A 57,671-nucleotide genomic window follows, 5' to 3' on the forward strand; every position below is an offset into this window, starting at 1 on the left:
CCTTGACGCGCTCGAACAGGTCGGAGACGTCCTCGTTCAGCATGCCGATGCAGCCGGAGGAGACGAACTTGCCGATCGTCGAGGGCTGGTTGGTGCCGTGGATGCGGTAGACGGTCGAACCTAGATACATCGCGCGGGCGCCGAGCGGATTACCCGGGCCGCCGGCCATGAAGCGCGGCAGATAGGGCTGACGCTCGATCATCTCGGTCGGCGGATGCCAATCCGGCCACTCGGCCTTGCGGGTGATCTTCTGCACGCCCGTCCAGGTGAAGCCGTCGCGGCCGACTCGGACGCCGTAGCGGATCGCACGGCCGCCTCCGAGCACGTAATAGAGGTAGGTGTTGGGCGTATCGACCACGAGCGTGCCGGCCGGCTCCTTGGTCTGGAACGCGACCTCCTGACGGCGCAGGTTCGGCGGCAGCTGCACCGGCGCGGCATCGGGCTGCTCCTCGGGCGGCAGCGCGGCCAGGGTCACCGGGCGGCCATCCGTGCCCACGGGCGGCTGTCCGGCCTGGACCGTCCCAGTCGCGGAGGGACCGCCCACAGACTCGGGCGGACGCAGGCCATCGTTGGCGGGCGATTGCTGAGGCGGACGGTCGGCGTAGATCACCGCCGGCGGACCGGCGGGGCGGCCGTAGCGGGGATCGTCGGGCGACATCACGGGGCCCTGCGGCGCGGCCGAATAGACCGGCGGGGCGCCAGCCGGGCGCCCATAGCGCGGATCATCCGGCGACATCACCGGACCTTGGGGTGGGGCGGCCGAATAGACCGGAGGCGCGCCCATCGGACGACCGTAGCGCGGATCGTCGGCCGGACCGGGCGGGGGCAGCGAGGCATGCGGCATCGCCTCGTCGTCTTCGTCGAGCGCGTCGAAATTCGGCATGCGGTCACCGGGCCGATATTCGGCAGGCGCGCCATAGCTTGGCACCTGCTGGATCGGATAGCTCTGAGCCTGAGCGAGCGAGGTTCCCGCCGCAGCGACTGTTGCGGCAGCGCATATCGTCAGAAAGTGTTTGATCATCATCGCTCTTGTATAGTCCCCAAGCCCGACCGGACCGTTAACGGCCAGATGACGGAAGATAGCGGCACATTCAAGACATATCAGGCTTATTTGCGCCGGACTTGCCGATTTGTGATCCGCAAGACTACCGTTGCCCCGTTGCATCACGGGGCTGAAATCGTATCGCGCCTTCGATTGGCGCGATGGTCGGCCGCGATTTTAACGGAACGATGCGGAGACGTTGCGATATGGTCGAATCAGCCTGATTCGCCACCTTTTTGAGCTCCGATCCCGCGTGGCGAACGCGGCAAGCAGTACCGTCACCGCGTTCAGATGGCTCTTGAGCCCCGGCTACTTCCGCCGCCGGGGCGGAAATTCGCAATCGCTCAATGCTTCCCGGCTTTCGCTTCCTGTTTGCCGCGATCCTGCTGTCAACCTCCATCTTGGTGTTCGGCCTAGGGGCCGCCGCTCTGCTCCGGGCGACCCATCAGCAATATGTCAACAACCCCGGCTGGCGGAACGGGCCGCAGGAGCAAATGTTTGCGCAGGCGCCCGAGCCGGCCCAGCCGGTGCTCGCGGTGCTGCGGACCGAGCCGGAGCCACCTGCCGAGACCACGCCATCGCTGCGCGACCAGGTGCCGACCATCGCTCTGCCCCTGAGCGAGCCCGAACAGGTTGCTGCACTGACGACCGAGACCGACGTCCAGCCCGAGGCCGCCGCGCCCCTGGCTGAAGTGCCGGCCATCGAAGCAGCCAAGCCCGAACCGACCGTGACGGCCGCAGCGCCGGCTTCCATCGATACGCTGACCCCCGCCGACACCACGGCCGGGATTCCCGAGGCCCAGCCTGCCGCAATCGCCAGCGAGCCGGAACCAGCTGACCCGACCCTCGCCGCCGCGGCGCTCGATGTCGCCTCCGCAAGGCTCGCTGCGCTGAACGCCGCCACAGCGGCGACGGACGCGCCGGCGAAGGTCAAGGCCGAGAGCAGCAAGGCCGAGAGCACCAAGTCGGACAGCAAGGCGACCAAGCGCAAGGCCAAGGCCAAGAAGCGCCAGCGCGTGGTGCGGCGCCCGCCGCCTCAGCAGCTGCAGCAGCAGCTCGATCCGTTCGGTCAGCAGCAGCCGGCTTTCGCGACAACAACGACCGCACGCACGCGGTGATCTTACTTCTTCACCTCTCCCCGCTTGCGGGGAGAGGTCGGAATACGCGCGTCGCGCGGATTCCGGGTGGGGGGGTACAGGTCCGTCGATAGTCTCATCGTGTGGAGAGAGGCCCCTCACCCCAACCCTCTCCCCGTAAGAACGGGGCGAGGGAGCGCACCGTCATCGTGGCTGCAACCTCAAGCCGGGCCGGTCGCGATGGCCGGGCCGCCGGCCTGGCCCCATTCCGACCACGAGCCGTCATAGAGCGCGGTGTCGGTGATGCCGAGGCGGTAGAGCGCGAGCGTCAGCACGCCGGCCGAGACGCCGGAGCCGCAGCTCGTCACGATCGGCGCATCCAGCTCGACGCCGGCATTGGTGAAGGCGGCGCGGAGCTCGTCGAGCGGCTTCATCTCGCCGGTCGCGGCGTCGAACAGCAGATTGTAGGGCACGTTGCGGGCGCCGGGGATGTGACCGGAGCGGATGCCCGGGCGCGGCTCGGGCGCGCGGCCTTCGAAGCGATCGGCGGCGCGCGCGTCGATCACCTGCTCGTTGCGGCTTTCGACATTGGCGATCAGTTGCTGCATGCTGCGCACGCGGTTTGCGTCATAGCTCGCCGTGAAGGTCGTCGGCTTCGGCTTGACCTCGCCGCTCTCGGTCGCGCGTCCCTCAGTGCGCCACTTCTTCAGACCGCCATTGAGAATGCGCACGTTGCTGTGGCCATAGGACAGGAACATCCACCACGCACGCGGCGCTGCGACCCAGCCGCCGGCATCATAGAGCACGACGGTGTCCGCGTTGGAGATGCCGAGATTGCCGACGTCGCGGCCGAACTGCTCGGCGCTCGGAAACATGTGCGGCAGCGGGTTGGAATGATCCGACACCGCATCGACGTCGAAGAACACGGCGCCCGGCAGATGCGCGGCGAGATAGTCGTCCTTCGGCAGCGGCAGCACGCCCGGCAGCTTGAAGCTGGCGTCGAGGATCTTGACGTTGGCATCGCCGATGTGAGCGGCGAGCCATTCGGTGGAGACGAGGGGGTCGGTGGCGGTGGTCATTGAAGCATTCTCCGTTGGTCATTCCGGGGCGTGCGAAGCACGAGCCCGGAATCCATCGTGCCTCAGACTCTGTGGATCAATGGATTCCGGGCTCACGCTTCGCGTGCCCCGGAATGACGGGTGGAGAGGGCAAGGCCCTCACCCCTTCTTCTTCGGCTCCCACTTCTCCGTGGGCCCGCCGGCATCGCGCCAGGCGGCGTAGCCGCCGGCGATGTGGGCGACGGGCTTGAGGCCCATGTCCTGCGCGGTCTTGGCGGCGAGCGCGGAGCGTAAGCCCCCGGCGCAGTGGAACACGAACTTCTTGTCTTCCTGGAAGATCGGTTTTGCGTACGGGCTCTGCGGGTCGATCCAGAATTCGAGCATGCCGCGGGTGCAGGCGAAGGCGCCGGGGATGCGGCCGTCGCGCTCGATCTCGCGGGGATCGCGGATGTCGACGATGACGACGTCGCCGTTCTTGGAGATCTCGATGGCGTCCTTGGCGGTGAGCGTCTCGATCTCGGCATTGGCCTCGTCGATCAGCGCCTTGATGCCGCGGGTGATGGTCTGGGGCACGTGCTTCTCCCTCTTGTTGTCATTCAGGGGCGCGCGTAGCGCGAGCCCGGAATCTATTCCTCTACATGCACTGCGGCCCGATGGATTCCGGGTTCGCCCTTCGGGCGCCCCGGAATGACGACGGGAGGCATCAATGCGTCAATTCCTTCATCGCGGCTTCCAGCCCCTCGATCGTGATCGGATACATCCGATTGGCGAAGATGCGCTTGATGATGGTGGTGGATTCCGAATAGTCCCAGTGCTTCTGCTGCACCGGGTTCAGCCACACCGTATGCGGATAGGTGCGGATGATGCGGTCGAGCCAGACCGAGCCGGGCTCCTCGTTGACGTGTTCGACCGAGCCGCCGGGCACCATGATCTCGTAAGGCGACATCGAGGCATCGCCGACGAACACGACCTTGTAGTCGTGCGGGTATTTGTGCAGCACGTCCCAGGTCGGCGTGCGGTCGGTGAAGCGGCGCTTGTTCTGCTTCCACACGCCCTCATAGAGGCAATTGTGGAAGTAGAAATACTCCATGTGCTTGAACTCGCTCTTCGCCGCCGAGAACAGCTCCTCGACCTGCTCGATATGCGCATCCATTGAGCCGCCAATGTCGAAGAACACCAAGAGCTTCACCGCGTTGCGCCGCTCGGGGCGCATGTGCACGTCGAGGTAGCCGTGATTGGCGGTCTCGCGAATGGTGGTGTCGAGATCGAGCTCATCGGGCGCGCCGGTGCGCGCGAACTTGCGCAGGCGCCGCAGCGCCACCTTGATGTTGCGGATGCCGAGCTCAACATTGCCGTCGAGATCCCGAAACTCGCGCTTGTCCCACACCTTCACGGCGCGGTTGTTGCGGTTCTTCTCCTGGCCGATGCGCACGCCTTCGGGGTTGTAGCCGTGCGCGCCGAACGGCGAGGTGCCGGCGGTGCCGATCCATTTCGAGCCGCCCTGGTGCCGGCCCTTCTGCTCCTCGAGGCGCTTCTTCAAGGTCTCCATGAGCTTGTCCCAGCCCATGGCCTCGATCTGCTTCTTTTCTTCTTCGGTCAGGTATTTCTCGGCGAGCTTCTTCAGCCACTCCTCGGGGATCTCCGCCTTCTCCATGGCGTCGAGCAGGCTTTCCAGCCCCTTGAACACCGTGCCGAAGACGCGGTCGAACTTGTCGAGATTGCGCTCGTCCTTCACCAGCGAGGCGCGCGACAGGTAATAGAAATTCTCGACCGTATAGTCCGCAAGGTCAGCGTCGAGCGCCTCCATCAGCGTGAGGTATTCGCGCAGCGTCACGGGGACCTGCGCATCGCGCAGAGAGGTGAAGAATTGCAGGAACATGGGTAACAGATTGCCCGTCGGGTGGCGAACGTCAAGGGGCGCAGACCGTCGCGGGACGCTGGACCGGCAGGCTTTTTGCTCTAGAATTGGCGACAATGAGGGGTTGTTTGGGGGACGTTTGCAATGGGAATTCTCGCAGCGCTGATCATCGGTGCCATCGCCGGCTGGCTTGCGGGCAAGATTGTCCATGGGGCGGGATTTGGGCTGATCGGCAACATCGTCGTCGGCATCATCGGCGCGCTGGTGGCGAGCTGGGTTCTGCCACAGCTGCACATCCAGCTGGCAACGGGCACAATCGGCGCCATCGTCGATGCCACGATCGGCGCGGTGATTGTGCTCGTCATCCTTTCGCTGATAAAACGGGTCTGAAAGCCTGACCGAACCAGGAACGGCCGCCTCGAGCGGCCGTTCGCTTGTCGTGACCAGGGCATGAAATTGGCGATGCCCGGCGACGACGACCAACAAGGACGAGCAATGAAGTTTACCGGCACCAAGGACTATGTTGCGACCGACGATCTCAAGGTCGCCGTGAATGCGTCGATCGTGCTCGAGCGTCCGCTCCTGGTGAAGGGCGAGCCCGGCACCGGCAAGACGGTGCTGGCGGAGGAAGTGGCGAAGGCGCTGAACGCGCCGCTTCTGACCTGGCACATCAAGTCCACCACCAAGGCGCAGCAGGGCCTCTACGAATACGACGCGGTGTCGCGCCTGCGCGACAGCCAGCTCGGCGATGCGCGCGTATCCGACATCCGGAACTACATCAAGCGCGGCAAGCTGTGGGACGCCTTCACCAGCGAGCAGCGCCCGGTGCTCCTGATCGACGAGATCGACAAGGCCGACATCGAATTCCCCAACGATCTGCTGCTCGAGCTCGACCGCATGGAATTCCATGTCTACGAGACCGGCGAGACGATCAAGGCGAAGCAGCGCCCGATCATGATGATCACCTCCAACAACGAGAAGGAGCTGCCCGACGCGTTCCTGCGCCGCTGCTTCTTCCACTACATCAAGTTCCCCGACGCCGACACGATGGGCCGCATCATCGACGTGCACTTCCCCGGCATCAAGAAGCGCCTGGTCGAGGAAGCGCTGCGCATCTTCTTTGAGGTGCGCGAGGTCCCGGGCCTGAAGAAGAAGCCGTCGACCTCGGAGCTGCTCGACTGGCTCAAGCTGCTGCTCAACGAGGACATGAGCGCCGAGCAGCTGCGCGAACGCGACCCGCGCAAGCTGATTCCACCGCTGCACGGCGCGCTGCTCAAGAACGAGCAGGACGTGCATCTGTTCGAGCGGCTGGCGTTCTTGAGCCGAAGGGAAGTGTAGGCACGCCGTAACGCGTCGCATGGTGCCGTGGGGTGGGCAAAGGCGCATAGCGCCGTGCCCACCATTCCTCCGTGATGGATGCAGATCGTGGGCACGCTTCGCTTTGCCCACCCTACGATATCGAGTGTGTCGCGAGCAGCCTCCCGATCCCGTCATTGCGAGCGCAGCGAAGCAACCAGAATCCCTCCGCGGAAACAGTCTGGATTGCTTCGCTGCGCTCGCAATGACGGAGCAAGGAGCAACGGCGTCGTTCTCCGCTGGCAATTCAATTTGCAGACACAGCTTCGCAGCCTCGCGGCTCATCTCGCCCGAGCTTTGCTTCATTCCGTCGCCCCAAAAGAAAGAGGGCGCAGGGAAGACCGGGTGCCGACGGGCACCCGCGGTCCGCTGCGCGAAAAGCACACGCAGAGAAACCGCACAGCAGCATACAGGTGTCGCCGATCACTCGGCCTTCCCTGCGCGATGGTCGGACGGCTTATGCCGTGCTCTCCCGGGAGCCGAATTCCTTCTGGCCTCCCTCGCCCCGCGAATTGACGATGCCGTCCGCCCGGTTGGGCTCGCGCGCATCTCCGCAAGAGGCTTGACCGTAGCAACGACGGCCAGGACCACACGGTTTTGCCGTACGCAGCTCATCCGGCTTCGCCAAGAGGCTTCGCCGGACTTCAGCGCCGTTCGTCTGCACGCGGCCTCGGGCTCACAGGGACTACCCGCCCTGCCCGCACCCATCGTGCCGACGCTGCCGCGTCCACCGCAACCCGGCCCGCGTTTCGAACGACTCGCGAACCGCCCCTCTTTCGTGAGCCGGGCTGGTTCGATCTATGCCGCAATTCCGAATTTCGGTAAAGCGGAATATTTTATGGAGAGGGGTTGACGGGGTGACGGGGTGTTTTGCCCGACGGGCTACGGGCCGTGAAGCGTCGCCGCCCACTCCAGCGCCGGCAGCACCGTGCCTACGAGCAGACCATATGAGAAGGCCTTTTGAACTGGTGTGGGCCGAGGAAACCATCCTATTCCGCCCATGAAGTACATTATGGCCCAGAGGCCGGCAAGGAGGGTCCAATCGCGCCAGCCCACGCGGAGCAGCAGACCGAGCGGAATAGCGGTGCAGAGAAAGACGATGCCGCAGATGGCAATCTGGCCAACGGATTGCCGCTCAGCGCCGGATTGGGGCATTTGGCGTTTTGCCTATCGGTGAAGCGCGTAGGGCGGATTGGCCGAAGGCGTAACCGCCACGGCTCGTTTTCACATCGAAAGAAACGGTGGGTTACGCCTACGGCCGCGCTTCGCGCCGCCGCTGGCTAACCCACCCTACGAAGATATCACGCCACCGCTGCGTCCGGAATCCTTGCGGCTTCCAGCGGCTGCTTACCGCGGATGAGGTCGGAGGCGCGGTCGGCGATCATCATCGTCGACGCATTCAAATTCGCCGAGATCATGCGCGGCATGACGGAGGCGTCGATGACGCGGAGGCCTTCGAGGCCGTGGACGCGGAGCTGGTCGTCGACCACCGCCCACGTCGAGTCCGCCGGGCCCATGCGGCAGGTGCAGCCGGGGTGGAAGGTGGTGGTGCCGCGCTGGGTGGCGGCGGCCAGGAATTCGTCGTCGGTGTTGACGTTGGGGCCGGGGAAATCCTCGTAGGCGTAATAGGGCGAGAGCGGCGCTGACTTCAGCAATTTGCGCGCGAGCTTCATGCCGCCGACGATGACGCGGCGGTCGAGCTCGGCGTCGAGGTAATTGGTCTGGATAACAGGCGGCGCGAACGGATCGCTGGAACGGATGCGGACATAGCCGCGGCTCTCGGGGCGCTGCTGCCAGGACGCCACCGTCATGCCGGGCTCGTCCTCGAGCTGGCCCTGCACGCCCTCCTTGTAGCTTGCGGGCGTGAAGGTGAGCTGCAGGTCGGAGCTCTCCGCGCTCTCGCCGGAATGCCAGAAGCAATAGACCATGGTCGGCGACAGCGACAGCAGGCCGCGGCGCGCGGTGGCCCATTTCGCTGCTTCGACCCAGAGACGCCAGCCGCGGCGGAGCTCGTTGATGGTCTTGATGTCCTTGACGCGTGCTACCGTACGCGGGGCATAATGGTCCTGCAGGCCCTCGCCGACCGGGAGCGCGTGACGCACAGGGATGCCGTGCTGCTGCAACAGGTCCGGCGAGCCGATGCCGGAGAGCTGCAGCAACTGCGGCGAATTATAGCTGCCGCCCGAGAGGATCACTTCCTTGTTGGCGCGCACTTCGACCGGCTGGCCGCCGCGGCCGCCCTTCATGTAGCGCACGCCGACCGCGCGCTTGCCCTCGAAGATGATCTCGGTCGCGTGCGCATGGGTGTGCACATGCACGTTGGGCCGCTTCATCGCGGGCTTGAGGAATGCGGTGGCGCCGGAGACGCGCAGGCCGTTGTTGATGGTGCGCTGGCAGTAGGAGACGCCTTCCTGGGTCTTGCCGTTGTAATCGGGGTTGCGGGGAATGCCGAGCGAGACCGCGCCTTCCATGAAAGCCTCGCAGAGCGGATCGCGCCAGTTCATGGTCGTGACGATGAGGTTGCCGTCGCGGCCGCGATAGGCGTCCTCGCCCTCGCCGACCCGCTTCTCCAGGCGCCGGAAGTAGGGCAGCACGTCGGCATAGCCCCAGCCGCGATTGCCCATCTGCGCCCAGGTGTCGAAATCCATGCGCTGGCCGCGGTTGTAGATGTGGCCGTTGATCGAGGACGAGCCGCCGAGCGTCTTGCCGCGCGGCGCGTAGATGCTGCGCCCGCCGGTCCACGGACCGGGCTCCTGCTGATAGGCCCAGTTGATGCTCTTCATGTGGAAGGTCTTGATGAAGCCCGCCGGCAGATGGATGTAGGGATGCCAGTCGGACGGGCCCGCCTCGAGCACGCAGACGCTGGTGTTGGGGTCCTCGCTGAGCCGGCTGGTGAGCACGCAACCGGCGGAGCCCGCGCCGACGATCACATAGTCAAATCTATCCATGGTCCCTCGGCCGCCCCTAGCGCGGCTTGTCGTTGAGTTGGAATTCGAGATGCGCCTGCACCGTCGGCCATTCGGCGGCGGTGATGCTGTAAACCACGGTGTCGCGCAACGTGCCGTTCGGCGCGATCTGGTGGCTGCGCAGGATACCGTCCTGCTTGGCGCCCAGGCGCTCGATGGCGCGGCGGCTCTGGTGGTTGAAGAAATGCGTGCGGAACTCGACCGCGATGCAGTTCAGCGTCTCGAAGGCATGGCGCAGCAGCAGCAGCTTGCACTGCGTGTTGAGCGGGCCGCGCTGCGCGCTCTTGCCATACCAGGTCGAGCCGATCTCGACGCGGCGGTTGGTGGCATCGATGTTCATGTAGGTGGTCATGCCGACGATCTTGCCGCCGGCATCGAACACGGTGAAGGGCAGCATCGAGCCCGCGGCCTGCAGGCCTAAGCGGCGGTCGATCTCCTTGCCCATGTCCTCCGGCAGCGGGATTGCGGTGTACCACAGCTTCGACAGCTCGCCGTCCTTGACCGCCTCGACCAGCCCTTCGCGATGGTCATGCGACAGCGGCTCGAGACGGGCATGCTGTCCGCGCAGGGTGATGGGATCGGGCCAGGGCATTGAAGTCTCTCTCCGTTGTCATTGCGAGGAGCGAAGCGAGGAAGCAATCCAGACTGTCACCGCGGACGCATTCCTGGATTGCTTCGCTTCGCTCGCAATGACGGTCACTAGCACCGTTTACTTGTTTAGGAAATTGAGCGGCAATCCGCCGCGCGGCCAGTCCATGGCGATCAGCTCGCCCTTGCCCGACAGCGTGATATAGGCGGTCTTCAGCTCGGGGCCGCCGAAGGCGATGTTGGTGGTGACGCGGTCGCCGGTCGGAACCTGTTCCACCAGGGTGCCGTCGGGCGCGATCACCGAGATGCAGCCGGAGACGAGCGTGGCGACACAGACATTGCCGTTCGCTTCCAGCGCGAGCGAGTCGAACATCTGGTAGCCGCCAAGGCCGCAGATCGGCTGGCCGCGCTCGCCGCGATAAATCGGATCGCGCGGCTTGAGTGTGCCCGGCGCCGAGAGCTCATAGGCCCAAAGCCGCCCGGTCGGCGTCTCCGCGATGTAGACCGTATTCTCGTCCGGCGACAGGCCGATCCCGTTCGCCGGCAATACGCCATGCACGATTTCGACGATCTCGCTCATGCCGGGCTTGAGGTAATACATGCCGCCGACATCCATCTCGCGCGCACGCCGCTTGCCGAGGTCGGAGAACCAGAGGCCGCCGTGCTTGTCGAAGACGAGGTCGTTCGGCCCGCGCAGATCGTGCGCGCCACATTTGGTCACGACGGTCTCGACCTTGCCGGATTGCAGATCGACGCGCTGGATCGCGCCGCCGAGATAATCGTCCGGCTGCGGGCCGGGCATGATCATCTTGCCGGCCGGAATCCAGGAGAAGCCGCCATTGTTGCAGATGTAGATCTTGCCGTCGGGTCCGAGCGCCGCGCCATTCGGGCCGCCGGGAATCTTCGCCACGATCTCCTTGCGGCCGTCGGGATAGACGCGCGTCAGGCGCTGGCCGCGGATCTCCACCAGCACGACCGAGCCGTCCGGCATCACGACCGGCCCTTCGGGAAATTCGAGGTCGGTGGCGAGAACGCGGACGTTGGACATTGGAGACCCTCCCGGCTGCTTGTTATGGCTTGCGCGGGATGTCCGGCACGGGCCCCCGCAGGCAAGATTTGCCTGCGGTTATGGCAAAGTCGCCGGAGCTTGCCAAGCAAGCGGGACGGTATGCCAGCGTTGCGTGTTATTCTCTGACCGGTATCCAGATTTCGAAGCCGCCGTTGCCGGTCGCGGGATCGAATTTTTCGTCATAACGCTCGAAGTTGGGCGCGTCCGCGGCTTTCAGGCCAGACGCTGGCAGCCATTGATTCCAGATCGTGTTGACGGTGCGCCGGATCGAGGCGACGTGATCCTTGTGCGTGAACACCGCATAGCGCTGCTCCGGAATGCGGATGCGACCGAAGCGGCGCGGCAGGTCGGAGAAATCGGCGACCTCGACGCCGGCAATGTAATCGAAATTGCCGGCATCATCGCCGTTGCAGCAGACGCCGTAGGCGACGTGACCGACCCGCGCGGGGATGTCGGCGACCTCCTGATTGAAGCGCTGCCACAGACCAGGGATCATGGCACCGTTGTCGCAGGAGATGCGCTCGGCGGGGCCGGCGACGAGGAAGGCCTTTGCGGTCTCGAAACGCGGTGGGGCAAGATGGTCGAGCATGGTGGAATCCATGAGGATCGGCTCCTGTAGCCTGAGCTGCTTGACGCACGCTGCCGCCCTCACCGCTTCGGGCGTGGTGCCGAATTGGTCGCGGAACGCGCGGGTGAAAGCTTCGTGCGAGCCGTAATCCGCCTCCAGTGCCAGCGACAGGATGTCAGGTGCGCCCTTTGCCAGACTGCGCGCCGCCTCCGTCAGCCGCCGCGCGCGCACGTAGCGCATCACCGGCAGACCGACGGCTGCGGCAAACGCACGCACAATGTGGAACCGCGACACGCCCGAGATCGCAGCGATCTCGTCGAGCGTCATCGGCTCGGCCAGATGGCTCTCGATATACCAGAGCGCGCGCTGGGCTGGATTCATGGCGGTTCAGGCTCTCGTTCGAAGCGCGGTGATGATGCGCCGATCGGCATCACTTTGCTTGATCGGCATTGCTGTCGTTTGCATGAGGATAGCCGGTCAATGGAAGCTGGCAACGCCCCGGTGTTCGTGGCTACACTCGCCGAAACCGCTCACGAGAAAGAGGAACCGGGTCATGGAAATCACCGATGTGCGGGCGCACCATATCCGCATCCCCTATGATGCCGGTGTCGCGAGCTTCCGCCAGGGCGCGTCCGCCATCACCGCACTCGACATGGTCCTCGTCGAGGTCACAACCGATACCGGGCTGACCGGCTGGGGCGATGCTTTCGCCTATGTCTGCCCGCGCACGACGCGCAGCGCTGTCGAGGAGATGATCGCGCCGCAGGCCCGCGGGCTGAAGGTGCCCGATGCCGCCGGCATTGCCGCGGTGATGGAGCAGATCCAGCGCAATTTGCATCTGTTCGGCCGCTACGGCATCACCATGTTCGCGATCTCCGGGCTCGATATCGCATTGTGGGACCTCGCCGCAAAGATCAAGGGCGTGCCGCTGCACCGCCTGCTGGGCGAGATCAGGCGCACGGCGATCCCGGCTTACGCGAGCCTGCTCCGGATCGGCTCGCCCGACGACATCGCCGCCGAATGCAGGAAGGCGCTCGCGCTCGGCTATGGCGCGATCAAGCTGCACGAGACCACGACGCCTGCGGTGCTTGCCGCGCGCGAAGCGATCGGTCCCAACATTCCACTGATGGTCGACATGAACTGCCCGCTGACCGGGGAGCAGGCGATCGCTTTCGCGGCGACATGCCGCGACGCGCAGCCGATGTTCCTGGAAGAGCCGGTCTGGCCGCCGGAAGACTTCGCCACGCTTGCCGAGGTGCGCAGCAAGAGCGGGCTCGGAATTGCCGCCGGCGAGAATGCCTGCACCGAATATCAATTCCGCCAGATGATGGAAGCGGGCGCGGTCAGCCACGCCCAGCCGTCAGTCATCAAGGTCGGCGGCATCACGGAATTCCTGAAGGTCGCAGGCTTGGCCGATCGGCTCGGCATCAGGATCGTGCCGCACTCTCCTTACTTTGGCCCGGGCCTGCTGGCGACGCTGCATCTGCTCGCGACACGCGACGACGGGCTGGTCGAGATGTTCTATTTAAAGCGCGAAGCCTGCCTCTGGGGCGGCCGCGCCGATGTCGATGCAAGCGGCCATGTCGCGGTGCCCTCGGGTCCCGGGCTCGGCTACGAGCCCGATCGTGGCGTGATGGAGCGATATCGCGTCGCGTGATCGGCGCGCCTATTTCGCAGCATCCTTCGCCGGCGGCGCGTCCTGCTTCTTCTTCAGATCCTCAGTGGTCTTCGCCTGCGCGGCCTGGAGATCGAGAAGCGTCTTCTGCAGGCCGGCGATGGCTGTCTTCAGCGCATCGATCTGGCGATTGGCAACATCCAGCTTTTGCTGATGGTCGAGGCTGAGCTTGGTGATCGTCTTCTGCAGGAAGTCGACATTGCTCTGGAGGCAGCTGGTGCGGCGCTCCATGGTTTTCTCGACCGTGCAGATCTCGATGCCGGGCACGTCCTGCGCGAGCACCGGCAGAGGCGCCAGCGTGGCGAGCAGCAACATTGCGAAACAAATTCCGGCGTTTCGAAGCAGCATGAAAGTTCCTCGGCCAGTCGATCACATCAATGTGCGCTGTTTGCGCGCTGCAGCGTGAGGCTACCACACTCGCACCGCATTCTCGCGTTGAGCTTGGGCCCGTTCCCCTGGGACGGGGAGCAGTGAACTGCATGCGGGAGAAGTGGGCGCTCTCCGCGGCTTTGTTTAGGGGAGATTTTTGGAATGGCAACGCGCGATAGACGTTTGGCGGAATTCGACGGCGCCGGAGAACCACCGCCGGGCCTGCCACTCGAAGTGCTGTGCGAGGATCACAGCGGGACATATCAACTGCCGTTCGCCTGCCGCTATGTCGAGGGACGCTGGCAAAACCACGAGGCCGGGATTGCGGTGGAAGCAACCGTGATCGGCTGGCGCCTGCCGCGCCTGAAGCAGCGCGGGGCCGCCTGAAGGCGGTGTCTGTTTCAAAATGCGACGGGGCCGCGCTGCGCTTTAACCTTCGGAACGCGGCCCGAACGAATCACGTCCGAATCAGCCGAAGCGCCTTGTACGCACCTGTTCACGGCTAGATCTCGCTGCGGTTCGGCAGGCGCGCACAATATCTGCGCAGCCGGCCGGATCGCAGGCGCCTGTCGCCGGGTCCAAAGGTTAATTGTTGCAAGGGCATAGCGCCGCGGTCCGCAGCGGAGGGCCGCCGCCCTCGAAACAGGCACAGCCGTGCAACGCCTGCCTAATATTCGACCTCGAGCTCCTCGATCTCGGCCGGCTCCTCCTTCGCCGCCGCGACCCATTCCTGCATCTCGGGCATGGCCATGATGGTGTCGGCATAGGCCTTGAGCGGCGGTGCGAGCTTGACGTCATAGGTCACGAAGCGCGTTACGACGGGAGCGTACATCGCGTCCGCCATGGTGCGCTTCTCGCCAAACAGGAAGGGACCGCCCGATTTCTCCAGGCAGTCGCGCCAGATGAACCAGACCCGGTCGATATCGGCCTGCGCCCGCGACCAGATCTTGAAGCCGGGAAAGTGCCCCTTCAGGTTGACCGGCAGCGAGGCGCGCAGCGTGGTGAAGCCGGAATGGATTTCGCCCGAGATCGAGCGGCAATGGGCGCGCTGGATGCGGTCGGCCGGCAACAGGTCGGCGTCCGGCATGACCTCGTTGAGATATTCGGCAATCGCCAGCGTGTCCCAGACCACGGCGCTCTCGTGCCGCAGGCACGGCACCAGGATCGAGGACGACAGCAGCAGGATCTCCGCACGCGCCGACGGATCGTCCGGCTCGGTGACGATCTCCTCGAAATCGAGCCCGGAGAATTTCGTCAGCAGCCAGCCACGCAGCGACCAGGACGAGTAGTTCTTGCTGCTGATGGTCAGTGTCGCCTTCGCCATAGAGCCCTTCCCTCACGCCTGGGCAACGCACCGCCGCGCGTGCGTGCCCGTGATCTGTGCCTACCCGACGGGGCGCAGCAAGCGACGTGCCAATTTTCCGGGCGGTCCGGCTCCCGTCTGGCTTCGATATTGCATCACGACAGGAGGCAAGTGGGCGCTTCAGTATGATGTCGATGTATTATCAGGCTTTTCAGAACCACATGGACCTGACGGCGCCATGGCGCGCGGGGGCTTCGTCCGCACTCAAATTCCTCAATCTGGTGCCTCAGGGCTCATCGGACCAAGTGGTCGGCCGGCTTTCGGCCGCGCTGGAGCTGATCTCGCGCTCCACCCTCACCTATGACCGTCCCGCCTACGGCATCGACAGCGTCATGGTGGGCAACCGCGACGTCGCGGTCAGCGAGGAGATCGCCTACGCGACGCCGTTCGGCTCGCTGCTGCACTTCAGGAAACACGGCGTGGCCGAGCAGCCGCGCATGCTGCTGGTTGCGCCGATGTCCGGACACTTTGCCACGCTCCTGCGCGGCACCGTGAAGACGCTGCTGCAGGACCACGACGTCTACATCACCGACTGGCACAATCCGCGCGACATCCCGCGCAGCGAGGGCCGCTTCGGGCTCGACGACTACACCGAGCACCTGATCGACTTCCTCGGGCAGCTCGGGCCGCGCCCGCACATGGTGGCGATCTGCCAACCGTCCGTCTCCGCGCTCGCGGCCGCCGCGATCATGTGCGAGGACAACCATCCCTCGCGCCCGGCGACGCTGACGCTGATGGCCGGCCCGATCGACACGCGGATCCAGCCGACCAGGGTCAACGAGTTCGCCAAGAGCAAGCCGATCGAATGGTTCGAGCGCAATCTGATCAACTACGTGCCGGTGCAATGCCGCGGCGCCCTGCGCAAGGTCTATCCCGGCTTCGTGCAGCTCACCGCCTTCGTCTCGATGAATCTCGAGCGCCACATCAAGCAGCATCTCGACCTCGCCAACCACATCGCCAAGGGCGAGAAGGAGAAGGCCGCGACCATCAAGACCTTCTACGACGAATATTTCGCCGTGATGGATCTGCCGGCCGAATTCTACATCGAGACCGTGCGCGACGTGTTCCAGGAGCATCTCCTGCCGCAAGGCAAGCTGATGCATCGCGGCCGTCCCGTGAACACCAGGGCGGTCAGCCGCATGGGGCTGATGACGGTCGAGGGCGAGAAGGACGACATCTGCTCGATCGGCCAGACGCTCGCCGCCCAGGACCTCTGCACCGGCGTGCGCGCCTATCGCCGCGTCCACCACATGCAGGCCGGCGTCGGCCATTACGGCGTGTTCTCCGGGAAGCGCTGGAACAACGAGATCTATCCGCTGCTGCGGGATTTCGTGCACGTGAATTCGTGAGGCGCACGCCGCGGCGCACGAGAGCTACTCTTCAAGCTCGTATCGCGCTGGGCCACGCGATGACTTGCCCTGACATCACAAGGCGGTTGCGCCCGCTCTCCTTGGCGGCGTAGAGCGCCCTATCCGCGGCCGCTATCAACGACGTGAAATCAGCATTATCGCCGAACGACATATGTGTGGCGCCACCAATACTGAGGGTGACCTGCTTGGATGGCGGGTTGAGCGCGTGCAGGATGCCGAGGTCTTGAATCGCTTGCCGGATTCGCTCGCCGACCTGCTCGCACCCTCCTGTGTCCGTATTTGGTAGCAGCAAGGCGAATTCCTCACCACCATACCGAGCGGCCAAGTCTGCTGGTCGCCGGGCCTGTTCTGCCAGGACCCCGGCGACCGAGCGGAGACATGCATCGCCCGCCTGATGCCCGTACTGATCATTGAAACTCTTGAAATGATCGACATCCATCAGCAACAGTGACAGAGGCCTTCCTTCGCGCCTGGCGCGGTCCCATTCCGCCTCTAGCCGCTCGTCGAAGTGTCTGCGGTTTGCCAAGTCCGTCAGGCCATCCGAACTGGCGAGAGCCGCCAGCTTATCCTCCAGGTCCTTACGTTCGGTCATGTCGCGCGAGATCGCCACCACGCCGTTGATGTCTCCACTCTGCGCACTCCTGGCGACGCGCAGCGCGGTTTCGATCCAGACCTCGCCTTTCTCGCGATGCCGAGTGCGATAAGTGATTCTCGCCTCCTCGGCTTCGCCGTTCATCAACGCGGAGATCGTCTCCTCAACCCGCGCCAGATCCGCCGGATTTATGCCGGCGAGGGCCGACGTATCCACCAATTCGTTCGGAGCCCAGCCGAGGACTCGCGCGCTGGACGGCGACGTATAGAGAATCCGTCCATCGACCGCTATACGCATGACCATGTCTCCCGACTGCTCCGCGAGGAGACGAAAATCCGCCTCCTTGGCGATCAGAGCAGCGGCCATCTTCTGCCGCATGTGCAACTGGCGCACCAGCCAAACCCCTGCAACAGCGAGCCCTCCTATCAGTCCCAGCACCGCAACCACGCGCGTCAGCGCCGCTTTGCGCCAGGGGGCCAAGACGTCGTCTTCCGATTCCGTCGCAACCACGACAACAGGGTAGCGACTGCTGAGTTGATAAAAGCTCAGACGCCGAACGCCGTCGAGAGGCGACGTGAAGTAGTAGACGTCCGCACTTGGCCGCTCGCGGAAATTCCTAAAAAGCGGTGCATTCGACAGATCGCGACCCGTATATCCGTTGTCCGGGCTACGCGCGAGGACAACGCCCTTCGCGGTCGCCAGTGCAATTGAGCCGTTCTGGCCAACGTCGAATCCGCGATAGAATTGCAAAAAATAGTCGACATCGATCGTGGTAAGAGCCACTCCGGCAAAACTGCCGTCAGGATGATCGAAGCGCCTTGACGCAGTGATGATCCATTGCCCCCCCGATCTGCTCCTCACTGGCCCCCCAATGAAGGTTCCTCGCTCAGCCACGGCGCGATGATGCTGGAAATACTCGCGGTCGCTGTTGTTGAGGCCGGCGAAATCCACGGGCTCGCTGGTTGCGAGCCAGCGGCCGGTCTCGTCATAGACGAACACAGCTCGAATCCGGTTCGCGGCTTTGCGCCGGGAAAGAAAGGTCTGAATCTTCGCGATCGCCGCCGGGCTGGTCCCCTCGAGTTCGAGTTGGCCGACCAACACATTGAGAACGGTGTCCGCGAGTTCGAACGTATCGTCCGCGTGTTGCGTCACCGACCGGGCCAGATTGGCCACGTCTGTTTCGGAGCCCTTCAGCAGCGTCTGTCGCTGGGACCACTCCCGCCAGCCGCTGAGCGCGACAATCGCCAAGCAAGCGACCGCCACGAATGCGGAGGCCCAGAGCGTCAGACGCCCCTTCCGAAGATCGCTGCGGTGATCGATCAAGAGATGCTCCCTGCACCCTCAACCCCGTAAACGCCTTGGGCTAAAGGATGGTTGCTCGTTCCGCTTGTGATTTTTTGGGAGAACACCGGAAGGAGATTGACGGCATCGATGAGCGGCTTGACCGTCGATCGATAGCGCATGGACTGGTCCGGCGAGAAGGACAACACAGCAATCAACTCGGCGCGACGGCTTCGATTACTGTGCCGGCCACTCGGCCAAAGCCAGGTTCAGTAAAACTCGTCGGATGCAGGCTTCGAGCTCCGGCAAGAAGTGCAAAATCGTCTGTCCGCGGTTGAGGCCGAATGACCATGCTCTCTGCCGGCAGACGCTCGGTCGGCGAGATCGACGCGGGCTTCGCGCCGCCTGCAACAATGTGGGGCAACGGTGCGGCCATCAACCAGATGTTCTTAAGCATCGCCCTATTCACCGAGCACGCGACGACACCTTTCCGCTTCAGACGGGCGACGGTAAAGAGCTTGCGGATCAGCAGGTCTCGTTCAAGCGACTGCGGCAATTTGAACTGCACCCCGATGAGCCGGCCCCTTTGTTGCGCAATCACCGCATCGACCCATCCGACCTGCATGATGTGCACGCGCAGCGGTTCTCCGGCGCGAGGAAAGTCAATACCGGAGCCAAGCAGAACGCCGGCGCCAGAGAGGGAGATGTTGCTCACGCGTCCAGAAAGCTGCTCGCCGGTCACGGTCTGGATCAAGATAGTTTCGTCGATGTCGAAACGCTCCTCGGTACGTCCCATCCGCGCCTGCAGCGAGGTCATGCAGACGAAGAAAAGCACGACGATGTTCACGACCGACCAGAAGGCGACCATCGGTAGAGCGGCCGGATGATTGATGATGCGCCATTCCGGGATCGTGTTCAGAACCACACCGACAACTGTCAACGCCATCAAGACCGCCGACGGCCAGAATATCTCCGCAGCGTAACTTGCGCGCCGCGCGGCAGCCCCCTTCGGCGTCACCCTGAACGCATGTCCCGCCGGCTTGACGAGAGTCCCCAGCACCGTCGGCAATATCTTGAAGCTCTGGATCGTCGCCGACACCTGAGCGGCGAGCGGAAAATGCACGTGCGGCGCGAACCAGGAGATGCCGCCGTTGAGCGCCAGGATCGCGGGGAACAAGTAGTAGAACACCGATTCGGGGGTGACATCGACGACAGGCGCCAAGCCGGTCCACATGAACACGATCGGAACCACCACGACCATGAGCGCCCGCAAGCCCAATGAGAGCCAATGCGTCGGAAAGAAGAGGAGCCGATGCATCAAGCCCAGTCCGGGGCCGAGCGGACCGGCGGCGAGGTACAGCGTCTGAATCGCGCCACGCGCCCAGCGTTGCCGCTGCACGAAAAAGGCATCAAGGCTTTCCGGCGCCAGTCCAATCGCCAGCGGTTCGCAGAGATAACGGGTGACGTATCCCTTGCGCAGCAGGACGAGCGTCAGCAGGATGTCTTCCGTAATGGACTGGGTCGGCAAGGCATCGCCTACCGCGCGGAGGGCTGCGCGACGCGTGACGGAGTTGGAACCACAACAAAAGGCACCATCCCAGCCGTCGCGCGCGGGCATGATGGAATCGAAGAAGAACCGTTGCTCGTCCGGCAGTCCCCTGTGCAGGCCGAGATTCGCCTGCATCGGGTCCTCATTGTAGAAGGCGTGCGGGATCTGAACGATTCCGACCTTTGGATCAGCGAAGAAGCCCATCGTGCGCATCAGGAAATTGCGCTGCGGCACGAAATCCGCATCAAAGATCGCGAAGAACTCGCCGCTCGTCTTGGTCAGGGCATGATTGATATTGCCGGCCTTGGCATTCAAATTGTCGGCGCGCGTGAGATAGCCGGCGCCCTTTTGCATGCAGAGTGCCCTGAGCCAAGGCCTGCGACCATCATCCAAGACCCACACCTGGACGTTCGGATAGTCCAGGCACAGCGCGCCGGTGATCGTCTTTTCCAGCACCTCGAATGGCTCGTCGTAGGTCGGAATAAAGACGTCGACCGAGGGCAGCTCATCATCCGGCAGGCTGCGAAGCCGACGCTCGTGCTGATCTGCTTCGCTTCGGCGATCGGTCCTGCGAAGGAACGTCAGATAGAGAATGAACTGATCTGTGAAAGTCAGAAGCTCGACGAACAGACAGAACCAAATCCAGCCGACCTGATACCAGGTCCCGCTTGCCGGGAGCACGGTGGTGAAAACACGCCATTCGAGATAGTGGGCCACCACAAGCCAAACCACAACAAAGACGGCAAGACGCGCCCAAGGGCGCGCGACCGGAAAGGTCGGCGCCAACAGATACATCGCAGCAAAGATGCCCAGCATCGGCGCGAACAGCTGAGAGAGAGGCAGAGTCATGGCTTGCATGGAACATCTCGCTCACAGGAGCGATTGGTCGAGTTCCAGGCGAGCGGTCAGCCATTTCAACTTCGAGCTGACCAATCGTAGCAGGCCGTCGGCTCTGCGCTCGAAGCGCACCTCAGCCAATCGTCCGATATCGCAGGAGCCGTTGCGGTCGGCCGACGTCTCATTGGGCGGAAGCGATATCTCAATGGTAATGTTGCCCGGATCAGGCCGCGGCACCCGAGCCGCAAGCAGCCGATCATCGCCGTACGCGGCCGATCCGCGGACCTGCCGGATCTGGCCGCTCTTCCATTCGCGACTCCCAATCAGACGGACGGTAGCCGCATCTCCGGCCTTGATCTTCTCGAAATCGCGCTCGGGTAGTTCAACGACGATAAACCGGCGTTTGCAATCTGCGAAATCGAAGACCGACTGCCCTTCCGTGACCATCGAGCCGGGGCTGGCCGCGACTGACCAGACCACATGGGCTGCGGGCAAGGACAGATCGTAGTGATCGAGACGATCAAGTCGAGTGCGTTCCTCTGCAATTTCCGCGGCCAACTGCGCGGCACGTGAGCTGTTCTGCAACAGGTCTGTCTCGAGCTCCTGGCGGCGGAGGACAAGCCGCTCGCGCTGCTGCTGAGAATAGGGCACGTCGTTGGCATCGCCACGAAGATAAATGCCCTTGTCGGCCGCCCCCAATTCCGTCTTGAGGCGCCGCAGGCGTTCATCGGCCATCTGGCACCGCGTTGCGGTTGCCTCCTGCGAGGCCTGGGCCTCACCGGAGCGGATCTGCGAACTGATGCCGAGCTTCACGAGCCTCTCCATCCGGCCCGCGACATCGTTCCGCTGCCGCGCCTCAGCGAGACAGCCGCCTTTTTCAACTTCCGTTTCACCTATCTCGTGGCGCAGGCGCGCTACCATCCCCGAACGATAGTCCTCGCTTCGCTCGCGGAGCTTGCGATCGAGCTCGGCGATTTCCTCGAGTTGCCGGCGTGCGAGCTCGGCGCGTTTGGTGGACATGGCCAGCTGCTGATCAAGGTCCATGAGGTGCCGGCGATCCGGCGAACGCGCCTCGACCAGCGGCACCATCCGGGTGTGCTCGAAATATTCGCCCTTGCGTGGAAGATCTGACGAGAGCTGACCCGCCATCGGCGCAGTCACCCGCATGAGCTCGGCATTGACATAGGCGGAGGGCGCGATTCGGTAGGTCACATACGGCAACAGGGCCCATCCGCTGAGAGCGATGATCCCGAGCGCCAGGGACCGCCGAGCGATCCGGCTGCGAATGAAACGTTCGACATGCAGGCGAACCACGACTGGATCTCCAAATGGGCTTTGGTCGCTCCGCCTGCCCTTGCGAAGGCAAGCCTATCACCGCATGGCCCAGGTGTTTGCATGAAGCCTGCGCCTTGAGCAATGAGCAATCCGACAACAGCTGCTTGCCGAAATCAGGATTCGCCGCCGCAGCAGACTCCCCCTCGCAACCACGAGAAGCATATCTAGCTTTCACCACAGCAGGTTAAGACGTGTCAAAACCGGAGAACTACGGCTCGGGAATCGAGAACAAGATGCCGACCTATTCTGGCTTGAAGTCGGCGCGGCACTTGTACTGATCGAATGGCGGCGCGGCTAACGCCCATTCCTAAGCAGCTCTTTCGCTTCCGCGAATTCGGGAAGTCCATGCTCCGCCTCGAATTGAGCGACCACGGGCGCAAGCACTTCGGATAGCGTACGCGCTCGGCCATTTGTCTTGTACAGGCGTGCAAGTTCAAGAGCGCTGCGCAGCTCAAAGGTCTTGGTCTGCTGATGTTGTGCGATGTCCAGCGCCCGCTTGAGGGCGTCTTCGGCACTGGATTCGTCCGAAGGATTATGGCGCGATAAGAGTTTACCGCGGACACGATGCAGCTCGGCATCAAGCCAATGCTGGCCGGAATTTCCCGTCCCGGCGATCAATTCGTCCAGGATTTCCAGCCCGGTCTCGACTTCGCCTACATCTGCAATCGCCAGGGCGACATGCATCCCCCAGAACGGTTCGCAGAGGTAGCAATCGTTCTCGTGCAGGAAGGTCCAGCCGTGACGCATGTCCGCCAGCCCGGTCATTCGGTCTCCCGCACGCCACTTGGCGAGGCCGTTCAGGTAGGTGCCGGCGGCCACGTACAGCGGCATCGTGTGGTCGCGCGCGAGACCGAGCGCCAGGATCGTTTCTGTCTGCTGCAACATGCCCCCGCATACTCCGTCGAACACCGCGCGATGAACCAACGCATTGGCCTGGGACAGCGCCCGTTTTTCTCCCGGAGTACCCACCGCTTCCGCGGCGAGCTTGCGCGCACGAGCGATGTCGCCAAGCGGCCAGAGCACCAAAGCGAGAAATCGCATGATCACGAACGGGAGATCCAGCGCCGAAGCCCTGAAGGTCGCGGGATCCGGTTCGGCCCGATAGATCGCCAGCGCCCGCTCAAGATGCGTACGCGCGTTCAAATACTCGCCGGCGAACCAGCAGGTCACGCCCCCAGTCCAATGGGCCACGACGGCGGCCACCGGCGAGTCCGGCCGTCGCTCAGCGGCGCTCCTGATGGCATCCGCCAGCTCCCGCATCGGAGCAAGTTCGCCATGGGTCAGGCAGGCATTGAAGAGGCCGGAATGGACCGGCGCAAGTTCAACGGGATCATCGATACCGGCTGCGAATTGTCGCGCGCGCGTCCATGCGGCGACCGTTTCCGGAGCGCTGTGGCCGAGGCTGCCCCGCAAGGCACGGCCATATGCGATTTGAAGATGCAGCCTGCTCATCATCCGGTGGGGCTCGCCAGGCAATTGATCGGCGATCGCGATGGCCTTGCCGAGATGCGCGATCGCCTCGGAATAGGCCGAGCGTTTCAACGCCTGCTGGCCCGCCTTGCGCCACCATTCGAGGGCGATCTCGCTCAGCCCCGCCTCGGTGAAGTGGTGCGCGAGAACTTCCGGCTCGGTCTCGGCGACGATTGGAAACTTGTCGCGCAGGACATCGCCAATCCGTGTGTGAAGCACCTGCCGTTTGCTCTTGAGCAGGCTCTCGTAGGCCGCTTCTTGAACAAGGGCATGCTTGAAACTGTAATTTGCTTCGGGCGGTGTCCCACGACGCAGCAGCAGTTCGGCCTCTTCAAGTTGTCCCAGCGCCGCGCCCAGCGTCAGATCGTCGCGTCCCGCCACGGTTTTCAGCAGCGCGTACGAGAAGTCGCGGCCAATGGCGGCTCCTATCTGGGCCACCTCCTTGACCGGAGCGAGCCGATCAAGCCGCGCCATCAGCGAATCCTGCAGCGTCGCAGGGATAGCAAGCGGCGGCAGCGGATTATTCAGGCGGTAGCGCCCGGCATCCTCAACGAGCAGCCCGGACTCCAGCACCATCTTGGTCAATTCCTCGACGAATAGCGGAATGCCATCGGTCTTGTCGATGATCTGCTCCATCATCTCGCGTGGCAGCTGGCGACCGACGACAATCTGCTCGACGAGCGCGCGCGTGTCCTGCCGATCGAGCCGGTCGAGCCGCAACAGACTGACGTTGGCAAGGCCCGACCAGGAGGGCTCGAACTCCGGCCGGGACGTCAAGAGCACGAGTATCGGCAGTCCCCTGATCCGATCGACCGCGAGATCGAACAGTTCAAGTGTCGTGGCATCGGCCCAATGCATATCCTCGCAGATGATCAGCAGCGGCTGGCCTCGCGCCAGTCCCTCAAGCTGATCGAGAAGGGCGGCAAAAGTCTGCCGCCGCTGCTGCGCCGGGCTCAAGCCGAGGGGCGGGCAAGGGTCGCCGGTGGGAATCGAAAGCAGAGCGGCAATGAGCGGTGTTGCCCGGGCGACCTGCTGGGTTCCTATCGCCAGCATTGCCTCGAGCTTGTCGAGTTTTTGATCCGCCGTGTCGTGCGAGCGAATTCCGGCGGCGCGCTCGAGCTGCGCGACGAAGGGATGAAGCGCACTATTGATGTGGTAAGGCGAACACTGATATCGCACGCGACGGTGCGACCCCAACGAGGGGCTTTCCGACAGCGTTGCTACAATACGCGACTTGCCGATGCCCGCTTCGCCGGAAATCAATACGAACTGGCCCCGCCCCTGCCATGCCTCCCGCTGGCGCGAGAGGATGAACTCGATCTCGTTCTTGCGGCCGACAAAGCCGATCGAGCGCGCGGCACGGACTGCCTCGAAGCGACTCTCGGATGCGGTCGCGCCTTCCACCGCCCAGACCGCGATGGGGTCTGCCATTCCCTTGACCTCCCGACGGCCGAGATTGCGCAGGGAGAACAGATCGCCAAGCAGCCGGCGCGTCGATGAAGCAACGACGACGACCCCCGGCTCCGCCAGGCTCTGGAGCCGGGCGGCGAGGTTTGGTGTGTCGCCGATGGTTGCGTGCTCCTCCGACGCATCTCCGCTGATGAGGTCGCCGACCACCACAAGTCCGGTCGCAATTGCGATCCGCAGTTCAGCTCGTTCGTCGGTCCCTGTCTTGAGCTGGCGTATCGCGGAGATCATGTCGAGGCCGGCGCGCACCGCGCGCTCGGCATCATCTTCGTGGGCGCGCGGATAGCCGAAATAGACGAGTATTCCATCGCCGACGAATCTGGCTATCCTGCCATCATAAGCAGCAATCACGCTCGCGCAGGCAGCGCGATAGGCCCGGATCACCTCCCACATATCCTCGGGATCGAGACGCGCCGAGAGCGCAGTCGAGCCGACCAGATCGCAAAACATGACCGTGAGATGACGCCGCTCGGCGTCCTGAGGAGGAGCGGGAGATGCGATCAACGCGGCCGGATCGAGGTCAGCGATAGCACGCAGCATCTTGCGGCGATGGCCGAGCAGGACTCCGAGCTTATCGAAGTCCTCTTCCATCAGTTCGGGAAGGACGCCTATGTCGATTCCATTTTGGGCAAAGCGCTCCGCGTATTGCGCAAGCCCCAGCTTCTCGAGCCACTCCGCAATCTGCATTGGCTCCACCGATCGTGTGGTTAGCGGTTAGCAGAAGTTTTGGACCAAGGCGCGCGGGGACAATATACCAACACCACCATGATGGCACGTCTTGTTTGTTGCGCGACAACTTAGGTTTCTCATTGCCGATATCACTTTCAAGTGGTGACCCTGCTCGATGCGAACGGCTTTGCTACCAAACATCGTTGGCACGCAGCATTGGACGGCGGAGGTTGCGATGAGTCGTGGCGGTCATTTCGAACCGAAACCGAACCAACACTGCGGCTTGTGCCGAGCGGATGTTTTCCGCGACCGGAGCTTCTTCATTGCTCGCTGACAGGCGCTTCGTAGTTGCGAGCCATCGTGCCCGCCGCAACCTGCAGCGAAGAACCAATTACCCAGCAGCCGGCAACAAAGCCGATCAGGCCGTTTGGCAGATTCTGATCAAGGACAAGGATGCTGACGGACAGAGTTGCAGCGATTGCCGCGCCGAACGTGCCGGCCGCACTCATGATCTCTATCGGCTCGGAACCGTTCCACTCTTCCGAGATGCTCGATGTCGACCTCTGCGCGGGGGCATTGCCCGACAAATCAATCCCCATGTAATAGCCAAGAGCTCCGTAGAGTATCGTTATCAGGACGATCCAGCCGCTTTCAAACAGTCCGGCCTTTTGACGTAACACGGTCGCACCAACATAGAGGCCGCCAGAGGCCCCAACCGCGGCCAGTCCGATTCTTTCAAGAAGATGGGCCGATTTGATCAAACTGGAACGGGGGATCCGAAGATTGCCGACCCGCCTTGTTGCGGAGAAGGCGTTGGAAATTGCGCTGCTTATCTTCATAGGAGCTCCTTCTGAGTAAGTAGCAGCCTACCGGCCGACCCCGAACAGAAGCTGCGTGAGTTGCGCGATGCCCTTTCATTCCAATTTCTGAAGAATCTTTGCTGAGTGATGGGACTGGCTTTGCTCGTGAGCGAGACGGAACCAATCCAAAGCTGCGAGCATGTGGCTGCGCAGGCATTGCATCTCACCCGTGTTTCAAATGATCCGGGTGCGGCAATTTTCGTTGCGAGAGTGGTAATTCAGAAAGAGAGCGAGCGCGTATGAAGCGGTTCACACACGGTCCTCCCTGTCGCTCTATTCGGTCACAATTTCCGAAGGACGCATCTCATTTCGCGATAACGGACGGCGAACATGCTGGATCTGCAACGCGCGGTTGGTCAGCACGCTGCCCGCGTCTGGCCGAAATCAAAGATACGCGCTTGGTTTCGTGAAGCTCGCAGCCTCAGGCCGACCATTCCTCGCCCCACATCTGCACGACGTGACCGGGCGACACTTCGCGATAGCGCCGCACGGGGGGCTGATAATCCGGCGCGCGGACCGGGCTTCTGATCTCGTCGTTGGAGGTTGGACGCGGCGTGCCGCGGCGTGACGGATCGGGCACCGGCACGGCGGCCATCAGCTTTTTGGTGTAGGGGTGCTGGGGGTTGCCGAACACCGACGCGCGCGGGCCGATCTCGACGATCTCGCCGAGAAACATCACGGCGACGCGGTGGCTCATGCGCTCGACCACGGCGATGTCGTGGGAAATGAAGAGATAGGCGAGGCCCATGCTGGCCTGGAGGTCGAGCATCAGGTTCACGACCTGCGCCTTCACCGAGACGTCGAGCGCGGAGACAGCTTCGTCGGCGACGATCAGCTTCGGCCCGAGCGCGAGCGCGCGCGCGATGCAGATGCGCTGCCGCTGGCCGCCGGAGAATTCGTGCGGGAAGCGCGCGGCCATGTCAGCGGAGAGGCCGACGCGGACGAGCAGGTCGGCGACCTTGTCGCGCGCCTGCGACGCCGTCGCGAGCCCGTTGGCGAGCAGTGGCGCAGCGATCGCCGTTCCCACCGACATGCGCGGATTGAGGCTCGCGAACGGATCCTGAAACACGATTTGCATGTGCTTGCGGACATCGCGCAAAGCCCGGCCGTTCATGGCCAGCACATCCTGGCCATCGATCAGGACCGTACCGCTGTCCGGCTGCGTCAGCTTCAGGATGGAGCGTCCGGTGGTCGACTTGCCGCAGCCGGATTCGCCGACCAGCGCCAGTGTCTCGCCGGCGCGCAAGGTGAAGGAGACGTTCTCGACCGCATGGACGCGGCCCGAGACCTTGCCGAACAGGCCCGAGCGGATCGGAAAGCGCGTCGTGAGGTTTGAGACTTCCAGCAGAGGCCGCTCGGCGGGCGAGACCGTATCGGGCGTCTCGGCCGGCTCGTCCGACGTGCCCGTCACCTTGTCGACGATTGGAAACCGCATCGGCCGCATCCGCCCGTCCATCGAGCCGAGCCGCGGCACGGCCGCGAGCAGCGCGCGCGTATAGGGATGCGCGGGCGCGGCAAAAATGCGCGCGGTGGCGTCCGTCTCCACCGCCTGCCCGCCATACATCACCACGGTGCGGTCCGCGATCTCGGCGACCACGCCCATGTCGTGGGTGATGAAGAGGATCGACATGCCCTCCTCCTGCTGAAGTTCTTTGAGCAGTTCCAGGATCTGGGCCTGGATGGTGACGTCGAGCGCGGTGGTCGGCTCGTCCGCGATCAGAAGCTTCGGCTTGCAGGCCAGCGCCATCGCGATCATCACGCGCTGGCGCATGCCGCCGGAGAAGCGATGCGGGTGCTCGTGGAAGCGCGACGCCGCCGCAGGGATGCGGACGCGATCGAGCAGGCGGACGGTCTCCGCCTCCGCCGCCGCGCGCGACAGGCCGCGATGCTGGATCAGCGCCTCCGCGATCTGGAAGCCGATGGTGAGCACCGGATTGAGGCTCGTCATCGGCTCCTGGAAGATCATGGCGACGTCATTGCCGCGGATATCCTTCATATCAGCCTCGGGCAGCGCGAGCAGATCGCGCCCCGCCAGCATGACGCGGCCCTCGACCCGGCCGATCTCGCTCGGAATGAGCCGCATGATCGACAGCGCGGTGACGCTCTTGCCCGAACCGGACTCGCCGACGATCGCGACGGTTTCGCGGGCTGCGATGTCGAACGAGACCTTGCGAACGACGGGAATCCATTGCCGCTCGAGCATGAAGGAGGTGGTGAGGCTGGAGACGGAGAGTACCGCTGCCTGTGCTTCGGCAACGGCCTGATCAGATCTTTTTGTGCCGATGCTCATGCGATTGCCCTAATAGCCCCGCCTGCGATCGACCAGACCCGGCAGCTCCTCGCCCCGACGATGCCGCGCGATCACGTCGAGCACGAAATCGACGGCCGTATCGGGCGTGGTCATGCTGGCGTTGTGCGGCGTCAGCAGGATGCGCGGATGGCTCCAGAACGGGTGGCCTGCCGGCAGCGGCTCGGGATCGGTGACGTCGAGCACCGCACCTGATAGCGCGCCGCTGTCGAGGGCTGCGAGGAGATCGGCTTCGACGAGATGCGGGCCGCGTCCGACATTGACGAGCCCTGCCCCGCGCGGCAGGCGCGCGAACAGCTCGGCATTGAGAATGCCGCGCGTTTGATCCGTCAGCGGCAGCAGGCAGACGAGAATGTCGGCCTGCGCCAGAAATTCTGGCAAGGCATCGGCCCCCGCATAGCAGGTGACGCCTTCGATCTCGCGCGGCGAACGATTCCACCCAAGAAGCGGAAAGCCGAACGTCTTGAGCCGTTCCAGCACGGCCTGGCCGAGCTGGCCGAGCCCCATCACGCCGACGTGCCGGCGCCTGGCCGGCGTGATCCGGATCTCGCGCCAGACCTGCTGCCTCTGCTGGCTGATGAAATCGAGGAGATCGCGATGCAGGGCAAGCACGGCCATGGTGACGTATTCGACCATGGTCTCGGCAATGCCGGGCTCCAGCATGCGGACCAGCGGGATGTGCGCCGGGACTGTCGTGGTGTCGAACTGATCGACGCCCGCGCCCACCGAGAAGACCAGCTCGAGATTGGGAAAGGTCGTCGCGATGTCATCCGGCGGCACCCAGGCCACGAGATAACGCACCGCGGCGGGGTCGCCGATATCAGGCCAGAGCCGGAACGGCACGTCGGGCGCGCGCTCCGCGAAGAAGAGCGCCCACTCGGCGCCGCGCACCATATTGGCCTTGTAGAGAACCGTCATGCCGGCCTCAGAACGGGCTGACCGGCGCGAGACGACGGCCGTCGATCATGCGCTTGTGGCTGTAAGCGGCGGGATCGACCAGCGGCGTCGCGCCCGTCACGAGGTCGGCCGCAAGCTTGCCAGCGGCGGGACCGATGCCGAAACCGTGGCCCGAGAAGCCGGTCGCGAGGAAGAAGCCCGGCAGCGCATCGACCGGTGAGATCACCGGTATCGTATCGGGCGTGCAGTCGATGGTGCCGCCCCAGGCTTCGGCGATCTCGATGTCCTTCAATTCCGGATTCGACTTGATCAGCGCCGCCAGCGCCGCATTGACCAGCGACATGTCGGGCGCGGGATCGCGCACGCGCTCGGCCTCGAACGGCGATGGCTTGTCGAAACTCCAGCTGGTGCCGCGCATGAGCTGATCGAAGAACGACTTGCCGAACGACAGCTTCAATCCGTTCTTGCGATGCTGATAGGTCGGCCAGAACGTGCGCGCGTAACGGAACAGGTCCGGCGACAGCTCGACCGTGCCGCGGTTGCGCAGCGCCAGCGTGAAGCCGCCGTCGAGGCGGCGGCGGATGCAGTAGAAATCGGTGCCGAGCGCGCCGGAGGTGATCTCCGGTCCCGGCGTGGTCCGGCACGCGGTGGCGTTGACGAGGCCGATCGGCAGCTCGATGCCGTGGCGGCGGCAGAACAGCGATGACCACGCGCCGCCCGCCAGCAGCACCGATTGCGCGCGGATGGTGCCCTTCTCGGTGACGACGGCGCTGACCCTCCCGCCCATCGTCTCCAGCCCGCGCGCGGCGCAGCCCTGGTGGATGGTGACGCCGTGCTTGCGTGCGGCGGTGGCGAGCGCAGGGACGGCCATCGACGGCTCGGCGCGGCCATCGCTCGGCGTGTGCAGGCCGCCGACCCATGTGTCGGCGTTGCCGGGCATGCGCTCGGCGACCTCGGCCGGCGTCAGCACGGTGGAGTGAACCTGCATCTCGCGCGCGACCGCGGCCCAGCGCTCCCAGCTGGCGAGTTCGTCCTTGCTCTTGGTCAGGAACAACACCCCGGTTCGCCGGAAGCCGGCATCGACGCCGGCATCGTTCTGCATGTCCTCCCACAGAAGCAGCGCCTCGCGCGCGAGCGGGATCTCCTCGCGTGCGCGGCCTTGCTGGCGGCACCAGCCCCAATTGCGGCTCGACTGCTCGCCGCCGACATGGCCCTTCTCGACCAGCGCGACGGAGTGCCCCTTCTTCGCCAGATGATAGGCGGCCGAGACGCCGATGACGCCGCCGCCGATGACGACGACATCTACCTGCGCCGGCAGGCGTTCGTCGCTGTTGATGCGGTTGAGCGGCGGGGACATGGGGCACTCCTGGAGTTCAGTTCGAGCTCTTGCGCGTCAGAGGTCTTGCGCGTCACGGGATGTTCATTCGCGGATCGAGCGCATCGCGCAGGCCGTCACCGAGAAAGTTGAAGCTGGTCACCGCGAGCGTGATGGCGACGCCCGGCGCGATCGCGAGCCAGGGCGCGCTGGTGAGATAGATCTGCGCATTGTTGAGCATGTTGCCCCAGCTCGCCGCCGGCGGCTGGATGCCGTAGCCGAGATAGCTGACATAGGATTCGAGCAGGATCGCCTTGGCGACGTTGAGCGTCGCGGCAACCACGATCGGCGCGATCGCGTTGGGCACGAGCTCGCGGAACATGATGCGCAGGTTCGAGGAGCCGAACGCGAGCGCGGCCACCGCGAATTCCCGCTCGCGCAACGAGCGCACCTGGGCTTCGACGACGCGCGCGACCGCCATCCAGGCCGTGGCGGCGATCAATATGGTGGTGGTGACGAGACCGGGCTCGGTCAGCGCTGCGAGGGCCAGCAGCAGGAAGATGGTCGGAAAGCACAGCACGGCGTCGACGAGCCGCATCAACACCGCGCCGACCGCGCCGCCATAGAACCCGGCAAAGGCGCCGACGACAATGCCGACCGCCATCGCGATCACCATCGCGACGATGCCGATCGAGAGCGAGACCCGCCCGCCCATCATCAACCGTGCCAGCACGTCGCGGCCGAGCTCGTCGGTGCCGAGAATATGCGCGCCGGAGAGCGGCGGCGCGAACCGCTTCATGATGTCGATGTAGGTGTCGTCGAACGGCAGCAGGTAGGGGCCGAACGCCGAACCGAGCACGAGCACGAGGATGATCAAGGCGCCCGCGAGCGCCAACCGATGCCTGCGAAAGCGCCGCCACGCGGCCTGGCCGGGCGTGAGCTGAACGGTGGAGAGGGCTGCGGTCGCCATCGCTTCAGCCCACCCGGATGCGCGGATCGACGACGGCATAGAGGATGTCTGCCAGCAGCGAGCCGATCAGCACCATCGTCGCCGAGAACATCAGGATGCCCATCACCACGGGATAGTCGCGGTAACCAATCGAATCCAGGAACAGGCGGCCCATGCCCGGCCAGGTGAACACGGTCTCCGCCACCAGCGCACCGCCCAGCAGCGTCGGAAACTGCAGGCCGGCGACCGTGATCATCGGCAGCAGCGCGTTGCGAAGCGCGTGCACCGTGAGAATGCGCCATTCCGGCATGCCCTTGGCGCGTGCAGTGCGGATGTAGTCCTGGTTGATGACCTCAAGCATCGAGGAGCGCATGAAACGGCCCCACATCGCGGTCTCGACCAGCGCCAGCACCATGGCCGGCGCGATCAGATGATGCAGCAGGTCGAGGAAGGAGCCGTCGCCAATGGTGTGCCGGTTGCCCGCCGGCAACCAGCCGAGCTTGACCGAGAAGACGTAGATGGTGACGAGGCCGAACCAGAAGGTCGGGATCGACAGCGCGATCATGGCGCCGACGGTGGCAAGCGTATCGAACAGCGAGTAGCGGCGTAGCGCGCCAAGGATGCCGATCCAGCAGCCGAGCAGCACGGCGATGATGGTCGCCGTCGCCATCAGCTCCAGCGTGGCGCCGAGATGCGAGGAGATCACCGACAGCACCGCCTCGCCGTCGCGATACGACTTGCCCCAATCACCCCGCACCATGCGGCCGAACCAGTCGAGATATTGGACCGGCAGCGGACGATCGAGGCCGAGCTGCCTGGTGACGCGGTCGAGATCCTCCTGCGTCATCTGACTTGAGACGGCAAACTGCGACAGCGGCCCGCCGGGCGCCAGATGCAGGATGGCGAAGCCGATCCCCGAGACGATCACCAGCAGCATGATCGCCTGCGCCAGGCGATTGACGACGTAGCGGGCCATCTCAGGCGATCCGACCAGCCCGAGACATCAGGCCCAATACCATTCGCGGATGTTCCAGCAATTGATGGAGGTGTTGATGTTGGGACGGAAGCCTTGCAGCCCCTCCTTCACCCCCTCCGCAATGAAGCCCTGGAACAGCGGCAGGATCGCAAAATCGTTGCGGATCAGCTTCTGCAGATCGCCGTAGGTGGTCTTGCGCTGGGCGAGTTCGAACTGCTTGGCGCCTTCAGCGAGCAGACGATCCGCCTCCGGGCTTCTGTACTGATAGGTGTTGAAGCCGCGGCCGCCTTTGGCGGGAATGGCGCCGGAGCCGAAGCGCGGCGTCACGTCGGGGTCGCTGCCGAGCATGAAGTTCACCGACACCAGCACCGAGTTGAACTTCGACTGCTGCCAGAACTCGCCCCAGATCACCGCCGCCGGCATGTTGTTGACGCGCATCGCAGCGCCGATCGCACGCCAGTCCTGGATCAGGAGCTGCTGCGTCTGCTCGCGCACCGCATTGCCCGACGTCGTCGAGTTGGTGAATTCGAGCTTGGCGCCGCCCTTCTCGCGAATGCCGCCGGAGCCGCGAACCCAGCCCGCGGCATCGAGCAGCGCGTTGGCCTTGGCGGGATCGTATTTGTGCTGCGGCAGACCCTGCTGGAACGACCAGGCCTGCTGCGGCACGAAGCTCTCGGTCGGCGTCGGCAGGCCGTAGTTCAGCGCGTCGATGATCGCCTGCTTGTTGATGGCGAGATAGAGCGCCTCGCGCACGGTGCGATCGGCAAAGGGACCGAATTCCAGATTGGGCGCGATGTGCTCCACCGAAGACGTCGAGGAAACGAAGATCTTGCGGCCCTTCAGCGCCTTCGCCTCCTGCACGAAGTTCGGCAGGATGCCCTGCAGGCCGGTGTAGTCGACCTGGCCGGTGCGGAACTGGGTGTAGAGAACGGTCAGGTCCGGAATGTATTTGAAAACGACGCGTTCGACGTAAGGTCCTTTGCCGTGATAGCCGGCATGGGCATTCAGCTGGATGTGGTCGCCCGGCACGCGCTCGGCCCAGCGGAACGGCCCGGTCCCGACGGGTGCGTTGTGGAACGGCGAGGAATTCGGATCGGACACCTTCTCCAGGATGTGCTTGGGCACGATGAAGGTGAGCGAGAGGATCGACATGTATGGCGAATAGGGAGCCTCCATTCGCCAGTGGATCTCGTCGGGCGCGACGACCTTGATGTCCTTGACGAGGCTGTGGCCGACGCGGTTGCGGACGCGGAAATCGGGATTGTTGATCAGCTCGAGCGAGAACTTGACGTCCTCGGCCGTGAACGGCGTGCCATCGTGCCATTTCACGTCATTGCGCAGCTTGATCTTCCAGGTCAGGCCATCGGCCGAGAGGCCGCCATTCTCGATGGTCGGGACTTCGCGGGCGAGGTCTGGGACGAACTTTCCGTCGGGCTCGATGTACCAGAGCGGCGAGAACACCTGCCACCAGATGCCCTGATCGACCTCGATGCCCGGCATCAAGGGATGAAAGACGGTCGGCTCTTGCGACAGCGCCGCAATCACCTGGCCACGCGGCTTGCCCGGCGAATTGGTGGGACGTTCGGTCTGCGCGGAAGCGTTCCCTGAAAGCGTCCAGCCTGCGGCCGCGCCCGCGCCGAGCTGGAAGAATTGACGGCGATTCGGAATGCCGAGATGTCCTGCCCCAACGCCGAACTTGCCGGTGTCGTCCGCCATGACCCACTCTCCGTTTCCGCACGCGGCACCGTCTCCCGCGCCCCCGAGACCCCGGCAAAGGGACAGGAGTGGGCTTTAGTGCTTCTAAATTTTTCTCCCAAAAGTTCATCACGACTAAATACAGCTGTCAATCGCATTGCTAGAATGCGCCAGCTTTTCACTCTGACTGAAGGCGCGGGGCTCGATCCCCGACGCTGAGATGATGCATGGGAGAGCGACATGGATGGTCGCGGCGACACGAACAGTCTGAAGGACGCTCCGACGACCGAGGCCGAAGATGCGGTCGACCAGCGCCTGGGTGAAACAGTGCGGCTGCTGCGTCAGCGCGCCGGCCTCTCGATCCAGGACGTCGCCAACAAGACCGGCCTGTCGACCGGCATGATCAGCCAGCTCGAACGTGCGCGCGCGATGCCGTCGATCCGCACGCTGCGCCTGCTCTCAATCGCGCTCGACGTTCCCATCTCCTATTTCTTCGAGAGCAGCGATCCCACTGATGCGCCGCGCTACACCGTGCGCAAGAACGCCAGGCGGCTGCTGCGGCTCACCGCCAGCGGCGTCGTCAAGGAAGCGCTGACGCCGGAAGGCAAAGGCCAGCTCGAGCTCTACGAGCTCACGCTCAACCCCGGCGCCTCCTCCGGCACCGACTTCCTGCAGCACACCGGCGAGAAGGCGGGCTACATTCTCTCGGGCAGCCTGCGGCTGTGGCTCGACAACCAGGCCCATGTGCTGGAAGCCGGCGACAGCTTTCGTTTTCCGAGCATCGTGCCGCACATGTTCGACAACCCGACTCAGCAGGTGGCGCGCGTGATCTGGGTGACGACGCTGCGCCAGACCGACTCGCCGACGGGTTGAGTCCGGCATCAAGGTCTTGCGAGACGGATCTAGCTCATCCTTCGCCGCAGCGTGGCTGACGGCGTCTCGCCGAATTTCTCGCGGTAGGCGCCGGCCATGCGGCCGAGATGGGTGAAGCCGAGATCGAAGGCCATCTCGGTGATGGAGACATCGGGTGCGGCTTGCGCGAGGCGCGCATTGAGGCCGGCGAGGCGCATGTCGAGCAGCATCTGCGAGATCGACACGCCGAAGTGACGGCGGAAGCCGAGCTGCAGCGCGCGGATGCCGATGCCGGAGGCGCAGGCGAGCTGCGCGAGGTCGAGCGGCTCGCCGGCATGGTCGGCAAGGTGATCGCGCGCGGCGCGCAAGGCGCGCGGCAAACGCTCGGCCTGCCCCGAAAACGTCTGAATCGCATCCGACAGGCCATGCCGCTGCCGATTGAGCAGATGATCGAGCAGCGCTTCGCGCCAATCGGCCATCGCGGCCGGCGAGCGCCGGCCTGATGGCCCGAGGCGCTCGGCGAGCGTCATCAGCTCGGCCAGCCTCGTCTGCAGGGCCCGCCCGGACGGCGCATCCAGCTCGATCACCGGATCGAACTCGACCACCCCGGTCGCCCTGCCCGACAAGGCCGCGGCGCGCTGCTCGACCATGCGGCGATCGAGCAGCAGGATCGCCTGCGCACAATCGCTCCACATCATCCGGGTCGGAATCGTCGGCGACAGCAGCGACGCGATCCGGTCCGGGGCCGCATCGAGCTCACGACGACCGGCACGAATGCGGGCGCTGCCAGCAAGCGGGACCTGCACCAGGAAGAAGCGCTCGAGGCAGCCCGGATCGATGCTGACCGCTCCGCCATAGGCGACGTAGTTGATGGAGAAGCCCTCGAACGCCGCGCAATTGTGCCGGGCCGAGAAGCCGGCCGCGCGCGCCTGTGTCGGCTTGAGATCATGCGGGCAGAAGATGCGCCCGATCTGCTCGGCCGCCTCGTCGACGTCATCAGTGGTGACGCGGGCGAAGGCCGCAAGCCGTTCGGCTGCAGAGGCTGTTGCGCTCATTTCCAGCTCGGCTGCGGACATCGTCGACCATGCTTCGCGCCCGGAATTCCTTTAAGCCTATAATAGTTCCGCGGGGGCGAAAAGGGCCGGAGCTCGCAAATTCGTCGTGCTGCATGGCAATAGGTTCATCCGGATTCGTTTAGCGGATAGACAGGCGGTCCGTCCCCGGACGATGCTCCGTCCCCGCCGGAATCCATGAGGAGCAAGCCATGACTGCACTCGAAAAAGGCATCACCGCGAACGGGAAAGGCTACGGCGGCAAGAGCTGGAACATCCTTGGCCAGGTCTATTTCCCCAAGGCCGTCACCGACTCCACTTTCGCGTTCGAGACCAACAGCGATCCCGGCCAGTTCGTGCCGGTGCATATCCATCCGACCCAGGACGAGTTCATCCTGGTGCAGGAAGGCACGCTCGATCTCAAGCTCGACGGTCAATGGGTCAAGGCCAATGCCGGCGACCTCGTGCGCATGCCACGCGGCATCCCGCACGGCTATTTCAACAAGTCCGACAAGCCGTGCCGCGCGCTGTTCTGGGTCTCACCGATGCAGAAGCTGGAGGCGCTGTTCAACCAGCTGCACAATCTGACCGACCCGGCCGAGGTCGTGCGCATCTCGGCGCTGCATGAGGTCGACTTCCTGCCGCCCGAGGCCAACGACTAGCCGTCGCCGCTTCCTGCGCTTCCATCGGCTTGCAGTCCGGCCGGCCGCGCCTTGCGGCCGAACGCGGCCGCTTGCGCGCAACACATCGAGCAAACCCATGGTCAGCCCAAAACATGTCTGCGTGATCGGCGCCGGCGTCTCCGGCCTTGCCGCCGCGAAAGCATTCTCCACCCGAGGCCACCGCGTCACGATCGTCGAGCGCAGCTCGGATCTCGGCGGCGTCTGGGAGCCGGCGCGCTCCTACCCCGAGGTGCAGACCCAGAGCCCGAAGGAGCTCTACCGCTACACCGACCGTGCCATGCCGGATGCCTATCCGGAATGGCCGACCGGGCCGCAGGTCCACGCCTACCTCGCCGACTATGCCCAGAGTTTTGGCCTCGAGCGCATGCTGCGGCTCAACACCGAGGTCGCCGGCATGGCGCGCCGTGCTGACGGCAGGCCGGGATGGACGCTCGCCTTGAAGGACAAGAACGGCACGACCACGAACGAGGATTTCGATTTCGTTGCGGTCTGCACCGGGCAGTTCAACGAGCCGCGCGAGCTGCATTGCCCCGGCGAGGACGGCTTTCTGGCGCAGGGCGGCCAGATCCTGCACTCGTCGAAATACGGCGATCCGACCCTGGCGAAGGGACGCCGCGTCGTCGTGCTCGGCGGTTCGAAGTCCGCAACCGACATCGCCGTGAATGCGGTGAAGTCAGGCGCGCGCGAGGTCACCATCGTGATGCGCGAGCCGGTCTGGCGCATTCCCTATTTCATCGGCGGTCTCGTGAACTTCAAGCGCATCCTCTACATCCGCGCCCAGGAGGAGATGTTTCCGGGCTGGGGCATCGGCGCGATGGGACGGCTCGCGCACCGCCTCGCCGCGCCGCTGGTCTGGGCCAATTGGCGCGGGCTGGAGAGCCTGTTGAAGGCGCAGCTCAAGCTCGGCCGCTGCAACATGGTGCCGAAGGAGCGCATCGAGGACGGCGTCAACTGCTCGGTGCCCATCGCAACGCCGGGCTTCTACCCGATGGTCGCCGACGGCCGCATCAAGGCCGTGTTCGGCACGTTCGACCATTATGAGGGCGACAGCATCGTGATGAGTGGTGGCGAGCGCGTGGGCGCCGACGTCGCCGTGCTCGCGATCGGCTACAAGCTCGGCGTGCCGTTCCTGCCCGAGGCCTACCGGCAGAAACTGGTCGATGCCGACGGGCAGTACCGGCTCTATCGCCTGATCGCCAATCCGGATCTGCCCGAGCTCGGCTTCGTCGGCTTCAACTCCTCGTTCTGCACCGTGCTCTGCGCCGACCTCGCGGCGAACTGGCTGGTGCGTTATGCCGACGGCCAGCTCGCGAACCAGCCGACGGCACAGGCGATGCGCGACAACATCGAGATGATGCTGCACTTCAAGCGCGTCGAGCGGCCGGCCGCGGGCGTCTATGGCGGCCTCTGCGTCGCCCCTTATCACTACCGCCATTTCGACGAGCTGATGGCCGATATCGGCGCGAAGAACCAGAAGACCGGCGGGCTCAAAGGACGCTTCCAACCTCCGGATGCGGATGCTTACGGCAAATTCCTCGCGACGGCGCCGGACTATCGGGCGGCGTGAGAGGAGAATTGCGGCAGCTCGCCTCCGGAGTCTACGATCTCGCTGGCCATCGAATCGACGGGAACCAGCCACAGGATCGGTCATGGGATCGAGACGACTTGCCGCCGCGGCGCTTGCGGCCGTTGCCTTCTTCGTGGCGGCGCCGGTCGATGCGCAGAAGGCACCGTCGCCGCAGCAATCGGCGGCGCTCGCCACTTACGAGCGCGCGCTCGGCGACTTCAAATCCGTGCTCGCCGAGCGGCGGCGCCAGATCGAGGCGAAGCAGCCGCTGCCGAACCTGCCGGGGCAGGCGCTGTATCTCGCACGCGTCGCCGTCATCAGCAGCTACAAGGACTTGACCGACGTCACGCCGTCGCGGATCGGCCGGCCCAACAAGTTCGAGATTCCCCCGGCCTATTTCGACGCCGACATCGAGCCGCTGGTCGAGGAATACGGCAGGCTGTTCGACATCATGGAGGCGCCGCCTGCCGGCGCGCAGAGCTCGCCGACGCCGTTCAAGGACGTCGTCGACCTCGCGGTTGCGATCGCGCGCGCCAAGGGGCTCGCGCCTGAACATGCCGAGACGGCGGGGCGCATCAGCCTCGGGCTCTTCTTTGCCGAGACCAACGGCAAGCAGAATGTCCGCAATGCGCGCTCCAACACCTATATGGGCAGCTTCCAGACCGGCCCCTCCGAGGACCGCAACGGCCGTCGGAAATGGGAGAAGATCAAGGCCGACGTCGCTGCGATCGATCCGCACCTGAGCGCGCGCAACGACAGGGAAGAGGCGCGCGCCCGTGGCACCGACCAGCGCTTCAACCATTGGACCAACGTCCGCAACGGGTTGATGAACGCGCACGCCGATCTGTTCCGCGAGATTCCGGGAATCGTCAAGACGCTGCCCGACCCGATCGACCAGATGAAGCTGTTCCAGCTGATCCAGATCGTTCCTACCCCGACGCGGTCCGCGCTCAAATCGGGCGATCTCCTGAACTATCGGGTGTCGAGCCCCAGAATCATGAGGTACCTGCGCAACAACAGCATTTTTGCCTTCGGACAGGCCGACCGGGCAAAGACCTCGGCGAGCTACCGCGAGATCTTCGCCGCGATGTGGCTGTTCAACCGGAAGTTCGAGAAAGCGATAGCGAAATACGCCGAGATCAAGCCGCGCTGAGGGATCGTTGCAACCGCCGGTGGAGGTTGTAGTCTCGCGGCCTCATCGGCGACACTGGACTGTTTCATGCGCATTCTCATCCTCGGCGGCAGCCAGTTTCTTGGGCGCGCGATAGCAAGCCATGCTTGCGCGGTCGGTCACGACGTGACCTGCGCCGCGCGCGGACTCGCGGGGCCGATTGCCGCCGGCGCCCGCTTCCTGCGGATCGACCGCGACGTGGCCGACGGACTTGCGCCGCTCGCGGGTGAGACATTCGACGCCGTGGTCGATGTCTCGCGTCATCCCGGCCAGGTCCGTCGCGCAGTCGCCGCGCTGAAGCGGCCGGGCGTGCATTGGACCTTCGTCTCGACGATCAGCGTTTATGCGGACAACCGCATCCCGGGGCAACGCGCCGACACGGCGCCGCTGCGCGAGCCTGTTGCGGGAGAGATCGAGCACAGCACCGAGGCGATCTACGGCGCAGCCAAGGTCGCCTGCGAACAGGCGGTCGGCGATGACGCCTTCATCTGCCGCGCCGGCCTGATCGCAGGGCCCGAGGACCCGAACGGACGGTTCGCCTATTGGCCGGCGCGGCTTGCGCGCGGCGGCGAGGTGCTGGCGCCGGGATCGCCGGAGGATGCGGTCCAGTTCATCGACGTGCGCGATCTCGCGCAATGGATCGTGCATGCGGCAGAGAGCGGTCTCGTCGGCATCTATGACGGGATTGGGCCGATCCGCACGCGCGGCGGATTCCTGAGCGAATGCGCATCCGCGCTGAACGCGTCCTGCACCTTCACCTGGATCGATCGCGCCTTTCTGGAAGCGCATGACGTCAGGCGTTGGGCGGGCCCGCGGTCCTTACCGATGTGGCTGCCATTGCCGGACTACGCCGGCTTCCTGACGCGCGATACCTCGCCGGCGCGCGCGGCCGGATTGACCTCGCGACCGCTGGGAGACACCGCGCGCGATACGCTTCATTGGCTCCGCGCCAACAACGGGCCAGTCGTCGGTCTCACTGCCGAAGACGAGAAGGATGTCCTCGCGGCGTGGCATGCGCGCCAGCCCTAGGTGCGGACGGGCCAATCGTTCGCCGGTGAAAAGCGCCTTGTCGTGACAAATCTGTCAAAGGCCACACTGCCGTTTTCGGTGCAAGACCCGTGACCGCCATGGCTATGGTGTTCCACGACTGCCCGTTTGTTGGTAGCCTGCCGCACCGACAGACAGCAATCGGGGACCACCGAATGACGCGCGCCAATCCCGCATCTCCCGCACAACGCAATGGAGCAGCGAGGAAACATATCGGTCGGGCACTCGCCGCAACCGCGGCATTGGCTGTGCTCGCCGGCTGCGAGGACAAGAACACGTTCGTGGCGCCGCCGCCGCCCAAGGTCGACGTCGCGACGCCGGTGCAGCGTCCGGTGACGCGCTACATCGAGGCGACCGGCAACACGGCACCGATCAAGAGCGTCGATCTCGTCGCGCGCGTGCAGGGCTTTCTGCAAACGATCGACTATCAGGACGGCACATTCGTGAAGCAGGGCACCCAGCTGTTCACGATCGAGCCTGAGACCTACAAGCTCAAGCTCGAGCAGGCGCAGGCGGCCGAAGTCGGCGCGCAGGCTTCGCTCCGGCAGGCGGAGGCCGACTACAAGCGACAGGCCGAGCTGGTGCAGCGCCAGGCCGTCTCGCAAGCCACGCTCGATAATTCCACCTCCGCGCGCGACAACGCCCAGGCCAATCTGCAGCAGGCCCAGGCCAACACCAAGCTCGCCGAGGTCAATTACGGCTACACCAAGGTCACGGCACCGTTCGACGGCATCGTCAGCGCGCACATGGTCTCGATCGGCGAGCTCGTCGGCGTCTCCTCGCCGACCCAGCTCGCCACCATCGTGGCGATGGACCCGATCTATGTGAACTTCACCGTCAACGAGCAGGACGTGCTGCGCATCCGCGCCGAGGCGACCCGTCGCGGGCTGACGCCCGCGGACATGAAGCACTTCCCGATTCAAGTGGGGCTGCAGACCGATACCGGCTACCCTCATGAGGGCAAGCTCGACTACGTCTCGCCGACCCTCAACCAGTCGACCGGCACGCTGGCCGTGCGCGGCCTCGTTCCCAACGACAAGCGGGTGCTGCTGCCTGGCTATTTCGTCCGGGTCCGCGTGCCCTTCGACCAGGAGAAGAGCGCCCTGCTCGTTCCCGACACCGCGCTCGGCAGCGACCAGGGCGGCCGCTATCTCCTCGTCGTCAACAGCGACAACGTCGTCGAGCAGCGCAAGGTACAGATCGGCCCGGTCGACAACGGCCTGCGCGTGATCGAGAGCGGCCTGAAGCCAGAGGATCGCGTCGTGACCGCGGGGCTCTTGCGCGTCATCCCGGGCCAGAAGATCGACCCGCAGGTGACGAAGATCGAGCAGACGCAGGCCTCGAGCAAGTAGGGGCTGCCAGCCATGATCTCAAAGTTCTTCATCGAGCGGCCGGTCCTCTCGAACGTCATCGCGCTGTTGATGATCCTGATCGGCGGCGTCGCGCTGTTCAATCTCGCCATCGCGCAATACCCCGACGTGGTGCCGCCGACCGTGCAGGTCACCACGCGCTATCCCGGCGCCAGCGCCAAGACCGTGATCGATACCGTGGCGCTGCCGATCGAGCAGCAGGTCAACGGCGTCGAGGACATGCTGTACATGCAATCCTACAGCGGCTCCGACGGCACCTACACGCTGACCGTGACCTTCAAGATCGGCACCGACCTCAACTTCGCGCAGGTGCTGGTGCAGAACCGCGTCTCCAGCGCATTGTCGCAATTGCCGCAAGCCGTGCAGAACCAGGGAGTCACCGTGCAGAAGCGGTCGACCTCGATCCTGTTGTTCGTGACGCTCACCTCGCCGGATGCGAGGTACGACAGCCTCTACTTGAGCAACTACGCCACCATCAACATCCGCGACGAGCTCTCGCGCCTGCCCGGCGTCGGCAACGTCACCGTATTCGGCGCCGGGCAATACTCGATGCGGATCTGGCTCGATCCCAACAAGCTGCAGGTGCGTGGCCTGGTGCCGCAGGACGTGATCCAGGCAATCCAGCAGCAGAGCCAGCAGGTCGCCGCCGGTCAGGTCGGCGCGCCGCCGACGCCGCCGGGACAGGCGTTCCAGTACACGCTCAACGTCAACGGACGGCTCGACGACGCCGGCCAGTTCGAGAACATCATCGTCAAGACGGGATCGAGCGGCGACGTCACGCGGGTGCGCGACGTCGGCTGGGTCGAGCTCGGCGCGCAGACCTACAGCCAGATCTTCTCGCTCAACAAGCAGCCCGCGGTCGGCATCGGCGTGTTCCAGTCGCCGGGCGCCAACGCGCTCCAGGTCGAGCAGGCGGTCGAGAGGAAGATGGCGGAGCTCGCCAAGCGCTTCCCCGAAGGCATCAAGTACGACACGCCGTTCGACACCACCAAGTTCGTCGAGGCCTCGGTGCACGAGGTCTATATGACCCTGATCGAGGCCGGCCTGCTGGTGCTGGTCGTGATCCTCATCTTCCTGCAGGACTGGCGCGCGATGCTGGTGCCGGCGACGACCGTGCCTGTCACCATCATCGGCGCCTTCGCCGCGATGGCGGCACTCGGCTTCACCATCAACATGTCGACGCTGTTTGCGATCGTGCTCGCGATCGGCATCGTGGTCGACGACGCCATCGTCGTGGTCGAGGGCGCCGCCCACAACATCGAACAGGGCATGAACGGCCACGACGCCGCGATCCGCGCGATGGACCAGCTGTTCGCGCCGATCGTCGGCATCACGCTGGTGCTGATCTCGGTGTTCCTGCCCGCTTCGTTCCTCGCCGGACTGACCGGGCGCATCTACTCGCAATTCGCGCTGGTGATCGCCGCGACCGCCCTGCTCTCCGCCATCAACGCCGCGACCTTGAAGCCGACGCAATGCGCGCTGTGGCTGCGGCCGGCCGTGCCGCCGGAGCAGCGCAATTTCTTCTATCGGGGCTTCAATGCGGTCTACAACCGCGTCGAGCGCGGCTACACAAGGCTGATCACGTTCCTCGTGAAGCACGCCACCATCTCGGTCGCGTTCGCACTGCTGATCATCGCCGCCAGCGGCTATGGCCTGTCGCGGGTGCCGACCGGCTTCCTGCCGATCGAGGACCAGGGCTATCTGATCGCCGCGGTGCAGCTGCCCGACGGCGCCGCGCTGGAGCGGACGCAGGCCGTGCTCGACAAAGCGAGCGGGCTGATCAAGGACACGCCCGGCGTGGCGCAGGTCATCACCATCGCCGGCATCTCCGCGCTCGACAACAGCGCCAGCCTCGCCAATGCCGGTGTCGCCTACATCATCCTGAAGGATTGGGACGCGCGTAAAGGGCCCGGTGAGGATCTGCGCTCGCTGGTCTTTGGCCTGAACGACAAGCTCGCTGATATCATGGAGGCGCGCACCATCGTGTTGCCGCCGCCGCCGATCCAGGGCATCGGCAACGCCGCCGGCTTCTCGATGCAGGTCGAGCTGCGCGACGGCAACAGCGATTTCGCCAAGCTGCAGGCCATCACCGGCGCGATGGTCACCAACGCCCAAAGCCAGAGCGCGCTGCAGCGCGTGCAGTCCTCGTTCCGCTCCTCGGTGCCGCAATTCAACGTCGAGATCGACCGCGTCAAGACTCAGACGCTTCATGTCACCACGGATCAGGTGTTCTCGGCGCTGTCGACCTATCTCGGCTCTTCCTATGTCAACCAGTTCAACAAGTTCGGCCGCGTGTTCCAGGTCTATACGCAAGCCGATCCCGCCTTCCGCGTCACCGAGCGCGACATCGCCAACATGCAGGTGCGCAACTCGAATGGCGACATGATCCCGATCGGCACCGTCGCAAAGATCACGCCGGCCACCGGCCCGTCGCTGATCAGCCTCTACAATCTCTATCCGTCCTCGACCGTGATCGGCCTGCCGGCGCAGGGCTATTCGTCGGGCCAATCGCTGAAGCTGATGGAGGAGATCGCGGACAAGACGTTGCCGCCGGGCACCGGCTATGAATGGACCGCGATGTCGTATCAGGAGAAGGCGGTCTCGAACCAGATCTACTGGGTATTCGGGCTCGCCATGCTGCTGGTCTATCTCGTGCTCGCCGGCCAGTACGAGAGCTGGTACGCGCCGATCTCGGTGATTCTCGCCGTGCCGCTGTCGCTGCTCGGGCCGATGCTGATCCTCTCCGCTCTCAAGATCGACAACAATCTCTATTGCCAGATCGGCCTGATCCTCTTGATCGCGCTCTCGGCCAAGAACGCCATCCTGATCGTCGAGGTCGGTCTCGAGCTGCACGGCCGCGACGGCAAGCCGATCATCGAATCCGCGATCGAGGCGGCGCGCGCCCGCTTCCGCCCGATCCTGATGACCTCGTTCGCCTTCATCCTCGGCGTCGTCCCGCTGGTGCTCGCCACCGGCGCCGGCGCCAGCGCGCGCAAGTCGATCGGCATCACGGTATTCTCGGGCATGCTGGCCTCGACCTGCCTTGCGGTGCTGTTCGTGCCGGCCTTCTTCGTGGTGGTGCAGCGCTTCGAGAACTGGCGGGCGTCGAAGAAGAAGCCGCAGGCGGTGGCGGAGGTGAAGCCCTAACCCTGCTCCGCCGGCGCCTGCCGCGCCTCGCCGCTCGAGACCAGGAGCACCGAGACCTTCGACTGTCGCAGCACTGCATCGGCGACGCCGCCGAAGGAGAGATGGTCGGCCTGGATCCGGTCAACGCCCATGACGACGAGGTCGACGTCGGTGGTGTCGATCTCGCGCAGAATCGCCGCCTCCGGCGCGCGGTTCACGCGCAGGGTCGTGGTGATGTCGACGTCGTAGCGGGCGGCGAGATCGCTGGTGTCCTTGAGGATGCCTGTCTCCTGGCTCAACCCGCGCGAGCGACCGTGCTGCGCACCCTTGTCGCGCGTCGTCGCTACATAGACCACCCGGAGCGAACCTGAGCCGGCCTGCGCCAGCGCCACGGCGACCTCGGCACCGCGCTTGGAGACGGCGCTGCCGGACACGGGAACGAGGATGTTGAGCGCCTCGGGCATCGGCTGTTTCAGGTGCTTGCCCTTGGCGGCCACGATCGCAAGCGGTCCTTCGAACTTCGCGGCAATATCCTCGACCTTGCGATCGAAACGGTCCTTGGTGGCGGCGACCTTGGCGATGCCGACGACCAGGAGATCGAAGCCCTTGCGCGCCTCGTCGGCAATGGTCTCGCCAAGCTCCGCGCGCCTGGTGCGGCTGATGACATCGACGCTGCCGGCATCGTTGTCGCTGTTGGCGGAGACGGTTTCGGCCGCCTTCTTCACCACGGCTTCGTGGCTCACTTCCTCGCCGCGCCTCTTCTCTTGTTCCTCGGCGCGCTTGCCGATATGCAGCACCGTGATCGGCAGGCCGCGCATGCCGGCGATCAGTCCGGCGACATGCGCGGCGAAGGTGGCGTTGACGCTCTCGTCCACCGCGAGCAAGGGACGTTCGAGATTGGCGACGAAGCCGCGCCTCTCGAACTCCTCGCGCTCCAACCGCTCCTTCTCCTCCGCGCTCATCGGCAGCCTGGCCAGCGCCGCGCGCAGCATCGGCGGCATCGCCATGGTGGTCACGATCGCCATCGTCACGATCATCGTGAACAGGTTCTGGCTGAGCACGCCGATCGACAGGCCAATGGTCGCGATGATGACCTCGGTCGAGCCGCGCGCGTTCATGCCGCTGGCGAGGGCCAGCGACTCCCTCCCGTTCAACCCGCCCACGGTGCCGCCGACGAACGCGCCACCGAACTTGCCGACGCTGGCGATCACGACGAGCAGGCCGGTGAGCATCAGGAGGTCGGGATCGCGCAGCACCGTGAGATCGGCGCTGAGCCCGGCGAGACCGAAGAACACCGGCATGAAGAAGCTTGAGATCAGCCCGCGCAGGCGCTCGTCGATCTGCCGCGTCAGGATCGGCGATTCCCCGACCAGGATGCCGGCGACGAAGGCACCTAATACGGTGTGGACGCCGATCAGATGCGTGATCATCGACATGACGCTCATCAGCAGAAGGATCACGGAGATGACCGCGGCCGCGCTGACGAGATTGTCGTTGGCCCAGCGGATCAGCTGGAATACCAGGCGGCGGCCGATGGTGAAGCTGACCGCGAGGAAGGCGAGCGTTCCCAGCACCGACTTGGTCACGGAAGCGATGTCGAGCGAGCCTTGCGAAGCGAGGCTGAAAATGACGGCGATGATGATCCAGCCGATGGTGTCGTCGATCACGGCGGTCGCGACGATGATCTGCCCAACGTTGCGGCGCATGAAGTTCATCTCGCGCACGACGACCGCGACGATCTTCACCGAGGAGATCGACAGCGCCGTGCCCATGAACAGCGACGCCACCAGGCGCTCCTGCGGATTGGGCAGCAGCGCATCCGGCAGGAACTCGCCGAGTGCGAAGCCGCAGGCGAACGGCACGACGATGCCAGCGATCGATATCGCGATCGCGGCCCTGCCCACCTTCCGGACCAGCTTGAGGTCGGTTTCCATGCCGGTCAGCAGCAAAAGCAGCAGGATGCCGAACTGGGCGATGCCGGCGATCATCGCCTTCTGCTCGGGCGTGTTGGGAAAGATCGCGGCTTGCGCCTCGGGCCAAATCCAGCCGAGCAATGACGGCCCCAGGATGATGCCGGCGAGCAGCTCGCCGATCACTGAGGGTTGGCCGACGCGCATCATGATCTCGCCGAGGCCGCGACCCACCGCGATTAGCAGGACGATCTGCGCCACCAGCAGGAATTCGGACGGGCCGGCCGATTTGCCCGCTTCGGCGCCGGCCGCATTGGTGGTGAGGATGAGCGCCGCGGGGACGAGGCCGACCGGCCGGAGCAAGGTCCACAGCATGCAGGCGTCATTTCCCCTTTACCCGGCCCCGCTGTCGGGGCCACGGGGATAGAACCCGCGGGAGGCGGCGGGAGTTCCTGCCGCGCACGACGGGACGGAGGGGGCAAAAACGCCAAACGCGAAAACAACCCCATGCACAGTAGGGATGCCGTTGAAAACTTTCAAAAAGTTCGGCTTTGCCGAAACGGCTTGCTCCGTCGGGCAAAACACTGGCAGAATGGCATCGTGGGTGGCATGGCGAGGGTGCCTCCTCATTCTCCGTCATTCCGAGCGCAGCGACTTGTCCGCCGAAGCCTTGGCGAAGGCGGAAGCAATCCAGAATTTTTCCGCGGCGGCAATTTGGATTGCTTCGTCGCAAGGGCTCCTCGCAATGACGGTGGAGAGAGTCTCCCTCACACCACCTGCGGTGTCCTGATCTCGCGCGGCAGGATCAGCGCGGCGGCGATCGCGAGCAGGCAGAGGGCGGCGAAGGCGTGCAGCATGGTGACGAAGCCGCCCCGCTCATAGAGCCAGGCGACCAGACCGACGGAGGCACCGGCCGCGGTGAAACCGACGAAATAGCGCACGGCATAGGCGCGCGAACGCCACTCTTCCGTGGTGTATTTGCCGACCATGGCGTCGTTGACCGTCACCTGCCCGAACGCACCCATGACGATGCCGATCGAAACGACGATCAGCGGCAGGTTGGACAGGCTCGCGGCCAGATACAGGAATGGCGCCAGCATGAAGGAAAGTGGCAGCGCCACCGTCTTCAGGGAGTAGCGGTCGAGCAGCCGGCCGATCGTGTACTGCGTCATCGCGCCGAACACGTAGACGCCGGCGGCGATGACACCTAACAGCGCCGGGCTCTTGGTCAGGTCCGCAAGGCGCTCGGCGAACAGCTTTGGCAGCGCCACGGTGACGGCGTTGAAGGTCGTGGAGATCGCGATCACCACGATCAGCAGCGCCAGGATCACGCGCCACATGTCCTGCCTGGCCACCCGCGCCTGCGCCGCCGCTTGCTTCGAGCCCTTGCGGTCCTCGTGCACGACGCTCAGCGCGAAGGCGATGCCGATCAGGACCGTAACCGCGCCAGGAACGATGAACGCAAAACGCCAGCCGAGATATTGGCCGATCACGCCGGTGACCAGGGCCGACGACGCCACGCCGAGATTGCCCCAGACGCCATTGATGCCCATCTCGCGGCCGAGCCGGTCGGCGTAGGACACGATCATGGCGGTGCCGACGGGATGATAGATCGACGCAAAGATGCCGATCGCAAGCAGCGCCGCGCCGAGCTGCACGGGGGTCTGCACGAAGCCGACCGCGATCATCGAAAGGCCGATGCCGACGAAGAAGATCAGCATCATGTGGCGGCGGCTCCAGCGATCGCCCAGCCAGCCGGTGAGCAGCGAGCCGGCGCCGAAGGCAACGAAGCCCGGCGTCGCGTAGGGCAAGAGTTCCGAATAGGCCATGCCGAGCGCCGGGCCCATGATGATGACAGCGGCGGCGAAGATCAGCATCGAATAATGGTCGATGAAATGACCTGCGTTGACGAAACCGATGACCCGACTGGGGCTGTTCATTCCCGAATCCTCTCCTGCTCCGAAATGAGTTATATGTCCTCCCCATGACGGGATGCTGCCAATGACTGTCTTGGAAACGCCAATCCTGCGGGAGGTCCGGAGCAACCACCGCTCGCCCGCGGGCGTGCACCTGGTCGCCCGCGACTATCCCAAGGGGATGCGGATCGATCTGCACATGCACCGCGAGGCGCAGCTGATCTATGCGGCAAAGGGCACGATGCAGGTGACGACGCCCGCCGGACGCTGGCTGGTGCCGCCGGACCGCGCGGTCTGGGTGCCGGCCGGGCTCGAGCATGCCATCGACCTGCTGGCCGACATCGAGATGCGCACGCTGTATTTCGACCTGTCCTGGCTGAAGCGCGAGCAGCGCTATGACGGCCTGACCAGGGAATTCGTGGTGCGGGTGTCGCCGCTGCTCAATCAGGCGATTCTCGCGCTGTTCGACGGGCGCAACACCGAAGAGCGCACCGAGCTCCTGGTGCGCCTGGTGATGCTGGAATTGCACCAGGCCGAGGATTCCGCGACCTTCGTGCCGCTGCCGCGCGAAGCGCGCTGCCGCCGCGCGGCGATGATCGTGCTCGACGATCCCACCGGCCTGCACGACATCGACACGCTGGCGCGCGCGGTCGGAACCTCCGCGCGTACGCTGTCGCGGCTGTTTTCGAGCGAGACGCAGCTGAGCTTCAAGAGCTGGTGCCAGCGCGCGAGGATTGCGGCGGCGATCGAGCGGATATCGACGGATGCGAGCGTGTCGGTGAAGCAGCTCGCGACCCAGCTCGGCTATGCCAGCGTGCCGGCGTTCTCGGCCGCATTCCGCCAGGTGACGGGTCGGACGCCGACGGAGTTTGCAGCACACGCGGTGTCGTCGCCCGGCTTGACCGGGCGACCCAGTACGCCGAGACGGCTCGGCTAGAATCGAGAAGCTGCGGCGTACTGGATGCCCCGGTCAAGCCGGGGCATGACAGCGCGTTGGAATGAGCACTGCCCGGCATATCATCGACCCGTTCCGGCATGCCCTCATTCTCCAAACGCACGGCGGAGCGAAAGATGCCGCATTCGCCTGCTTGATTGTGATCGGCTTGCACCCAAATCCCGTGTAAGCTTGCCGCATCGCACAGACCTGATACGAAAGCCCCGATGGCCAACGCCTTCTTCTCCGACCTGCTTGCCACCATCTCCGAGCGCGGCCGCACGTTGCTTCGCCGGGGGGACGCCGCCGATACCAAGCATGATGCCGACGGACTGCTCGAGCTCTGCGATGCGCTGCTGTCGGGCCGGGGCGAAGCCTCGGGCACGGCGATGGCGCGCGAGGTGCTCGACATCTACCGGGAGCTGGACGCTGCGGGACGCCGCGCCTTCTTCGAGGGATTGGTGCGCGATTTCGGTCCCGACCGGGAGCGCCTGTCCAAGGCGATCGAGACATGGCGGGCCGCGCCCAGCGACGAGGACGCAAGCTCGCTGCACTTCGCTTCCGAGCCGCGCCGGCAGGAGCTGATCCGGCGGCTCAACCGCGCGCCCGGCGGTACCGGCGATCTCGTCAACATGCGCGCCGATCTGCTCGGCATGATGAACGGGCACACCGATCTCGCCGCGCTCGACCGCGACGTCTCGCATCTTCTTTCTTCGTGGTTCAATAGGGGGTTTCTCGTGCTGCGCAGGATCGACTGGTCGACGCCGGCCAACATCCTCGAAAAGATCATCCGTTATGAGGCCGTGCACGAGATCTCGGACTGGGATGATCTGCGCCGCCGCATCGATCCGGTCGACCGGCGCTGCTACGCCTTCTTCCATCCTGCGATGGTGGACGAGCCCTTGATCTTCGTCGAGGTGGCGCTGACCGAGACGATCCCCGGCGCGATCCAGCCCCTGCTCGCAGTCGACCGCCAGCACCTGCAGATCGAGCGCGCGCGCACCGCCGTGTTCTATTCGATCTCCAACACCCAGCGCGGCCTGGGCGGCATCTCCTTCGGCAGCTTCCTGATCAAGCAGGTGGTGGAAGAGCTGCGCCGCGAGTTGCCGAAGCTCGACACCTTCGTCACGCTGTCGCCGGTGCCGGGCTTCATGGCCTGGGTTAAGCAGGACAAGGATCTGCCGCTGTCGGACGAGGACCGCGAGGTGCTGAGGCGCCTCGACGATCCCAGATGGTTCGAGAGCCCGGAGACGGCGGCGCTGCTCCGCGCCGTGCTGGAGCCGCTCGCGGCGCACTATTTCCTCAAGGCGCGCACGCCGAAGGGCAAGCTGATCGATTCCGTCGCCCGCTTCCATCTCGGCAACGGCGCTCGGCTGGAGCGCATCAACTGGCTGGGCGACCTCTCGCCCAAGGGAATGCGCGAGTCCGCCGGCGTCATGGTCAACTACCTCTACCGCCTCGACGACATCGAGAAGAACCACGAGGCCTATGCCAATGACGGCGAGGTCGTGGCGTCGAGCGCGGTGAAGAAGCTGCTGAAGGGCGAAGGGCGAAGGCTGCTGGATATGCGGCTGTCGTAGGGGGCGGACACTTACCACATCGTCATTGCGAGCACAGCGAAGCAATGCCGCCGTGGAAAGATTCTGGATTGCTTCGCTGCGCTCGCAATGACGGAGTATGTGGTGACAGCTTGCGAAACCCAACGACCGCCCGCTGCAGGCTCGGACAACCACGGATGACTTCGGCTCTCTCCACCGTCATTGCGAGGAGCCCTTGCGACGAAGCAATCCAGGCTGCTGCCGCGGAAAGATCCTGGATTGCTTCGCTACGCTCGCAATGACGGAGGACGTGGCAGCGGCTCGCCGAGTAGCCGCAGATCTCCTGCCGGTCAGATCAGCGTCGCGTACAAATCGTCCCAATTCGGATTGAGGCTCTCAATGAGCGCAAGCTTCTTCGCCCGGCTGCCACCTTTGATCTGCTTCTCGCGCACAATCGCGTCGGACATGGTCGCGTGCAGCTCGTACCAGACGAGGAGCTTGCAGCCGTACTTCGATGAAAAACCCTTTACCAGTCCTTCGCGATGCTCGCGCGGCGGATTGGAGGTGACGCCCGTGTAGATCGTTCCGTTGCGACGATTGGCGAACATGTACACGCAGGGTTGCTTCATAATCGTACTCGGCTGAGGACAGCTTCTACAATAGCACAACCAGGAGATGACTATGAGGCTTTCGCCAGCGTCATTGCGAGGAGCCGTTGCGACGAAGCAATCCAGACTGCCGAAGCGGAAAGACCCTGGATTGCTTCGCTGCGCTCGCAATGACGGAGTGTGTGGCGACAGCTCGCGCAATTCGGCACATTGGGCTGCGGGCCAGACGCCCGCGAGCGGCCAGTGGCTCCTCCACCGTCATTGCGAGGAGCTCTTGCGACGAAGCAATCCAGACTGCCGTAGCGGAAAGATTCTGGATTGCTTCGCTGCGCTCGCAATGACGGAGTGTGTGGCGACAGCTCGCGCAATTCGGCACATTGGGCTGCGGGCCAGACGCCCGCGAGCGGCAGTGGCCCCTCCACCGTCATTGCGAGGAGCTCTTGCGACGAAGCAATCCAGACTGCCTCCGCGGAAAGATTCTGGATTGCTTCGCTGCGCTCGCAATGACGGAGTGTGTGGCGCGGACGTCGCGCTCCAACGATACTCCTACTCCGCCAGCGCCTGCATCTCCTTGTAGAGATCGGACTTGCCTTCGAAGCCGATGCCTGCAAGCTCGGGCATGGTGATGTGGCCGTTCTCGACGCGGACGCCGTCGGGGAAGCCGCCATAGGGCTGGAACAGGTCGGGATAGCTTTCGTTGCCGCCTAAGCCGAGGCCGGCGGCGATGTTGAGCGACATCTGGTGGCCGCCGTGCGGGATGCAGCGGCTCGGCGACCAGCCGTGGGTCTTCAGCACCTCCAGCGTGCGCTGGTATTCGCACAGGCCATAGGACAAGGCGCAATCGAATTGCAGCCAGTCGCGGTCGGGGCGCATGCCGCCGTAGCGGATCAGATTGCGGGCGTCCTGATGGCTGAACAGGTTCTCGCCCGTCGCCATCGGGCCCGGATAGAATTCGGCGAGCGCGGCCTGCAGCGCGTAGTCGAGAGGATCGCCGGCTTCCTCGTACCAGAACAAGGGATAGTCGCGCAGCATCTTGGCGTAGGCGATGGCGGTCTCCAGGTTGAAGCGGCCGTTAGCATCGACGGCGAGCTGCGCGTCCTTGCCGATTTCCTTCAGCACTGCCTCGATGCGCCTGCGGTCCTCGTCGATATCAGCGCCGCCGATCTTCATCTTGACGACATTGTAGCCACGATCGAGATAGCCGCGCATCTCGGCCCGCAGCATCGAGAGATCCTTGCCGGGATAATAATAGCCGCCCGCGGCGTAGACGAAGACGCGCGGATTGGCTTTGACGCCGTGGCGTTCGGCGAGCAGACGGAACAGCGGCTTGCCCGCGATCTTCGCCACCGCGTCCCACACCGCCATGTCGATGGTGCCGACCGCGACCGAGCGCTCGCCGTGGCCGCCCGGCTTCTCGTTGGTCATCATCGCGGCCCAGACCTTGTCGGGGTCGAGATTGTCGCCGGTGCTATCCAGCAGCGACTTGGGATCAGCTTCCGTGATGCGCGCGGCAAAGCGCTCGCGGATCAGGCCGCCCTGCCCGTAACGGCCGTTGGAGTTGAAGCCGTAGCCGACGACGCGCTTGCCGTCACGGACGACATCGGTGACGACGGCGACGAGGCTGGTCGTCATCTTCGTGAAGTCGATATAGGCGTTGCGGATCGGCGAAGAGATCGGCTTTGTAATTTCGCGGACGTCGACGATGCGGACGGACATGGGGTGGGCCTTCAGTGGTTATTATCGTCATTGCGAGGAGCGAAGCGACGAAGCAATCCAGACTGCCTCGGCGGAAAGATCCTGGATTGCTTCGCTGCGCTCGCAATGACGAGGAGAGAGTGCGCGCTCCTCGCAATGACGAGGAGCGAACGGCGCGCGCTCAGGTCAAGCCTATTTCTTATCCCTGAAATACGGCTCCACCGGACCGTGCACCTTGATGGTCAGCGGGTTGCCGTGGCGGTCCTTGGCGTTCCCTGCGGTGACGCGGACCCAGCCTTCGCTGATGCAGTACTCCTCGACATTGGTCTTCTCGATGCCCTTGAAGCGGATGCCGACGTCGCGCGACAGGATCTCCGCGTTGTAATAGGGGCTGTTCGGGTCGACCGACAGGCGGTCCGGAAATTCGTCGCTCATGATTGTCTCGCTCACAACAGTGTTTCGATTTGATTGCGCAATCCTTCGGGCCGGGCGGTCGGCGCGTAGCGCGCGACCACGCGGCCCTCACGGTTCACCAGGAATTTGGTGAAATTCCATTTGATGGCGGCGCCGAGAAGCCCGGATTGCTGGCGTTTCAGGTACTCGTACAGAGGATGCGCCTTCGGCCCGTTGACGTCGATCTTCTCGAACAGGGGAAAGGTGACGTCGTAATGGGTCGAGCAGAATTCCTGGATCTCGCTCGCCTGCCCCGGTTCCTGCGTGCCGAACTGGTTGCAGGGAAAGCCGAGCACCGAGAAGCCGCGCGGAGAGAGGTCGCGATGGAGATCCTCGAGGCCGCGATATTGCGGCGTGAAACCGCATTTGCTCGCGGTGTTGACGATCAAGAGCACCTGCCCCTCGAAACGCCGCAGGGCGACCTCCTCGCCGGCCAGCGAGTTGGCCTTGAAGTCGTAGATGGCGGTCATCGCTAGCCCACGGGATCGATCGGCGATGGCGGCACGCCGCCGGCCTCGATCGCTTCGCCCGCGAGCAGGCACAGATCCTCGCGATAGCGGCCAGAGACGATGTGCACGCCGACCGGCGCCCTGCCGACGAGACCTGTGGAGACCACGAGGCCCGGCAATCCCATGAAGGGAATCGCGATCTGCGGCAGCTGCGCTTCCCAGACCCGCTTGAAGGAATCCTCGTCCTTGCGATCGAGATGGTCGGGGAACGGCAATTCGCCGGAGACCGGCGTCAGCAGCACGGCGTATTTTTCGAAGAACAGCATCCAGTCGCGGGTCAGCGTGGCTCGCCGGGTCAGCGCCTTGGCGTAATTGGCCTGATCCATCGGCGTGACCCTGGCGCGGTTGCCGCGCAGGCAGGCCAGTGCGCCGGGATCGCCCTCGCGCTCGGCCATCTCCAGCTGCGCCTCATAGCCGTCACCGAGCCAGAGCTTGATCTGCCATTCCACCGCTTCGCGCATCGGCGGCGTGTCCTCGATCACATCGACGGTCCAGCCGGCGCGCTCCAGCCGCTTGCCGGCATCGCTCACCGCGGCCTTCACCTCCGGTGCGGTGGCAAGCCCACCCGGATTGAGGCACAGCGCAGCGCGCTTGTCCCGTGCCGGTCCTTGCAGCGGCACCGGCGCGAACCAGGGATCGCGGATGTCGCGGGCCGACATCGCTTCAAGCGAGATGCGCAAATCGTTGACCGTGCGCGCCAGCGGGCCCGAGACCGCCATGATCTGCGCACCGATCGGGCGCTCCGGCAGCGCCGGGTTGAAGGCGGGAATGCGTCCGAGCGTCGGGCGCAGACCGTGCACGCCGCAGGCATAGGCGGGATAACGGATCGAGCCGGCGATGTCGGTGCCGTGCGCGATGTGGCCGATGCCGGCCGCGACCGCCGAGCCGGCGCCGCCGGACGAGCCGCCCGGCGTCAGCGAAGCGTCGCGGGGGTTCTTGGTGTCGCCGTGGATGAGATTGGTGGTGAACCAGCGGTAGGAGAAGGCCGGGCAATTGGTGCGGCCGAGCAGGATGGCGCCCGATTTCCGGAAATTGGCGACCACCGGATTGTCCTCGCGCGCGATCAGGTCGCGCTGCAGCTTGAGGCCGTTGGTGGTGGCAAAGCCTTCCTGGTCGACATTGGCCTTGATGGTGACGGGCACGCCCGCGAGGACGCCGGGGTCCTCGCCCCGGCTAATTGCGGCATCGACGGCATCGGCCTGCTTGAGCACGTCATCCGGCCGGTGGTCGATCACCGCGTTGAGCTGGGGATTGACGGCATCGAGCCGCGCGAGACCGGCCTTGGCGGCCTCCCTGGCGGAGACTTTTTTGGACCTGACGAGGGTGGCGAGGTCGGCGGCCGACAGGCGCCAGAGATCTTGCATGGCTTGCTCCGTATGACAGGCGTCTTTTAGCGCCGGGAACGCGGCAAAGCCATGCGGATTTCGCGGGGGTGAAAGGCGGGTTTTGCGCCGGGCGTTGCCTCATTCTCCGTCATTGCGAGGAGCCCTTGCGACGAAGCAATCCAGGCTGCCTCCGGGGGAGGGATTCTGGATTGCTTCGCTACGCTCGCAATGACGTGGAGAGAGCGGTGAGCCCGTTACCCTACCGCGTCCGGCTAATGCCTCGTCGCGGACTGGTCCGGCATGTCGAGCAGCGCTTCGGTGAAGGGAAACTCCAGCACGATCTCGCCGTCGGCGTCGGTGACCTCGATGACGGCCTCCAGCAGCGCCGGCTGGGTTCCTTCCGACTTCACGACCTCGAGGATCATCTGGCGCGCGACCTCCCAGGCGCGATCGGGGTTGCGCAGGTCCTCGCCGTCAGGATCCACGATCAGTTCGTCTCCGATGCGGGTGTTGAAGAAATATCTGGGCATGCCTGATCCAATGGGGTCGTCTGTCGCCGATGAGAAGCCGGTCCATACTCACAACTGGTTTATCCCGACAGGGATCACGACCTATCGGCAATTTTGCGTATCTGATCCGCTCATCTTTGCGGCCGCAATACGCCATCTTTGCAGTGCAACAATTCCCGCAGCCTACTACCTAGGTCGGGAAAATTTCACTGGCGAACTTTGCCGTCCGCACTAATTTGTCCAATGGGCGGATACGTCCGAATTCGCGAAAATGGAGAGCCAAATGGCCTGGAAAGCCCCTAAGATCGTCGAAGTGCCCTGCGGCATGGAAATCAATATGTATGTGAGCGCCACCCGCAAGTAAGCGGCTGGTGGAAACGCGTTCTGCGCAGGTGGTTCTTTCGGTCACGATACGTTTCCGGCAGAGAGAAACCTTGTCCGAAACTGTCTCGGCCTGAGATCCACCTCGCCAATTCGCCTCCAGGAGACGGATCATGCTTCGCGTCGTCGTCCTGGGCGCCGGGGCCGGCGGCGGAGTTCCGCAGTGGAATTGCGGCTGCGAAGGCTGCCGCGCGGCTCGTGCGAAGGGACAAGAGCTGTTTCGAACCCAGGCTTCGGTCGCCTTCAGTGGCGACGGCGAGCACTGGTTCCTGATCAACGCCTCCCCCGATCTTCGCCAGCAATTGAACGCCACGCCGCAGCTGCACCCAAAGGTGGGCGCGCTGCGCCACACGCCGATCGCGGGCGTGATCTTGACCAACAGCGAAGTCGATGCGGTGGCCGGCCTGCTGTCGATGCGCGAAGGCTCGCCCTTCACGATCTATGCGCACGAGAAGGTGCTGGCGATC

General features: G+C 64.5%; 47 protein-coding genes (2 of these 47 cut by a window edge). 17 read left to right on the plus strand and 30 right to left on the minus strand.

Annotated features, from left to right (window positions below; translation table 11 throughout):
• On the minus strand, window positions 1-1,021 hold the 5' portion of the coding sequence (locus I6F24_RS18910) for a L,D-transpeptidase (RefSeq protein ID WP_036013287.1). The gene continues 176 nt to the left of window position 1, outside the view; the window shows 1,021 of its 1,197 coding nt (coding positions 1-1,021); the start codon lies at window positions 1,019-1,021; its stop codon lies off the left edge, out of view.
• A 368-nt stretch (window positions 1,022-1,389) separates the two neighbouring features.
• Between I6F24_RS18910 and I6F24_RS18915 the strand changes: the two genes are divergently transcribed.
• Window positions 1,390-2,160, plus strand: coding sequence for a hypothetical protein (locus tag I6F24_RS18915; RefSeq protein ID WP_050996045.1), 771 nt, complete (start codon window positions 1,390-1,392; stop codon window positions 2,158-2,160).
• 179 nt (window positions 2,161-2,339) lie between these two features.
• On the opposite strand, the gene sseA is transcribed toward I6F24_RS18915, so the two are convergent.
• The 3 genes from sseA to I6F24_RS18930 form a co-directional block, all read right to left on the minus strand.
• Complete coding sequence (gene sseA / locus I6F24_RS18920) at window positions 2,340-3,197, minus strand: 3-mercaptopyruvate sulfurtransferase (protein WP_036028518.1); 858 nt, start codon at window positions 3,195-3,197, stop codon at window positions 2,340-2,342.
• A gap of 138 nt (window positions 3,198-3,335) precedes the next feature.
• Window positions 3,336-3,749 carry a rhodanese-like domain-containing protein gene (locus I6F24_RS18925; RefSeq protein ID WP_028179894.1) on the minus strand — a complete coding sequence of 138 codons (414 nt, stop codon included), beginning with the start codon at window positions 3,747-3,749 and terminating at the stop codon, window positions 3,336-3,338.
• 130 nt (window positions 3,750-3,879) lie between these two features.
• Window positions 3,880-5,055: a VWA domain-containing protein gene (locus I6F24_RS18930; protein WP_036028524.1), complete on the minus strand. Its 1,176-nt coding sequence runs from the start codon at window positions 5,053-5,055 to the stop codon at window positions 3,880-3,882.
• Window positions 5,056-5,178: 123 nt separating this feature from the next.
• Here I6F24_RS18930 and I6F24_RS18935 point away from each other — a divergent pair, with 123 nt between their 5' ends.
• On the plus strand, window positions 5,179-5,424 hold the full coding sequence (locus I6F24_RS18935; RefSeq protein WP_036028526.1) for a GlsB/YeaQ/YmgE family stress response membrane protein: 246 nt from the start codon (window positions 5,179-5,181) through the stop codon (window positions 5,422-5,424).
• A 105-nt stretch (window positions 5,425-5,529) separates the two neighbouring features.
• Entirely contained in the window at window positions 5,530-6,372 is an 843-nt protein-coding gene (locus I6F24_RS18940; RefSeq protein ID WP_036013181.1) for a MoxR family ATPase, read from the plus strand.
• 1,319 nt (window positions 6,373-7,691) lie between these two features.
• Here I6F24_RS18940 and I6F24_RS18945 read toward each other — a convergent pair.
• From I6F24_RS18945 to I6F24_RS18960, 4 genes are all read right to left on the minus strand, one after another.
• Window positions 7,692-9,338 carry a GMC family oxidoreductase N-terminal domain-containing protein gene (locus tag I6F24_RS18945; RefSeq protein ID WP_225149106.1) on the minus strand — a complete coding sequence of 549 codons (1,647 nt, stop codon included), beginning with the start codon at window positions 9,336-9,338 and terminating at the stop codon, window positions 7,692-7,694.
• Between the two features lie 16 nt (window positions 9,339-9,354).
• Window positions 9,355-9,948 (minus strand): GNAT family protein, encoded by a 594-nt coding sequence (locus tag I6F24_RS18950; RefSeq protein ID WP_036028531.1) that lies wholly within the window; start codon window positions 9,946-9,948, stop codon window positions 9,355-9,357.
• Between the two features lie 117 nt (window positions 9,949-10,065).
• A complete protein-coding gene (locus I6F24_RS18955; protein ID WP_225149107.1) occupies window positions 10,066-10,992 on the minus strand; it encodes an SMP-30/gluconolactonase/LRE family protein in 927 nt (308 codons plus the stop codon).
• Between the two features lie 136 nt (window positions 10,993-11,128).
• A complete protein-coding gene (locus I6F24_RS18960; RefSeq protein ID WP_225142272.1) occupies window positions 11,129-11,962 on the minus strand; it encodes an AraC family transcriptional regulator in 834 nt (277 codons plus the stop codon).
• Window positions 11,963-12,134: 172 nt separating this feature from the next.
• On the opposite strand from I6F24_RS18960, the gene I6F24_RS18965 reads away from it, so the two are divergent.
• Window positions 12,135-13,238: a mandelate racemase/muconate lactonizing enzyme family protein gene (locus I6F24_RS18965; protein WP_225142271.1), complete on the plus strand. Its 1,104-nt coding sequence runs from the start codon at window positions 12,135-12,137 to the stop codon at window positions 13,236-13,238.
• A 9-nt stretch (window positions 13,239-13,247) separates the two neighbouring features.
• Here the strand turns inward: I6F24_RS18965 and I6F24_RS18970 are convergent, their stop codons facing one another.
• Complete coding sequence (locus I6F24_RS18970; RefSeq protein ID WP_036028535.1) at window positions 13,248-13,604, minus strand: hypothetical protein; 357 nt, start codon at window positions 13,602-13,604, stop codon at window positions 13,248-13,250.
• A 183-nt stretch (window positions 13,605-13,787) separates the two neighbouring features.
• On the opposite strand from I6F24_RS18970, the gene I6F24_RS18975 reads away from it, so the two are divergent.
• On the plus strand, window positions 13,788-14,012 hold the full coding sequence (locus I6F24_RS18975; RefSeq protein WP_036028537.1) for a hypothetical protein: 225 nt from the start codon (window positions 13,788-13,790) through the stop codon (window positions 14,010-14,012).
• Between the two features lie 280 nt (window positions 14,013-14,292).
• Here the strand turns inward: I6F24_RS18975 and I6F24_RS18980 are convergent, their stop codons facing one another.
• Entirely contained in the window at window positions 14,293-14,949 is a 657-nt protein-coding gene (locus I6F24_RS18980) for a glutathione S-transferase family protein (RefSeq protein ID WP_225142270.1), read from the minus strand.
• Between the two features lie 164 nt (window positions 14,950-15,113).
• Between I6F24_RS18980 and phaZ the strand changes: the two genes are divergently transcribed.
• The gene (gene phaZ, locus I6F24_RS18985) at window positions 15,114-16,337 is read left to right on the plus strand and encodes a polyhydroxyalkanoate depolymerase (protein WP_081492994.1); all 1,224 of its coding nucleotides are present in this window, start codon (window positions 15,114-15,116) and stop codon (window positions 16,335-16,337) included.
• 31 nt (window positions 16,338-16,368) lie between these two features.
• Here phaZ and I6F24_RS18990 read toward each other — a convergent pair whose 3' ends face one another.
• The 11 genes from I6F24_RS18990 to I6F24_RS19040 form a co-directional block, all read right to left on the minus strand.
• Entirely contained in the window at window positions 16,369-18,273 is a 1,905-nt protein-coding gene (locus tag I6F24_RS18990) for a diguanylate cyclase (RefSeq protein WP_225149108.1), read from the minus strand.
• A gap of 172 nt (window positions 18,274-18,445) precedes the next feature.
• Entirely contained in the window at window positions 18,446-20,638 is a 2,193-nt protein-coding gene (locus I6F24_RS18995; RefSeq protein ID WP_225149109.1) for a glycosyltransferase, read from the minus strand.
• A 12-nt stretch (window positions 20,639-20,650) separates the two neighbouring features.
• The gene (locus tag I6F24_RS19000; protein ID WP_225112145.1) at window positions 20,651-21,931 is read right to left on the minus strand and encodes an HlyD family secretion protein; all 1,281 of its coding nucleotides are present in this window, start codon (window positions 21,929-21,931) and stop codon (window positions 20,651-20,653) included.
• Window positions 21,932-22,246: 315 nt separating this feature from the next.
• Window positions 22,247-25,576, minus strand: a complete 3,330-nt coding sequence (locus tag I6F24_RS19005) for an adenylate/guanylate cyclase domain-containing protein (protein ID WP_225149110.1) — start codon at window positions 25,574-25,576, stop codon at window positions 22,247-22,249.
• A 302-nt stretch (window positions 25,577-25,878) separates the two neighbouring features.
• Window positions 25,879-26,397, minus strand: coding sequence for a hypothetical protein (locus I6F24_RS19010; RefSeq protein ID WP_225139127.1), 519 nt, complete (start codon window positions 26,395-26,397; stop codon window positions 25,879-25,881).
• 442 nt (window positions 26,398-26,839) lie between these two features.
• The gene (locus tag I6F24_RS19015; protein WP_225149111.1) at window positions 26,840-28,708 is read right to left on the minus strand and encodes an ABC transporter ATP-binding protein; all 1,869 of its coding nucleotides are present in this window, start codon (window positions 28,706-28,708) and stop codon (window positions 26,840-26,842) included.
• A gap of 9 nt (window positions 28,709-28,717) precedes the next feature.
• The gene (locus I6F24_RS19020; protein WP_225149112.1) at window positions 28,718-29,644 is read right to left on the minus strand and encodes a glyoxylate/hydroxypyruvate reductase A; all 927 of its coding nucleotides are present in this window, start codon (window positions 29,642-29,644) and stop codon (window positions 28,718-28,720) included.
• 7 nt (window positions 29,645-29,651) lie between these two features.
• Window positions 29,652-30,980 carry an FAD-binding oxidoreductase gene (locus I6F24_RS19025; protein WP_225149113.1) on the minus strand — a complete coding sequence of 443 codons (1,329 nt, stop codon included), beginning with the start codon at window positions 30,978-30,980 and terminating at the stop codon, window positions 29,652-29,654.
• Window positions 30,981-31,032: 52 nt separating this feature from the next.
• Window positions 31,033-31,908, minus strand: a complete 876-nt coding sequence (locus I6F24_RS19030; protein ID WP_225149114.1) for an ABC transporter permease — start codon at window positions 31,906-31,908, stop codon at window positions 31,033-31,035.
• A 4-nt stretch (window positions 31,909-31,912) separates the two neighbouring features.
• Entirely contained in the window at window positions 31,913-32,863 is a 951-nt protein-coding gene (locus I6F24_RS19035; RefSeq protein ID WP_036028549.1) for an ABC transporter permease, read from the minus strand.
• A 27-nt stretch (window positions 32,864-32,890) separates the two neighbouring features.
• Window positions 32,891-34,579, minus strand: coding sequence for a peptide ABC transporter substrate-binding protein (locus tag I6F24_RS19040; protein ID WP_225149115.1), 1,689 nt, complete (start codon window positions 34,577-34,579; stop codon window positions 32,891-32,893).
• Between the two features lie 219 nt (window positions 34,580-34,798).
• On the opposite strand from I6F24_RS19040, the gene I6F24_RS19045 reads away from it, so the two are divergent.
• Window positions 34,799-35,431, plus strand: a complete 633-nt coding sequence (locus I6F24_RS19045; protein ID WP_225149116.1) for a cupin domain-containing protein — start codon at window positions 34,799-34,801, stop codon at window positions 35,429-35,431.
• Window positions 35,432-35,460: 29 nt separating this feature from the next.
• On the opposite strand, the gene I6F24_RS19050 is transcribed toward I6F24_RS19045, so the two are convergent.
• Entirely contained in the window at window positions 35,461-36,486 is a 1,026-nt protein-coding gene (locus I6F24_RS19050) for an AraC family transcriptional regulator (protein WP_225149117.1), read from the minus strand.
• Window positions 36,487-36,674: 188 nt separating this feature from the next.
• Here I6F24_RS19050 and I6F24_RS19055 point away from each other — a divergent pair, with 188 nt between their 5' ends.
• The 6 genes from I6F24_RS19055 (at window position 36,675) to I6F24_RS19080 (ending at window position 45,447) form a co-directional block, all read left to right on the plus strand.
• On the plus strand, window positions 36,675-37,124 hold the full coding sequence (locus tag I6F24_RS19055) for a cupin domain-containing protein (RefSeq protein WP_036027225.1): 450 nt from the start codon (window positions 36,675-36,677) through the stop codon (window positions 37,122-37,124).
• Window positions 37,125-37,221: 97 nt separating this feature from the next.
• Complete coding sequence (locus I6F24_RS19060; protein ID WP_225149118.1) at window positions 37,222-38,712, plus strand: NAD(P)/FAD-dependent oxidoreductase; 1,491 nt, start codon at window positions 37,222-37,224, stop codon at window positions 38,710-38,712.
• A gap of 82 nt (window positions 38,713-38,794) precedes the next feature.
• On the plus strand, window positions 38,795-39,865 hold the full coding sequence (locus I6F24_RS19065) for a hypothetical protein (RefSeq protein WP_225112134.1): 1,071 nt from the start codon (window positions 38,795-38,797) through the stop codon (window positions 39,863-39,865).
• Window positions 39,866-39,931: 66 nt separating this feature from the next.
• Window positions 39,932-40,912, plus strand: a complete 981-nt coding sequence (locus I6F24_RS19070) for an NAD-dependent epimerase/dehydratase family protein (RefSeq protein ID WP_225149119.1) — start codon at window positions 39,932-39,934, stop codon at window positions 40,910-40,912.
• A 173-nt stretch (window positions 40,913-41,085) separates the two neighbouring features.
• Complete coding sequence (locus tag I6F24_RS19075) at window positions 41,086-42,282, plus strand: efflux RND transporter periplasmic adaptor subunit (RefSeq protein ID WP_225149120.1); 1,197 nt, start codon at window positions 41,086-41,088, stop codon at window positions 42,280-42,282.
• Window positions 42,283-42,294: 12 nt separating this feature from the next.
• Window positions 42,295-45,447 carry a multidrug efflux RND transporter permease subunit gene (locus tag I6F24_RS19080; protein WP_225149121.1) on the plus strand — a complete coding sequence of 1,051 codons (3,153 nt, stop codon included), beginning with the start codon at window positions 42,295-42,297 and terminating at the stop codon, window positions 45,445-45,447.
• Here I6F24_RS19080 and I6F24_RS19085 read toward each other — a convergent pair.
• Together I6F24_RS19085 and I6F24_RS19090 are read right to left on the minus strand one after the other, a co-directional pair.
• The gene (locus I6F24_RS19085; protein ID WP_225149122.1) at window positions 45,444-47,711 is read right to left on the minus strand and encodes a cation:proton antiporter; all 2,268 of its coding nucleotides are present in this window, start codon (window positions 47,709-47,711) and stop codon (window positions 45,444-45,446) included. The two genes, I6F24_RS19080 and I6F24_RS19085, sit on opposite strands and share 4 nt — an antisense overlap.
• 392 nt (window positions 47,712-48,103) lie before the next feature.
• Window positions 48,104-49,276 carry an MFS transporter gene (locus I6F24_RS19090; RefSeq protein ID WP_036027240.1) on the minus strand — a complete coding sequence of 391 codons (1,173 nt, stop codon included), beginning with the start codon at window positions 49,274-49,276 and terminating at the stop codon, window positions 48,104-48,106.
• 61 nt (window positions 49,277-49,337) lie between these two features.
• Between I6F24_RS19090 and I6F24_RS19095 the strand changes: the two genes are divergently transcribed.
• Both I6F24_RS19095 and I6F24_RS19100 read left to right on the plus strand, forming a co-directional pair.
• Window positions 49,338-50,189, plus strand: coding sequence for a helix-turn-helix transcriptional regulator (locus I6F24_RS19095; protein ID WP_036027245.1), 852 nt, complete (start codon window positions 49,338-49,340; stop codon window positions 50,187-50,189).
• Window positions 50,190-50,413: 224 nt separating this feature from the next.
• Complete coding sequence (locus I6F24_RS19100; RefSeq protein WP_036027242.1) at window positions 50,414-51,766, plus strand: malonyl-CoA decarboxylase; 1,353 nt, start codon at window positions 50,414-50,416, stop codon at window positions 51,764-51,766.
• Between the two features lie 308 nt (window positions 51,767-52,074).
• On the opposite strand, the gene I6F24_RS19105 is transcribed toward I6F24_RS19100, so the two are convergent.
• The 6 genes from I6F24_RS19105 to I6F24_RS19130 form a co-directional block, all read right to left on the minus strand.
• A complete protein-coding gene (locus tag I6F24_RS19105) occupies window positions 52,075-52,353 on the minus strand; it encodes a GIY-YIG nuclease family protein (protein WP_036027248.1) in 279 nt (92 codons plus the stop codon).
• Window positions 52,354-52,878: 525 nt separating this feature from the next.
• Window positions 52,879-54,048: a D(-)-tartrate dehydratase gene (gene tarD, locus I6F24_RS19110; RefSeq protein WP_036027252.1), complete on the minus strand. Its 1,170-nt coding sequence runs from the start codon at window positions 54,046-54,048 to the stop codon at window positions 52,879-52,881.
• Window positions 54,049-54,219: 171 nt separating this feature from the next.
• Entirely contained in the window at window positions 54,220-54,462 is a 243-nt protein-coding gene (locus tag I6F24_RS19115) for a DUF3297 family protein (protein WP_036007363.1), read from the minus strand.
• A gap of 11 nt (window positions 54,463-54,473) precedes the next feature.
• Complete coding sequence (locus tag I6F24_RS19120) at window positions 54,474-54,950, minus strand: glutathione peroxidase (RefSeq protein ID WP_036027254.1); 477 nt, start codon at window positions 54,948-54,950, stop codon at window positions 54,474-54,476.
• Between the two features lie 2 nt (window positions 54,951-54,952).
• Window positions 54,953-56,353 carry an amidase family protein gene (locus I6F24_RS19125; RefSeq protein WP_225149123.1) on the minus strand — a complete coding sequence of 467 codons (1,401 nt, stop codon included), beginning with the start codon at window positions 56,351-56,353 and terminating at the stop codon, window positions 54,953-54,955.
• Window positions 56,354-56,586: 233 nt separating this feature from the next.
• Window positions 56,587-56,844, minus strand: coding sequence for a hypothetical protein (locus tag I6F24_RS19130; protein ID WP_036007354.1), 258 nt, complete (start codon window positions 56,842-56,844; stop codon window positions 56,587-56,589).
• 262 nt (window positions 56,845-57,106) lie between these two features.
• Between I6F24_RS19130 and pqqA the strand changes: the two genes are divergently transcribed.
• Both pqqA and pqqB read left to right on the plus strand, forming a co-directional pair.
• A complete protein-coding gene (gene pqqA, locus I6F24_RS19135) occupies window positions 57,107-57,187 on the plus strand; it encodes a pyrroloquinoline quinone precursor peptide PqqA (RefSeq protein ID WP_007595659.1) in 81 nt (26 codons plus the stop codon).
• Between the two features lie 130 nt (window positions 57,188-57,317).
• On the plus strand, window positions 57,318-57,671 hold the start of the coding sequence (gene pqqB, locus I6F24_RS19140; protein ID WP_036007351.1) for a pyrroloquinoline quinone biosynthesis protein PqqB. It continues 576 nt past the right edge of the window; only the first 354 of its 930 coding nucleotides appear in the window; the start codon lies at window positions 57,318-57,320; the stop codon falls past the right edge of the window.

The sequence above is a fragment of the Bradyrhizobium sp. BRP23 genome (assembly GCF_020194135.1).
GTDB classification, from domain to species: Bacteria; Pseudomonadota; Alphaproteobacteria; order Rhizobiales; family Xanthobacteraceae; genus Bradyrhizobium; species Bradyrhizobium yuanmingense.

Bases quoted from the DNA above. Each gene is read 5' to 3' on its own strand.
- I6F24_RS19065 (WP_225112134.1), top strand. From the start codon at position 38,795: ATGGGATCGAGACGACTTGCCGCCGCGGCGCTTGCGGCCGTTGCCTTC.
- I6F24_RS18935 (WP_036028526.1), top strand. From the start codon at position 5,179: ATGGGAATTCTCGCAGCGCTGATCATCGGTGCCATCGCCGGCTGGCTT.
- I6F24_RS18960 (WP_225142272.1), bottom strand. From the start codon at position 11,962: ATGAATCCAGCCCAGCGCGCGCTCTGGTATATCGAGAGCCATCTGGCC.
- I6F24_RS19035 (WP_036028549.1), bottom strand. From the start codon at position 32,863: ATGGCCCGCTACGTCGTCAATCGCCTGGCGCAGGCGATCATGCTGCTG.
- I6F24_RS18940 (WP_036013181.1), top strand. From the start codon at position 5,530: ATGAAGTTTACCGGCACCAAGGACTATGTTGCGACCGACGATCTCAAG.
- I6F24_RS19030 (WP_225149114.1), bottom strand. From the start codon at position 31,908: ATGGCGACCGCAGCCCTCTCCACCGTTCAGCTCACGCCCGGCCAGGCC.
- I6F24_RS19060 (WP_225149118.1), top strand. From the start codon at position 37,222: ATGGTCAGCCCAAAACATGTCTGCGTGATCGGCGCCGGCGTCTCCGGC.
- I6F24_RS18955 (WP_225149107.1), bottom strand. From the start codon at position 10,992: ATGTCCAACGTCCGCGTTCTCGCCACCGACCTCGAATTTCCCGAAGGG.
- I6F24_RS19050 (WP_225149117.1), bottom strand. From the start codon at position 36,486: ATGTCCGCAGCCGAGCTGGAAATGAGCGCAACAGCCTCTGCAGCCGAA.
- sseA (WP_036028518.1), bottom strand. From the start codon at position 3,197: ATGACCACCGCCACCGACCCCCTCGTCTCCACCGAATGGCTCGCCGCT.
- I6F24_RS19120 (WP_036027254.1), bottom strand. From the start codon at position 54,950: ATGACCGCCATCTACGACTTCAAGGCCAACTCGCTGGCCGGCGAGGAG.
- I6F24_RS19015 (WP_225149111.1), bottom strand. From the start codon at position 28,708: ATGAGCATCGGCACAAAAAGATCTGATCAGGCCGTTGCCGAAGCACAG.
- I6F24_RS19055 (WP_036027225.1), top strand. From the start codon at position 36,675: ATGACTGCACTCGAAAAAGGCATCACCGCGAACGGGAAAGGCTACGGC.
- I6F24_RS19095 (WP_036027245.1), top strand. From the start codon at position 49,338: ATGACTGTCTTGGAAACGCCAATCCTGCGGGAGGTCCGGAGCAACCAC.
- I6F24_RS18950 (WP_036028531.1), bottom strand. From the start codon at position 9,948: ATGCCCTGGCCCGATCCCATCACCCTGCGCGGACAGCATGCCCGTCTC.
- I6F24_RS18975 (WP_036028537.1), top strand. From the start codon at position 13,788: ATGGCAACGCGCGATAGACGTTTGGCGGAATTCGACGGCGCCGGAGAA.
- I6F24_RS19025 (WP_225149113.1), bottom strand. From the start codon at position 30,980: ATGTCCCCGCCGCTCAACCGCATCAACAGCGACGAACGCCTGCCGGCG.
- I6F24_RS19115 (WP_036007363.1), bottom strand. From the start codon at position 54,462: ATGAGCGACGAATTTCCGGACCGCCTGTCGGTCGACCCGAACAGCCCC.
- I6F24_RS19075 (WP_225149120.1), top strand. From the start codon at position 41,086: ATGACGCGCGCCAATCCCGCATCTCCCGCACAACGCAATGGAGCAGCG.
- I6F24_RS19130 (WP_036007354.1), bottom strand. From the start codon at position 56,844: ATGCCCAGATATTTCTTCAACACCCGCATCGGAGACGAACTGATCGTG.
- I6F24_RS18995 (WP_225149109.1), bottom strand. From the start codon at position 20,638: ATGCAAGCCATGACTCTGCCTCTCTCTCAGCTGTTCGCGCCGATGCTG.
- pqqA (WP_007595659.1), top strand. From the start codon at position 57,107: ATGGCCTGGAAAGCCCCTAAGATCGTCGAAGTGCCCTGCGGCATGGAA.
- I6F24_RS19090 (WP_036027240.1), bottom strand. From the start codon at position 49,276: ATGAACAGCCCCAGTCGGGTCATCGGTTTCGTCAACGCAGGTCATTTC.
- I6F24_RS19010 (WP_225139127.1), bottom strand. From the start codon at position 26,397: ATGAAGATAAGCAGCGCAATTTCCAACGCCTTCTCCGCAACAAGGCGG.
- I6F24_RS19045 (WP_225149116.1), top strand. From the start codon at position 34,799: ATGGATGGTCGCGGCGACACGAACAGTCTGAAGGACGCTCCGACGACC.
- I6F24_RS18930 (WP_036028524.1), bottom strand. From the start codon at position 5,055: ATGTTCCTGCAATTCTTCACCTCTCTGCGCGATGCGCAGGTCCCCGTG.
- tarD (WP_036027252.1), bottom strand. From the start codon at position 54,048: ATGTCCGTCCGCATCGTCGACGTCCGCGAAATTACAAAGCCGATCTCT.
- I6F24_RS19085 (WP_225149122.1), bottom strand. From the start codon at position 47,711: ATGCTGTGGACCTTGCTCCGGCCGGTCGGCCTCGTCCCCGCGGCGCTC.
- I6F24_RS18970 (WP_036028535.1), bottom strand. From the start codon at position 13,604: ATGCTGCTTCGAAACGCCGGAATTTGTTTCGCAATGTTGCTGCTCGCC.
- I6F24_RS18945 (WP_225149106.1), bottom strand. From the start codon at position 9,338: ATGGATAGATTTGACTATGTGATCGTCGGCGCGGGCTCCGCCGGTTGC.
- phaZ (WP_081492994.1), top strand. From the start codon at position 15,114: ATGATGTCGATGTATTATCAGGCTTTTCAGAACCACATGGACCTGACG.
- I6F24_RS19100 (WP_036027242.1), top strand. From the start codon at position 50,414: ATGGCCAACGCCTTCTTCTCCGACCTGCTTGCCACCATCTCCGAGCGC.
- I6F24_RS18980 (WP_225142270.1), bottom strand. From the start codon at position 14,949: ATGGCGAAGGCGACACTGACCATCAGCAGCAAGAACTACTCGTCCTGG.
- I6F24_RS19080 (WP_225149121.1), top strand. From the start codon at position 42,295: ATGATCTCAAAGTTCTTCATCGAGCGGCCGGTCCTCTCGAACGTCATC.
- I6F24_RS19125 (WP_225149123.1), bottom strand. From the start codon at position 56,353: ATGCAAGATCTCTGGCGCCTGTCGGCCGCCGACCTCGCCACCCTCGTC.
- I6F24_RS19005 (WP_225149110.1), bottom strand. From the start codon at position 25,576: ATGCAGATTGCGGAGTGGCTCGAGAAGCTGGGGCTTGCGCAATACGCG.
- I6F24_RS19040 (WP_225149115.1), bottom strand. From the start codon at position 34,579: ATGGCGGACGACACCGGCAAGTTCGGCGTTGGGGCAGGACATCTCGGC.
- I6F24_RS19070 (WP_225149119.1), top strand. From the start codon at position 39,932: ATGCGCATTCTCATCCTCGGCGGCAGCCAGTTTCTTGGGCGCGCGATA.
- I6F24_RS18915 (WP_050996045.1), top strand. From the start codon at position 1,390: ATGCTTCCCGGCTTTCGCTTCCTGTTTGCCGCGATCCTGCTGTCAACC.
- I6F24_RS19105 (WP_036027248.1), bottom strand. From the start codon at position 52,353: ATGAAGCAACCCTGCGTGTACATGTTCGCCAATCGTCGCAACGGAACG.
- I6F24_RS19020 (WP_225149112.1), bottom strand. From the start codon at position 29,644: ATGACGGTTCTCTACAAGGCCAATATGGTGCGCGGCGCCGAGTGGGCG.
- I6F24_RS18965 (WP_225142271.1), top strand. From the start codon at position 12,135: ATGGAAATCACCGATGTGCGGGCGCACCATATCCGCATCCCCTATGAT.